The organism is Brachybacterium sp. SYSU DS0246 (assembly GCF_059391765.1).
Genome location: NZ_JBZXYT010000022.1, coordinates 1 through 57,671, shown reverse-complemented (window position 1 = coordinate 57,671; position 57,671 = coordinate 1). Strand labels below are relative to the sequence as shown.

Annotated in this window: 40 protein-coding genes (1 of these 40 running past the window's edge); 19 read left to right on the top strand and 21 right to left on the bottom strand. The window is 69.5% G+C overall.

Annotated features, from left to right (window positions below; all coding sequences use genetic code 11):
- From AC5020_RS11945 to AC5020_RS11915, 7 genes are all read right to left on the bottom strand, one after another.
- A protein-coding gene (locus tag AC5020_RS11945) for an exo-rhamnogalacturonan lyase family protein (RefSeq protein WP_464988460.1) crosses the window boundary here: on the bottom strand, positions 1-1,352 show its start. The gene continues 1,393 nt to the left of window position 1, outside the view; only the first 1,352 of its 2,745 coding nucleotides appear in the window; it begins with the start codon at positions 1,350-1,352; the stop codon falls past the left edge of the window.
- Positions 1,349-3,247, bottom strand: coding sequence for a rhamnogalacturonan lyase (locus AC5020_RS11940; protein WP_464988459.1), 1,899 nt, complete (start codon positions 3,245-3,247; stop codon positions 1,349-1,351). The genes AC5020_RS11945 and AC5020_RS11940 overlap by 4 nt, the downstream gene beginning before the upstream one ends.
- Before the next feature lie 328 nt (positions 3,248-3,575).
- Complete coding sequence (locus tag AC5020_RS11935; RefSeq protein WP_464988458.1) at positions 3,576-4,454, bottom strand: carbohydrate ABC transporter permease; 879 nt, start codon at positions 4,452-4,454, stop codon at positions 3,576-3,578.
- Between the two features lie 9 nt (positions 4,455-4,463).
- Positions 4,464-5,450, bottom strand: a complete 987-nt coding sequence (locus AC5020_RS11930) for an ABC transporter permease (protein WP_464988457.1) — start codon at positions 5,448-5,450, stop codon at positions 4,464-4,466.
- Positions 5,447-6,970, bottom strand: coding sequence for a type 2 periplasmic-binding domain-containing protein (locus tag AC5020_RS11925; protein ID WP_464988456.1), 1,524 nt, complete (start codon positions 6,968-6,970; stop codon positions 5,447-5,449). Before AC5020_RS11925 ends, AC5020_RS11930 begins: the two co-directional genes overlap by 4 nt.
- Positions 6,971-7,095: 125 nt before the next feature.
- Positions 7,096-7,773, bottom strand: a complete 678-nt coding sequence (locus tag AC5020_RS11920; protein WP_464988455.1) for a DUF624 domain-containing protein — start codon at positions 7,771-7,773, stop codon at positions 7,096-7,098.
- Between the two features lies 1 nt (position 7,774).
- The gene (locus AC5020_RS11915) at positions 7,775-8,434 is read right to left on the bottom strand and encodes a DUF1961 family protein (protein WP_464988454.1); all 660 of its coding nucleotides are present in this window, start codon (positions 8,432-8,434) and stop codon (positions 7,775-7,777) included.
- Between the two features lie 430 nt (positions 8,435-8,864).
- On the opposite strand from AC5020_RS11915, the gene AC5020_RS11910 reads away from it, so the two are divergent.
- From AC5020_RS11910 to AC5020_RS11855, 12 genes are all read left to right on the top strand, one after another.
- Positions 8,865-9,863 (top strand): LacI family DNA-binding transcriptional regulator, encoded by a 999-nt coding sequence (locus AC5020_RS11910; RefSeq protein WP_464988453.1) that lies wholly within the window; start codon positions 8,865-8,867, stop codon positions 9,861-9,863.
- A 114-nt stretch (positions 9,864-9,977) separates the two neighbouring features.
- Positions 9,978-10,979: a LacI family DNA-binding transcriptional regulator gene (locus tag AC5020_RS11905; RefSeq protein WP_464988452.1), complete on the top strand. Its 1,002-nt coding sequence runs from the start codon at positions 9,978-9,980 to the stop codon at positions 10,977-10,979.
- Positions 10,980-11,270: 291 nt separating this feature from the next.
- The gene (locus AC5020_RS11900) at positions 11,271-13,262 is read left to right on the top strand and encodes an ABC transporter substrate-binding protein (protein WP_464988451.1); all 1,992 of its coding nucleotides are present in this window, start codon (positions 11,271-11,273) and stop codon (positions 13,260-13,262) included.
- Positions 13,263-13,269: 7 nt separating this feature from the next.
- Positions 13,270-14,262 (top strand): ABC transporter permease, encoded by a 993-nt coding sequence (locus AC5020_RS11895; RefSeq protein ID WP_464988450.1) that lies wholly within the window; start codon positions 13,270-13,272, stop codon positions 14,260-14,262.
- Positions 14,263-14,273: 11 nt separating this feature from the next.
- Positions 14,274-15,431: an ABC transporter permease gene (locus AC5020_RS11890; RefSeq protein WP_464988449.1), complete on the top strand. Its 1,158-nt coding sequence runs from the start codon at positions 14,274-14,276 to the stop codon at positions 15,429-15,431.
- 30 nt (positions 15,432-15,461) lie between these two features.
- Entirely contained in the window at positions 15,462-17,687 is a 2,226-nt protein-coding gene (locus AC5020_RS11885) for an ABC transporter ATP-binding protein (protein WP_464988448.1), read from the top strand.
- Positions 17,688-17,719: 32 nt separating this feature from the next.
- Positions 17,720-18,886 (top strand): oligogalacturonate lyase family protein, encoded by a 1,167-nt coding sequence (locus AC5020_RS11880; protein ID WP_464988447.1) that lies wholly within the window; start codon positions 17,720-17,722, stop codon positions 18,884-18,886.
- Positions 18,887-18,935: 49 nt separating this feature from the next.
- On the top strand, positions 18,936-21,065 hold the full coding sequence (locus AC5020_RS11875; RefSeq protein ID WP_464988446.1) for a hypothetical protein: 2,130 nt from the start codon (positions 18,936-18,938) through the stop codon (positions 21,063-21,065).
- Positions 21,066-21,193: 128 nt separating this feature from the next.
- A complete protein-coding gene (locus AC5020_RS11870) occupies positions 21,194-24,394 on the top strand; it encodes a fibronectin type III domain-containing protein (RefSeq protein WP_464988445.1) in 3,201 nt (1,066 codons plus the stop codon).
- 102 nt (positions 24,395-24,496) lie between these two features.
- Complete coding sequence (locus AC5020_RS11865) at positions 24,497-25,849, top strand: Gfo/Idh/MocA family oxidoreductase (RefSeq protein ID WP_464988444.1); 1,353 nt, start codon at positions 24,497-24,499, stop codon at positions 25,847-25,849.
- Positions 25,850-25,854: 5 nt separating this feature from the next.
- Positions 25,855-27,717 (top strand): polysaccharide lyase family protein, encoded by a 1,863-nt coding sequence (locus AC5020_RS11860; protein ID WP_464988443.1) that lies wholly within the window; start codon positions 25,855-25,857, stop codon positions 27,715-27,717.
- Between the two features lie 217 nt (positions 27,718-27,934).
- On the top strand, positions 27,935-28,957 hold the full coding sequence (locus AC5020_RS11855; RefSeq protein ID WP_464988442.1) for a glycosyltransferase family 2 protein: 1,023 nt from the start codon (positions 27,935-27,937) through the stop codon (positions 28,955-28,957).
- On the opposite strand, the gene AC5020_RS11850 is transcribed toward AC5020_RS11855, so the two are convergent.
- Positions 28,930-29,871: a glycosyltransferase family 2 protein gene (locus tag AC5020_RS11850; RefSeq protein WP_464988441.1), complete on the bottom strand. Its 942-nt coding sequence runs from the start codon at positions 29,869-29,871 to the stop codon at positions 28,930-28,932. The genes AC5020_RS11855 and AC5020_RS11850 overlap by 28 nt on opposite strands.
- A gap of 192 nt (positions 29,872-30,063) precedes the next feature.
- Here AC5020_RS11850 and AC5020_RS11845 point away from each other — a divergent pair, with 192 nt between their 5' ends.
- From AC5020_RS11845 to AC5020_RS11825, 5 genes are all read left to right on the top strand, one after another.
- Positions 30,064-31,215, top strand: a complete 1,152-nt coding sequence (locus AC5020_RS11845) for a hypothetical protein (protein ID WP_464988440.1) — start codon at positions 30,064-30,066, stop codon at positions 31,213-31,215.
- Positions 31,216-31,399: 184 nt separating this feature from the next.
- Positions 31,400-32,584: an L-rhamnose isomerase gene (gene rhaI, locus AC5020_RS11840; protein WP_464988439.1), complete on the top strand. Its 1,185-nt coding sequence runs from the start codon at positions 31,400-31,402 to the stop codon at positions 32,582-32,584.
- A 2-nt stretch (positions 32,585-32,586) separates the two neighbouring features.
- Positions 32,587-34,683, top strand: a complete 2,097-nt coding sequence (locus AC5020_RS11835; protein WP_464988438.1) for a bifunctional aldolase/short-chain dehydrogenase — start codon at positions 32,587-32,589, stop codon at positions 34,681-34,683.
- 14 nt (positions 34,684-34,697) lie between these two features.
- Complete coding sequence (locus AC5020_RS11830; RefSeq protein WP_464988437.1) at positions 34,698-36,209, top strand: rhamnulokinase; 1,512 nt, start codon at positions 34,698-34,700, stop codon at positions 36,207-36,209.
- Positions 36,210-36,362: 153 nt separating this feature from the next.
- Positions 36,363-37,169, top strand: a complete 807-nt coding sequence (locus tag AC5020_RS11825) for an ATP-binding protein (protein ID WP_494564432.1) — start codon at positions 36,363-36,365, stop codon at positions 37,167-37,169.
- Positions 37,170-37,178: 9 nt separating this feature from the next.
- Here the strand turns inward: AC5020_RS11825 and AC5020_RS11820 are convergent, their stop codons facing one another.
- Both AC5020_RS11820 and AC5020_RS11815 read right to left on the bottom strand, forming a co-directional pair.
- On the bottom strand, positions 37,179-38,192 hold the full coding sequence (locus tag AC5020_RS11820; protein WP_464988435.1) for a LacI family DNA-binding transcriptional regulator: 1,014 nt from the start codon (positions 38,190-38,192) through the stop codon (positions 37,179-37,181).
- Between the two features lie 80 nt (positions 38,193-38,272).
- Complete coding sequence (locus tag AC5020_RS11815; RefSeq protein ID WP_464988434.1) at positions 38,273-39,568, bottom strand: ABC transporter substrate-binding protein; 1,296 nt, start codon at positions 39,566-39,568, stop codon at positions 38,273-38,275.
- A 257-nt stretch (positions 39,569-39,825) separates the two neighbouring features.
- Here AC5020_RS11815 and AC5020_RS11810 point away from each other — a divergent pair, with 257 nt between their 5' ends.
- Both AC5020_RS11810 and AC5020_RS11805 read left to right on the top strand, forming a co-directional pair.
- Positions 39,826-42,138: an alpha-L-rhamnosidase gene (locus AC5020_RS11810; RefSeq protein ID WP_464988433.1), complete on the top strand. Its 2,313-nt coding sequence runs from the start codon at positions 39,826-39,828 to the stop codon at positions 42,136-42,138.
- 165 nt (positions 42,139-42,303) lie between these two features.
- Positions 42,304-43,602 carry an ABC transporter substrate-binding protein gene (locus AC5020_RS11805; protein WP_464988432.1) on the top strand — a complete coding sequence of 433 codons (1,299 nt, stop codon included), beginning with the start codon at positions 42,304-42,306 and terminating at the stop codon, positions 43,600-43,602.
- A gap of 351 nt (positions 43,603-43,953) precedes the next feature.
- On the opposite strand, the gene AC5020_RS11800 is transcribed toward AC5020_RS11805, so the two are convergent.
- The 11 genes from AC5020_RS11800 to AC5020_RS11750 all read right to left on the bottom strand — a co-directional run.
- A complete protein-coding gene (locus AC5020_RS11800) occupies positions 43,954-45,768 on the bottom strand; it encodes an ABC transporter substrate-binding protein (protein ID WP_464988431.1) in 1,815 nt (604 codons plus the stop codon).
- Positions 45,765-46,016, bottom strand: coding sequence for a hypothetical protein (locus tag AC5020_RS11795; RefSeq protein ID WP_377018441.1), 252 nt, complete (start codon positions 46,014-46,016; stop codon positions 45,765-45,767). Before AC5020_RS11795 ends, AC5020_RS11800 begins: the two co-directional genes overlap by 4 nt.
- On the bottom strand, positions 46,013-47,134 hold the full coding sequence (locus AC5020_RS11790) for an ABC transporter ATP-binding protein (RefSeq protein ID WP_464988430.1): 1,122 nt from the start codon (positions 47,132-47,134) through the stop codon (positions 46,013-46,015). Before AC5020_RS11790 ends, AC5020_RS11795 begins: the two co-directional genes overlap by 4 nt.
- On the bottom strand, positions 47,127-48,209 hold the full coding sequence (locus tag AC5020_RS11785; RefSeq protein ID WP_464988429.1) for an ABC transporter ATP-binding protein: 1,083 nt from the start codon (positions 48,207-48,209) through the stop codon (positions 47,127-47,129). The genes AC5020_RS11790 and AC5020_RS11785 overlap by 8 nt, the downstream gene beginning before the upstream one ends.
- A complete protein-coding gene (locus AC5020_RS11780) occupies positions 48,209-49,138 on the bottom strand; it encodes an ABC transporter permease (RefSeq protein WP_464988428.1) in 930 nt (309 codons plus the stop codon). Before AC5020_RS11780 ends, AC5020_RS11785 begins: the two co-directional genes overlap by 1 nt.
- Positions 49,135-50,226, bottom strand: coding sequence for an ABC transporter permease (locus tag AC5020_RS11775; protein ID WP_377018437.1), 1,092 nt, complete (start codon positions 50,224-50,226; stop codon positions 49,135-49,137). The genes AC5020_RS11780 and AC5020_RS11775 overlap by 4 nt, the downstream gene beginning before the upstream one ends.
- Before the next feature lie 483 nt (positions 50,227-50,709).
- Positions 50,710-53,451 carry a glycosyl hydrolase gene (locus AC5020_RS11770; RefSeq protein ID WP_464988427.1) on the bottom strand — a complete coding sequence of 914 codons (2,742 nt, stop codon included), beginning with the start codon at positions 53,449-53,451 and terminating at the stop codon, positions 50,710-50,712.
- A gap of 56 nt (positions 53,452-53,507) precedes the next feature.
- Positions 53,508-54,836 (bottom strand): Gfo/Idh/MocA family protein, encoded by a 1,329-nt coding sequence (locus AC5020_RS11765; protein ID WP_464988426.1) that lies wholly within the window; start codon positions 54,834-54,836, stop codon positions 53,508-53,510.
- Complete coding sequence (locus tag AC5020_RS11760) at positions 54,833-56,197, bottom strand: Gfo/Idh/MocA family oxidoreductase (RefSeq protein ID WP_464988425.1); 1,365 nt, start codon at positions 56,195-56,197, stop codon at positions 54,833-54,835. The genes AC5020_RS11765 and AC5020_RS11760 overlap by 4 nt, the downstream gene beginning before the upstream one ends.
- 123 nt (positions 56,198-56,320) lie before the next feature.
- The gene (locus AC5020_RS11755) at positions 56,321-57,235 is read right to left on the bottom strand and encodes a carbohydrate ABC transporter permease (RefSeq protein WP_464988424.1); all 915 of its coding nucleotides are present in this window, start codon (positions 57,233-57,235) and stop codon (positions 56,321-56,323) included.
- The coding region (locus AC5020_RS11750; RefSeq protein ID WP_464988423.1) for a carbohydrate ABC transporter permease at positions 57,228-57,671 on the bottom strand (444 nt) is incomplete at its 5' end. The genes AC5020_RS11755 and AC5020_RS11750, both read right to left, overlap by 8 nt.

Sequence of the window (57,671 nt, the reverse complement as noted above, 5' to 3'; positions counted from 1 at the left end):
TCCAGGACGAGTTCGTGGGTGCGCGCGATGCCGCGGGCGTCCCCGAATCCGGGCTCGTAGTCCTCATAGGTGATCTCGAGGGCGTCGAGCTGCTGGGCGTGGGTGTCCTGACCGAGTCCGTCGTGGTAGAAGCGCAGGTCCATGGGCTCGGCGGTGGGTGCGTACAGCCACGCCGTCAGCTCGGCGCGGTCGCCACGGGCCCCGGTGACGTCGAGCTGGGTGGGGATCAGCTTCCAGAAGTCCCGCAGGCCCAGCCCGATGCCTCCATGGATGTCGCCGACATACGCGTATCCCGCGCTGCGCCCGCCCCCGCCGCAGCGCACCCATGGGTGATCGGCGTCGGTGCGCTTGGAGACGACGTAGCCGTTCTCCGTGGGCTGGCGCACGGTCCACTCATCCCAGCAGGGGACGTAGCGCAGGCGCTGGCTGACCTCCGGCGCCCAGGTCTCCAGCGGCGGGGTGGGGCGACCGGCGATCTGTGCGGCACGCACCTCCGGTCCGGGGTCACGGCGCAGCCCCGTGATGCCCTGGACCGCCTCGGTGAGGAAGCCACCCTCGGAACCGGCCAGGCGCACGTGCCGGTCGTACGCTGCGGCCCGCAGGGGGACGCCGAGCTGCAGACCGAGCGAGGTGAGGAACAGCTGCTGCGGATCGGCGTCCCAGATGACCGTGTGCACGGCCCGCAGTCGGGTGGAGCCGGCGGTGGCGTACAGGCGCAGGATGAACGGCAGCACCTGCTGGCCGTCGACCTCGTGGTGGCCCTCGAGGCGGAGCACGGCTTGGACCGCGCCGGATCGCTCCACGGCCACGCCGGTGGTGCGCACCGTATGGGAGCGACGTGGGGCCGACGGGTCCGCGCTGGTGGTCGAGGAGGCGACGATCCGGCCGTCCACACCGACCTCGTGACCGTCGATCAGCAGGCGCCGGATCGGCGCCTCGGGGTGCGCGGCGACCTCGAGCCGCATCGCCCCGGTGTCCACGGTGATCTCGCCGTCGGCTTCGGTGATGGACAGGACAGTGGCGACCTCGGGAGCCTCAGGGCCTGCGGGGTCCGTCGTGCCGAGGCCGCCGGCCACCGTCGTGCCTGAGCCTGCGGGAACCAGCTCCAGGTCCTCTCCCCCGCCGGCGAGCGCGGCGTGTCCGCTCCACTTCACCGACCCGTCGGGCCAGCGCGCGGTCACCCACGTGTCGGCCGGGGCGGGCGTGGAGCCGGTCTCGCCGCTCTCGCGGAGAACCATGGTGCCGGGATCGGTGAGCGTGCCGCGGGGCCAGGGCACGCCCCATTGGACGGGGACAGGTGCCTGGTGCGTCGGACGGGAGTCGATCCATCGCAGGCGGACGCGGTCGCTCATCGGTCCTTCCTCGCCTGGCCCGGTGCCGAGACCCGCTCGGGCTTCTCCGCGGGGGTCGTGTACTTCAGCTTCGGGGCCTGTGGGGTCTCCATGCCCTCACCGAGGAAGTAGCCGGTGTGCGGCGGCTGGTTGTAGCCCACGCTCTGCCACGCGATCGCCAGGCGGTACGTGGGATCGGACAGCAGCGTGCGCAGCCGGTGCTCGGTGGGATCGGTGGTCGTGAACAGGCGCAGCGCGGTGGAGTCGTCCGTGCGGTAGAGCAGCTCCTCCCGCCAGTCCCCCAGCACGTCCGCCTGCAGCGCCGGGTTGCCCTTGGTGTCGTTGTTGGTGACCACGCCGTCGGGTTCGAAGATCGGCACTTCCCGGCCGTTCTCGTAGTCCCACTCGTAGACGACGGGATCGCCCGTGCGGGTGGTGTCGTCGAACTCGTGGTCGACGATCTCGCTGCTGAGGTCGCCGTCCCAGAGGGCGGTGAAGTTCGCGGCGGGGATGTCGGTGCCGATCAGGTCACCGCTCGCCGAGCGCAGCGAGCCCTGGGGCGAGTCCCACTCGGCGTCCTGGCCGACGTTCCAGCCCTCGGCGCCCTCGTAGCGGGGATCGATGTCCGCCATGGCTCCGCGGCCGGTGTCGGTCTGGGCCGGCACCGACCACAGCACCTCTCCGGTGGCGGCGTCGCGGAAGGTCGCCCCGACGTTGCCGCTGGCACTCATGTCCTCGTGCACGGCGAACACCTCGAGGCCGTCGCGGCTGGGGTCGAAGTCGCTGACGTGCATCGCGTCCCCGTGGCCGAGGCCGGTGGAGTACAGTCCGGTGCCGTCGTCGTCGATGGTCGCGGAGCCGTAGACGATCTCGTCGCGGTGGTCGCCGTCGACGTCGGCCACGGCGAGGTTGTGGTTGCCCTGGCCTGCGTAGTCCTCGTTGCCGGCATCGTCGGAGTCGAACATCCAGCGCTGCGTCAGGTTAGTGCCGTCGAAGTCGTAGGCGGCGATGGCGGCGCGGGTGTAGTAGCCGCGGGCGAAGAACACCGAGGGGTGCTTGCCGTCGAAGTAGCCCACCCCTGAGAGGAACCGGTCGGCCCGGTTGCCGTAGTCGTCGCCCCAGTCCTCGAGATCGCCGCGGGGCGGGGTGTAATCGATCGTGTCGACCGTCGTGCCCTCCTGCCCGTCGAAGACGGTGAGGTACTCCGGACCCTCGAGGATGCGACCGGCGGCATCGCGGTAGTCCGCCTGGGCGTCGCCGATCACGGTGCCGGCGCCGTCGGTGGTGCCGTCGGCCGTCTTCACGATCACCTCGGCGCTCCCGTCGGAGTCGAGGTCGTAGACCTGGGGCTGGCTGTAGTGGGCCCCGGCGCGGATGTTGACACCGAGGTCGATGCGCCACAGCTGAGTGCCGTCGAGCTCGTAGGCGTCGAGGTGGACGTTGCCCGTGTGGCCGTCCCGCGAATTGTCCTGGGAGTTCGTCGGGTCCCACTTCACGACGTACTCGAGCTCGCCGTCCCCATCGAGGTCGCCGATCATCACGTCGTTGGCGCGGTACTCGTAGTCGACGCCGTCGGGCGTGGTGCCGCCGGTGGGCTTGTCCAGCGGGATGTCGGTGTGCTGGTCCTGCCAGGTGGTGAACTCTTCGCTCGCCCAGACCTCCCCTGACGGGCGTTCGAGCGCGAGGCGATAGACCGACTCGGCGGTGCCTTCGGCGTCGACGTAGTTCGTCGAGTCCGTGATCGGCTCGTCCGTCAGGCGCTGTCCGTCGCGGTAGACGTGGAAGGCCGTATCCATCGACTCATCACCCAGCAGGCGCCAGCTGAGGAACGTCCCCTCGTCGGAGGCGACGGCGACCGGTGCACGGTCGAGGCGCTCGGCGTCGCGGGGTGGGCCGGAGGTCCGGCCGGGCGTCATCCCGGCTCCCGACGGGGCCGGAGCCGCCGGTGAGGTGGCCGAGGGGGAGGAAGTGACCGACGGGGCGGTGCCGGCGAGGGCGGACGCTGCGGATCCCACGGCCAGCGGGAGGGTCAGGACTGCCGCTGCAGCGGCTCGGGTTGCTCGTCTGATCTGCATCATTGCTCCGATCAAGGGAGGGACATTCCGGGGACGGGGAGAACAGGGATGGGGGCGGACGTTTCACGGAGGGCCGGTGGACTGGTGGCTGTGGGGCTGCAGGGAGAGGGGCTCTACGGCGAACGGACGCCGGGCGGTGCCCGGGAGCGGACAGCATGGCGTCCTGGCCTCATCCCTTCACGGAGCCGATCATCACTCCTTTCGCGAAGTGCTTCTGGAGGAACGGATAGACGCACATGATGGGCAGCGTCGCGATGACGATGACCGCGAACTTCAGCCCCTCGGCGGGCGGGACGTAGTTCGGGTCGAGATTGCCGATGGTGGTGGAGGGATCCGTCGAGATCGTCACCTGCCGGACGAACATCTGCAGGGTCCACTTCGAGCTGTCGGAGATGTACAGCAGCGGCGACATGAAGTCGTTCCAGATCGCGACCGCGTAGAACAACGAGAAGGTCGCGATGACCGGCTTCGACAGCGGCAGCATGATCCGCCAGAACGTCGTGAACTCGTGAGCCCCGTCGATCTCGGCGGCTTCCCGCAGTTCGTGGGGCAGCTGCTGGAAGAACGTGCGGACCACGATCAGGTTGAAGGGGTTGATGGCCAGCGGCAGGATCAGCGCCCAGTACGAATCGAGCAGCCCCAGCGATTTGACCACGAGGAACAGCGGGATCATGCCTCCGGAGAACAGCATCGCGAAGAGCACCAGGCGCATGATCAGCCCACGGCCCACGAGCTTCGGATCCGACAACGGGTAGGCCATCAGGAGAGTGAGGCTTATCTGGACCAGCGTGCCCACCGCCGTCACGCCGATCGTCACCAGCAGCGAGCGGATGAACGTGTCGGTCGAGAAGATGTAGCGGTAGGTCTCCAGTGACGGGTCGTTCGGCCACAGGAAGAAAGGCCGGGCGGCGATCTCCGACTCGGAGGCGAATGAGGCGGCGAGCACGTAGAGGAACGGCAGGATCGTCAGGGTCGCGAACCCCAGCAGCAGCACGATGTTGACGCCGTCGAAGATCCGGTCCTTCGGACCGTTGTAGTTGATGCGCATCGGGGGCTCCTAGAACAGGGACGATTCGGAGTATCTCTTCGCCAGCCAGTTCGCCCCGAGAATGAGGATCAGGCCGACGACCGACTTGAACAGCCCGATCGCAGTGGAGTAGCTGTATGCACCGTTGGTGATGCCCATGAAGTAGACGTAGGTGTCGAACACGTCGGCCACCTCGCGGTTCAGTGAGTTCGTGAGCATGTAGATCTGTTCGAAGCCGGTGTCGAGGAAGTTGCCGATGGTGAGGATCAGCATGATGATCACGGTCGGGATGATGGCCGGAATCGTCACATGGCGGAGCTGCTGGAACCGCCCTGCGCCGTCGATCATGGCCGCCTCGTAGAGCTGCTTGTCGACTCCTGCCAGTGCGGCGAGGTAGATGATCGTGCCCCATCCGGTGCTCTTCCACAGGGTCTGGGCCATGATCAGCGGCCGGAACCAGTCCGGATCGGCCAAGAAGTTGGCGTGGATCCCGAAGATGGATTCGAACAGCACCGTGATCGGGCCGCCGTCGAGAGCGAACAGCAGATATGTCAGGCCCGAGACGATCGCCCACGAGAGGAAGTGGGGGATGTAGATCGCCGTCTGGATGAACTTCTTCAGCAGCTGCTTGCGCAGCTCGTTGAGCATGAGGGCCACGATGATCGGTGCCGGGAAGGCGATCACCACATTGAGGAACGCCAGGATGAGGGTGTTGCTCAGCAGGCGCCCGAAGTCCGGCCCGCTGAAGAGTCGTTCGAAGTGCTTCAGGCCCACCCATGGGCTGTCCTGCATGCCCAGGAACGGAAGGTAATCCTGGAACGCGATGGTCACGCCGTACATCGGCACGTACTTGAAGATCACGAAGTACAGCACGCCCGGAACGAGCATGAGGTACAGCATCGGGGCACGGCGCAGCCGCTTCAGAAGCGACTTCCGTCGCCGTGGCGGGGCGGGGGCGTCGGCGGCCGCGTCTTTGATCGCGGCCGCCGACATCGGGTTCTGCAGGGACGCACTCACTGGTCCGCCTGGTACAGCTCGTTCATCTCGTCGATGACCTGCTGGCCCCCGCTGCTGGTCCAGCGCTCGAGCTCGGCTTCGAGTCCGGCCTCGTCGAGCTGTCCCGCGAGGTACTTCAGACGGGCGTCGACGACGATTTGGTCCAGGACCGCGCCGCTCTGCAGGTACGTCTCGGACATGTAGGCAGCGCCCGGATTGAAGACCGCGTGCTCCATGTCGGCCTCGTGGAAGGCGAGCCGCTTCTCGTCCAGCTCCTTCTCGGGTTCGCCCGCCGGGGCAGTGGGGTACCCGAGGTACCCGTTGGACTGCGTCCCGATCTGGGCGAAGGCCGAGACGTCGCTGTCCACGACGGAGGCCTCCTCGCTCTCGATTGCGACGGACTGCTCGTTCTCGACGGTGTAGTTCACGCCTTCGAGGCCGTTGTTCAGCAGGTCCTGCCCCTCCTTGGAGGAGAGCTTGTCCAGTGCCGTGAGGACCGTGTCCAGCTGGGCCTCGGTGGGCACGGCGGCCTTCGGGATCGAGACGTACCCGGAGTAGCCCGGCGTGGGCAGCGCCCACATGGTGCCGTCGGGGTTCTTGAGGTTGCCGACCATGGTCACCTTCTCGCCGTAGGTGTCCGGATCGGCGTCCTTGAACAGACCCAGCAGCTGCAGCCCGCGGGAGCTGACGTCGGCGATGAGCCCGCCCTGCCCGTTGAAGAACGGCTCGTTCCAGGTGGCGGCGTCCATGGTCGCGAAGTCCGTGTTGACGTGGCCGGCCTCGATCATGGCCCGCATCGACCGGTTCGCCTCGACGAACTCCGGGGCGAGGAACGCCGGGGAGAGCGACCCGCCGTCCTCCTTCCACACGTTGGCGGTCCCGTGCCAGGTCTCCCAGAGGTCGTAGGGGCCGTTGTTGCCGTACCCGTCCCACGCCGGGATGATGAGCCCGGTCGTGGAGGATCCGTCCCCGGCCGGGTCGTCCTCGGTGAAGGCTCGGGCGATCTCCTGCAGGTCATCGGTGGTCTCCGGTTCGGCCAGGCCGAGGTTGTCCAGCCAGTCCTTGCGGATGCTGATCGCCGCGCGCATCGCGTCACGCAGGCGGAAGATGCCGTACGTCCTGCCGTTGATGCTGGCCCCGTGCGCGATGTCCTTGTTCTCGGGGGTCAGGTTCGGGTAGTCGCCGAGGATGTCGGTCAGGTCCCAGTAGGCGCCGGCCTCGGCGCTCTGGGCGAATTCGGCGGTCTTTCCGGTCTGCACCATGACGTGGGGGATGTCGTCGGAGGCCATGGTCACCGTGACCCGGTCGCCGTAGCTGGAGTTCGGGACCCAGTTGATCTCCAGCGGCATACCGACCAGTTCCTCGACCGCCTTCTGCAGCTGTCCTTCGGGGTCGGGAGCCGTCTCCGAGAGCAGCGGCGCCATGATCTTCAGCGTGGTGATCTCTTCACTGGAGCCTCCGGAGCCGCCTCCGCAGGCGGTCATGCCGAGGGCGGTGGCGCCGGCGGCCGCGCCGCCGAGGAGAGTGCGTCGTGTGAACATCGTTGTTCCTTTCATCGTCGGGCGGGGCGAGTGCGCCGCCCGGGGAGGGGCCGATCCGGGAGGACCGGGGACATGAAGCCCGGACGGAGCGCCCCGGAGGGTGGACCGCCCGAGCACGGGGTCGATCAGCTGATCGCGGGGACTGTGGGACGGGTCTCGGACGGTGATCCGCGGCGAACGGCTGAGGAGGCCGGTTTCGGCGCGGAGGCTTCGGCGAGCAGGCGCTCGTTGCGCTCGAGCGAACGGGAGACGAGATGGTGGGCGATGAGCACCGGTACCGCGATCCCGAGGAACGGCGCCAGACCGGGAATGCTGTACAGGACACCTGCCCAGAGCACGAGTGCCGCGCCCATCAGCAGCGACATCGGAGCCTGCGCCAGGGAGAGCACCACTGCCCGCCCGAACACGCGGGTGGCGGGCACGTCATAGCGAAGCTCGATCTGCGGAATGTGCAGCAGAGCGACCAGCAGGATGGTCGCGAGCAGCAGCATGGGGACCCGGGCAAGCAGTGGGATGCCGGTGGCGGTTGCGGTCAGCAGCGCGAGCACGAGCAGCAGCCCGGGCAGGCCCAGGCTCAGCTGAGCACGAAGGAACACGCGCCGCCAGGTCCGCGCCGCGACGGCCAGGCGTATGGTCTCTCCGCGCTCAGCCCGGGCCGCCGCATCGGCCGAGGCTATGGTCGCGGGTGCCCATCCCAGCACGATGCCGCCGGCCAGGGTGCCCAGGACCCAGAGGCCCTGGATCACGAGGGCTCGCAGCACGAGGTCCGTCGCTGCCGAGAGCGCACCGGTCGCTCTGGTCATCTCAGATCGCCTCCACGGTGAGGTCGCGGTACTCGCCGATCAACGGGGCCATCTGGCGCAGCCCGATCGCACCACCGGTTCGGGCCGGCCCGCCGACGGTGCCGTCATCGGTCCAGCTCAGGCAGGTGATGTCATCGACCTCGAAGGTGACCGTGGCATCGGCCCAGGTCAGAGTGATGAGGTAATCATCGTCGGCGTCGAGTGCGGCGGGCAGCGGGTCGGCGCCCTGAGCGACGAGATGGAACCCATGGCTCTTGCGGACGTTGCACGTGTGCAGCCGGCGTTCGGAGGCCCACTTCCGCCGGTAGTAGGAGAGGTGGTACGCGTCGATCGCCCCGGAGTGGTACTGGTCGTACTCCCCCGTCCGGGTCGGCAGGGAGGGGTCGAGCACCGACTCGCCGCCGCGGCCACGGGCGGCCCAGAACACCATGGCCAGGCCCGGCTCGTGCAGAGGCCGGAACCGGAAGCTGATGCGCACGTCCCCGGCGTGGGTGACGGGAAGCCAGGCAACGAAGTTCGCGGCCTGTCCTGCCGCGGCATCAGCGGCGGACTCCAGGCGGAGCCGGCCCGCGGGGAAGGACGCGGCCATGGGGCCCTCGACCGTCCAGTCGACGAGGTCGGAGGGTGCTGACAGGGAAGTGCGGTACAGCTCGGTACTCATCGACGAGTCTCCTGGTCCGTTCCGGCCGCGGCCGCTCCCTTGGGCCCGGGCAATCTGCGTCACATGTTGAACCGTTACAAACTGAGAGTCAACCGCTTTCCCGGAACTCCATCGGACCGACGCTTGGGCCGCGATCCCGGCATTGCCGAGTGACCGTTCACTGAACATCTCACCGTATGCCGGCACGACACGGTGCATCGAGCGGCGGAACTGTCTTGACCTCGCAGATCAGTAGTCCGAGTCCTGTCCCGCCGCACTGTGACGGCCTATGAGGCTGTCACTCGCGACACGATCGTTCGAGATCGGATGAACGGTCACCCGTTGTGAGATCGTGACCCGACACGTGGGCACCGTGCCCCGAGCTGCGCCATGCCCCCCGAGCTGCGCCTCACCTCCGCACCATCCACCCGCCGCCGTCCCAGGAGAACCCATGGCCGATGTCCGGCGCCCCACCATCCGCGACGTGGCGCGCCTGGCCGGCGTTTCCCACCAGACAGTCTCGCGGCGCCTCAAACAGGACCCGACCGTCTCCCCGATGCTCGCGGCGCACATCGATGAGGCCGTCGCTCAGCTCGACTATCGGCCGAACCTGGTGGCGCGTGCGATGCGCAATCGCTCCACCGGGCGCCTCGCGCTGATCGTTCCCGCCGGGTACGCCCGCAGCTCGCTAGAGGTGCTCAGCGGGGCGAACGACGCCGCCCGGGACGCCGGCTACGGGGTGGAGGTGGTGACCCTCCCTCCTGGGGAGCTGCACGGCGGTCGCGTGGTGGAACTCGCGGACTCCGGCCTCTACGAGGCGGTGCTCTCCCTCACCGACCTGCCCGAGGCCGACCGCACTCGGCGGGGCACCGTGCCGATCGCCTCCGCCCCCGTCTACGACCGGAAACTGCGCGGCGTGGGCCCGCTCTCGGACGCATCCCGCATGGCCGAGCTCGTCCACCACCTCGCCGACCTGGGGCACCGCGAGCTGCTGCACCTGACCGGAGAGAACGGCCACCCCTCGTCCCAGCGCCGTCGCGAGGCGTTCGTGCGCGCCGTCGAGGAGCGCGGGCTGCGCTCCGCCGGGGTGATCGACTGCCGCTGGGATCCCTCGCGTGCCCGCGCGGCTCTCCTCGACCTCCCCGCGGGCACCGCCGTCACCGCTGTGCTCGCCGCCGACGACCTGGTCGCCGCGGGCGCGATCCACGGAGCCGCCGAGCGCGGGTGGCGGGTGCCCGAGGACCTCAGCGTGACGGGCTGGGAGGATATGCCTCTCGGCGCCTGGATGACCCCTTCCCTCACGACGGTCTCCATCGATCACCATCGGCTCGGCGCAGAGCTGCTCGGAGAGCTGCTGCGGGTCATGCACGGCCAGACGCCCGCCATGGACCGACCCTCGATCACGAAGATCCTTTGGCGCGACTCGACCGGTCCCGTGCCGTCGAGATGACCGGGGCGCCGAGCCCCAGGGCGCCCCCGCCGCCCGGGGCGGACGTAGCGCAACCGTTTTCCGCATGCCGGTCGGATTCCTCCGCACTCGCCTCACCGGGCGTATTGTTCATGCATGCAGCCCAGGCCCAGCACCACCGATCGCGTCCGCATCACCGATGTGGCTCGTGCCGCAGGAGTTTCCGTGGGGACCGTCTCCAAGGCACTCAACAACACCGGCACGCTCAAGGCATCGACCCGGACGCACGTGCGCTCGGTCGCCGATCGACTCGGATTCGTGGCGGACCCGAGGGGCCGGAGCCTCTCGAGCGGGCGCACATACACCGTGGGCTTCCTGACCACCGACAGCTACGGGCGCTTCTCGATGCCGATCCTCATGGGCGCCGAGGATTCCCTGGCCGTGGGAAAGATGTCGGTCATTCTCAGCGACACCCGTGAGGACCAGATTCGCGAGGAACATCTGCTGCGCGCCCTTCAGGAGCGCCAAGTCGACGGTTTGATCGTCACCAACCGCCCGCACGGCCTCGAGGGCCCGTTGCGCACCGACATCCCCACGGTCTACACCTTCGACACCCCCGGAGAGCCGGCCGAGCACGCCGTCATCACGGATCGGAGGGCCTCGATGGGCCTGGCCATCGACCATCTCCTGGAACTGGGCCGCACCAGGATCCTGCATGTCGCCGGCCCCAGCTCCTCCCGCACCGCCACCCCGAAGGCACGGGCGGTCGCCGAGCGTGCAGGCTCCGCCCTGGTGCGCGGGACAATGCACGGGGACTGGAGCGAGGCGTGGGGTCGCCGAGCCATCGACATCGCACTGGCCGCCGGCCACGAGATCGATGCCGTGTGCTGCGACTCCGACCAGATCGCCCGGGGTGCACTGGAGAGGCTGGTCGCCCACGGACGAGCGGTGCCCCGAGACGTGGCCGTGACCGGTTTCGGCAATTGGACCACCATGTCGGAGGCGACCGTTCCGGCGATCACCAGCATCGAGCAGAACCTTCGAGAGATCGGCCGTCTGGCGGGATCGATGTTGTTGGACCTCGTGGAGGGTCGGCCGATTCCGGCGCGCCAGCTCACCGTCCCGCCCCACCTGGTCGTGCGCGGCTCGACGATCTGACGTCACCCCGAGGACGCGACCGCCGCACGACTCCCCGCGGCCGCCAGGTATGTCAATTTCCGGAGGGCTTGCTCGACGTCACCGCAGGTCAACGAGTCTCCGCTAAAGGATGGCGATACATCCGGCAAACGCTTGCTGTTGACGCCTGCCTTGAGACCATGGTCTACTTCCGGCACTGCGAGACACCCGATCCCTCATCGCCGAGAGTCGTCCCGTCGCATCACACAGACTCACGTCGTTCAAGATTGAAACGACTCATGGCGCTGGCACACCCGTCAAGGAGGACCCGTCGTGCCCGACTCCACCGTTCTTCACCCCGCCGTCCTATCCCGTCGTCGGCTGGTCGCCGGCAGCGGCGCCCTCGGACTCAGCGGCCTGATAGTCGCCTGCTCGCCATCCGGCTCCGACGAGGCCGGCGGCGCCGCTCGCAACACGACCCCTGACCCCGATCGACCCCAAGAATCCCCGATGCTCACCGAGAAGGTCGACGCCGGGGAGTTACCTCCACTCGACGAGCGGATGCCCATCGAGGAGGACCGCCTGGTGGTCGCCACCCCGGAGTACGGCCCTTACGGCGGCACCTTCGCCGGGGTGGTCCTCGACCAGGACCGCGGATGGCTCGATCGCTTCATCCACTACGAGCCCACCGTCCGCGCCAGCCAACAGCTCGACGAGTTCGGACTCCCTGGCACGTTCAAGGCTGTGGATGTCAACGACGAGGGCACCGAGTTCACGCTCCACCTGCGCCGTGGCATGCGGTGGTCCGATGGCGAGCCCGTCACCGCGGACGACGTCCTGTTCGCCATCCAGGACGTCTACTTCAACGACACCCTCTACCCCACCGTTCCTGAGTTCCTCACCGCGAACGGCGAGCCTTGCACGGCGGAGAAGGTCGACGACTCAACGGTCGTTCTCAAGTACCCGGGGCCCCGCGGCGACTTCCTGGTCACCGCAAGCCGGGGCGAGCAGCCGAAGAACCTCCTGGGCTGGCCCAAGCACTACCTCTCGCAGTTTCTCCCGGATCTGAACCCCGAGGCGGAGAAGCTCGCCGAGGAGGCCGGCATGGGCGACTGGACGGACTATTGGGGCGATCGTAAGGCGTACTTCAACAACATCGAGCTGCCGGTTCTCACTGCGTGGCGTCTCACCAGCCCGCTCAACGAGGGCTCCGTTGTCACAGCCGAGCGCAATCCGTACTACTGGAAGACCGATGACGCGGGCGCGCAGTTGCCTTTCATCGACCACCTCGAGTTCGAGATCGTCCAGAACGACGAGGTCATGCTGCTCAAGGCAGTCAACGGCGAGATCGACATGCACGGACGCAACTTCACCACCGACCCGAACCGACCGGTGCTCGCCGACGCCCGGGAGTCCGGGGACTTCCGGTTCCTCACCGTCGAGAACACCTCGATGAACCAGATGGTTATCTCTCTGAACCTCAACCATCGCGACGAGGAGCTGCGGAAGATCTTCCAGAACAAGGACTTCCGCATCGGGCTGTCCCATGCCATCGATCGGGAGGACATTCGGGACACGGTGTACCAGCGTCAGGGGCAACCGCACCAGGCCGCGCCCAGCCCGAAGTCCGAGTTCTTCGACGAGGAGTTCGCGACCCAGTACACCGAGTTCGACCTCGACCTGGCGGGCGAGCACCTCGATGCCGCAGGGCTCACCGAGAAGGACTCCGACGGCTTCCGGCTGCGCCCGGACGGGAAACGCCTCACCTTCCAGGTGGACGTGACGGCTGATGCCGCCCAGCACGGCCAGGCCATGGCGCTGGTTGTGCAGACCTGGGAGTCCGTGGGGATCAAGGCCACGGTAAATCCTCTTGAGCGAACCCTGTTCTACGATCGCAAGACCGCCGCGGCCAACCAGCACGATGCCAACACCTGGGGCGGTGACGGCGGTTATCGCACCGAAATGGACGAGCTGCGATGGTGGTTCCCGTCGTGGAGCGAGTCCAACTACGCCGTGAAGTGGGCGGAGTACTACACGAGTGACGGCTCGGGCGAGAACGCCGTGGAGCCGCCCGCCGAGGTGCTTGAGCAGATGGATCTCGCGCGCCAGATCCCGCTGGAGCCCGATGCAGACAAGCGCAAGGAACTGTTCCGGCAGATCCTCGCGATCTCCAAGGAGCAGTTCTACGCCATCGGCACAGTGCTGCCCGGCGACGGCTATGCGATCGCTAAGAACCACCTGCGAAACGTTGTCGAGACATACCCGGAGTCGCCTCTCTACTTCACACCAGGCCACATCGATCCGCCGACCTGGTACTTCGGCTGATTTAGCAATGCTGCGCTACATAGGTCGACGCGTCCTCATCCTCATCCCGACGGTCTGGGCGATCTCCCTGATCACGTTCCTCATCATTCAGCTGCCGCCGGGCGACTACCTGACCACCGTGCAGGCCTCGCTCGCCGCAGCCGGCGACCAGCCGCTGGACGCCGCGGAGCTGGAGCGGCTCAGCGATCGCTACGGACTGGGCGATCCGTGGTACGTGCAGTACTGGAAATGGATCACCAACATCGTCCTCCACCTCGACTTCGGGGAGTCCTTCAGTTACAACCGTCCGGTGAGCGACCTGCTCATGGAGCGCCTTCCCCTGACGATCACGCTCTCCCTGCTCACGCTCATCTTCATCTGGGCGATCAGCTTCCCGATCGGCGTGTACTCGGCCCTGCGTCAGTACTCGGTCACGGATTACGCCTTTACATTCTTCGGTTACCTAGGCCTGGCAGTGCCGAACTTTCTGATCGCCCTGGTACTGATGTGGATCGGCCTGACGTACTTCGGCCAGAGCGTCGGCGGGCTCCTCTCCCCGGAGTATCGAGATGCGCCATGGAGCCTGGCGAAGGTCGGCGACTTGATCGCCCACCTCTGGATACCGATCGTCATCTGGGGTACCGCCGGCACGGCGGGGAACATCCGTGTGTTGCGCGCCAATCTCCTGGACGAACTGCGCAAACCCTATGTATCAGCGGGCCGTGCCCGCGGCATGAAGCGTAATCGCCTGACGATCAGGTACCCCGTACGCGCTGCGTTGAACCCGTTCTTCTCCACGATCGGCTGGATCCTGCCGGGGCTCATCGCCGCTGATGCCATCACCTCCCAGGTGCTGAACCTCAACACCACCGGCCCGCTCCTGCTCAACGCCCTGATGAGCCAGGACATGTATCTGGCCGGCTCAATCCTCCTGATCAGTGCCGTGCTCGTAGTCATCGGCACCCTGATCTCCGATCTCGCCCTCGCGTGGCTGGACCCGCGCGTCCGGTTCCGATACTGAGGAGGTCCCCGATGGCTGAACCCCTGGCACCGCCACCGGCAGGCACCGCACTGGACGAGCCGCCGCTGCCCGACGACCCCGAGACCGGAGATCTCACCGTCGCCTCGCAGTGGCAGCTGATGTGGCAGGCCTTCTCCCGCCACAAGGTCGCGAAGATCTGCGGGGTGATCACCCTGGCGATCTACCTCGTCGCGTTGTTCGCACCATTCCTTGCCCCCTACCCGGGTTCGTACCACGACGCGGACTACACCTACGCCCCGCCGCAGCGCCTGGAGCTGTTCGACGAGGGCGCCTTCCGCCCGCACGTCCACGGGCTCACGTTGACCCAGGACCCCGCCACTCTCGAGCTCGAGTTCGCGACGGATCCGGAGACGACGATCCCCGTGGGGATGTTCGTCCAGGGCGCGGAGTACAAGCTCCTGTGGCTGATCCCGATGGACCGCCACCTGATCGGCCCGACCGATCCCGAAGTCGGGCCGATGTACCTGCTAGGGGCCGATGCGAGCGGCCGCGACCTGCTCTCGATGATGATCCACGGCACCACGGTGTCGATGTCGTTGGGCCTGGTGGGCGTGTTCTTCTCCCTGATCCTCGGGGTGGTGATAGGCGGGATCTCCGGCTACGTCGGAGGCCGCCTGGACTCCGCGATCCAGCGCCTGATGGAACTGATCATGTCGATCCCGACCATCCCGCTGTGGATGGCGCTATTCGCGGCGGTTCCCCCGAACTGGGGTCCGCTCGAGCGGTATTTCGCCCTCACAATCGTCATTTCCTTGGTGGGGTGGGTCGGCATGGCGCGTGAGGTGCGCGGGAAGTTCTTCGCGGTCCGCGGCGAGGAGTACGTCCAGGCGGCCATCGCCGACGGCTGCTCGCAGCAGCGAGTGATGTTCCGGCACATGCTGCCCTCCTTCACCAGCCACATCATCGCGAACCTCTCCCTGTCGATCCCCGCGATCATCCTCGCCGAGACCGGCCTGTCGTTCCTGGGACTGGGATTGCAGGCACCGACGGTGAGCTGGGGAGTGCTGCTCGAACAGGCACAGAGCGTCCGGGCGATCTCGACGGCGCCGTGGATCCTGCTGCCCGGCATCCCAGTGGTCGTGACCGTCCTGGCCATGAACTTCCTCGGCGACGGCATCCGGGATGCCGCGGACCCCTACAGCAACTGACCCCTTCCGCGACGACGACGGAGCACCTCCATGCACCCTGAGCCCGATGCCACCCAGAGCGGACCAGCCGCCGACACTCTCGCCCTCGCACCCGGCGAGCGTCCGCTGCTGCAGATCCGAGGGCTCGAGACCCACTTCGAGACCCCCGACCACTCGATCAAGGCCGTCGACGGGGTGGACCTCACCGTCCATCCGGGAAAGACGCTGTGCGTGGTCGGCGAGTCGGGCTGCGGGAAGTCCGCGACCGCGCGCTCCGTGCTGCAGCTGGTGGAGTCGCCGGGCCGCGTGGTCGACGGCGAGATCCTGTGGACGCCTGAGGGTCGCGACCCGGTCGACCTCGCGTCCCTCGACGAGGACAGCGAGGAGCTGCGCGCGGTGCGCGGCGGCGAGATCGGCATGGTCTTCCAGGAGCCGATGGCGAGCCTTTCCCCGCTGTACACCGTCGGGGCACAGCTCACCGAGGCCATCCGGCTCCATCGGGACCTGACTCCCGCCCAGGCGCGGGAGAAGGCGCTGAGTCTGCTGGAGCGAGTGGGCATCCCCGACCCGCAGGGTCGGCTGGACGCCTACCCGTTCCAGCTCTCCGGAGGGATGTGCCAGCGCGTGATGATCGCGATCGCGCTGAGCTGCGACCCGTCCCTTCTCATAGCCGATGAGCCCACGACGGCCCTGGACGTCACGACGCAGGCACGCATCCTGGACCTGCTGCGCGACCTGCAGGCCGAGACGGGGATGGCGCTGATGTTCATCACCCACGACCTCGGAGTGGTCGCGGAGATCGCCGACGAGGTGGCCGTGATGTACCTCGGCGCGGTGGTGGAACGCGGTCCCGTCGAGGAGATCTTCGCCCACCCCAAGCACCCGTACACCCGGGCCCTGCTGCGCTCGATCCCCGACGCCCAGGGCGGCCGCCGCGGCGAGCCGCTGCCGACGGTGCAGGGCATGGTGCCCAGCCCCCAGAACCGGCCCAGCGGATGCACCTTCCGCACGCGCTGCGATCTGGCGATGCAGGGGGTCTGCGACGTCCAGGCACCGCCCCTGACCGAGTTCGGGGGCGAGCACGAGGCCACCTGCCACCTCTACAGCCACGAGGGGGCCGTTGCGCCGGCTGACGAGAGGATCGCGCCGTCGGCTGCCGCCGAGCCGGGCGCGCAGGCGCCGCGCGCCGAGGCGCGCCCCCGCCCTCCGGTGGGCCCTCGAGCCGACGAGCAGCCGCGCGGCGCGGACGAGCCGCCGGTGATCCTCGAGGTCTCGGGGCTGATGAAGCACTATCCCGTCGGCGGCGGGATGTTCCGTCGTGCGAGCCGCAGCGTCAAGGCCGTGGACGGCATCGACCTCAGCATCCGGCTCGGGGAGACGATGGGGCTGGTCGGGGAGTCCGGCTGCGGGAAGACCACGCTGGGCCGCTGCATCGCGGGACTTCTCTCCCCCACCGCCGGGCAGATCCTGTATCACCGGGAGAACGGGGAGAGCGTCGACCTCGCCAGGCTGTCCACCCGCCAGCTCAAGGCCTACCGCACGGAGATCCGCACGATCTTCCAGGATCCCTTCTCGTCGCTGAACCCCCGGATGACGGTGGAGCAGATCGTCGGCGAGCCGCTGCAGGTGGCCGGCCGGGCACGGGGCGGGGAGCTGCGCGAACAGGTCGCGGAGATGCTGCGGAAGGTCGGGATCCGTCCCGAGCACATGCGCCGCTACCCCCACGCCTTCTCCGGCGGCGAGCGCCAGCGGCTGAACATCGCCCGCGCGCTCATCACCCAGCCACGCCTGGTGATCGCCGATGAGCCCGTCTCCGCACTCGACGTCTCCATCCGAGCCCAGATCCTCAACCTGCTCGAGGAGGTGCGGGAGGAGTTCGACCTCACCTACCTGTTCATCTCCCACGATCTCTCCGTCGTGGAGCACGTCAGCGATCACGTGGGAGTGATGTACCTCGGGCGGCTCGCCGAGCAGGGGCCGACGGACGAGCTGTACCGCGCTCCGCGACACCCGTACACCGAAGCCCTGCTCGACGCGGTCCCGGTCCCGGATCCGCAGCGGCGCGGCGGCCACCGCAGCACGCTGCGCTCCGATGATCTGCCCGATCCCTCCGATCCGCCCTCGGGATGCCTCTTCCGCACCCGGTGCTCCCACGCCCGCACGGGACTGTGTGACGACGAGGCGCCCGCGCTGCGGGAGCTCACGCCCGGGCATCGCACGGCGTGCCATCGCGCCGAGGACATCGAGCTCGCCGGTATCTCCCGCGGCCGCGACTGACCACAGACCGACCCACCCACAGGAGCACAGCCATGCCTCTCGGCACCGTCTTCCCCGCAGAGTCCCGCACCGTCCACGATCCCGACACGGGCGTGCGGATCACCCAGCTCACCGACCACAAGGCGCACAGCCACCACACGTACTTCACCAATCCCGGCTGGTACGACGACGGCCGAAGACTGCTCTTCGCCTCCGACCGCGGGAACGCGACGAACCTCTACGGCCTGGACCTCGACAGCCACGAGTTCCGCCAGCTCACGGACCTCCCCGACGGCGCCACCGTGGCCTCGAACCTGTTCCACTCGGTGAGCCTGAACCCCCGCCGTTCCGAGGCGTACTTCTGGCACGGCCGCGACCTGGTGGCTCTGGATCTGGACTCGCTCGAACAGCGGGTGCTGCACACGACACCGGCACGTTTCGGAGCGGGAGGGACCACGAACGTCACGGCCGACGGGGCCTGCGTGATGATCAGCTACAGCGAGGACCTCTCGGACCGCCTCGCGCTGGATCTGGGCAACGGCTACGTCGGCTTCCGGGAGTACTGGGCCGCGCAGCCGCTCTCGCAGGTCCTGCGCGTCCCGGTCGACGGAGGCGAGGCCGAGGTGGTGCATGAGGAGCGGGCGTGGATCGGTCACGTGAACACCTCTCCGGCCCGTCCCGAGCTGTTGACCTACTGTCACGAGGGGCCATGGCACCTGGTGGACCATCGGATCTGGCTGCTGGATCTGGCGACCGGGGAGACCACGCCGATCCGCCCCACCGAGGGCACGGAGATGGTGGGCCACGAGTACTGGTTGAAGGACGGCGAATCCATCGGGTACCACGGCTGGACCGGCGGCCGGGAGCAGACCGGCCCGTTCCACGGGGCGGTGCGCTACGACGGCACCGGCCTGTGGGAGGCACCGCTGGTGGAGAGCTCCATGCACTACCACAGCCGGGACCTCGAGATGATCGTCGGCGATGGCACGAAGGCCGCCCCGCGACTCATGGTGTGGCAGCGCGAGGGCGACGCGTTCACACCTCCGCGGCTGCTGCATCGCCATCGGGGCTCCTTCCACACCCAGGCCCTCCACGTGCATCCCACGGTGAGTCCGGATGCCACACAGGTGCTCTTCTCCTCGGACGCCCGCGGGTACGGCGCCGTCCATCTGCTGGACCTGCCCGAGGATCTCGGCGAGCTGCCGCTCGTGGAGTCCTGAGCCCGTCCGTCGGCCCCGGCCTCTCCCGTCCCTCGTCCAGGAGCCCTCCATGTCCCGTCCGAGCATCGACCGCCGTGCCCTCGTCTCCCGCCACGACGTGGTGCTGGAGGACATCGACCCCCGCTCCCCGCTCGGTGTCGGCAACGGTGATCTGGCCGTCACGGTCGACGCCACCGGGCTGCAGTCCCTGCCCGCCGCCTACCCGGTCACCCCGCGGGACGAGGCCCGGCCCGAGGGCACCCTGCTGGGGACCCTGAGCACCTGGGGCTGGCACAGCCTGCCCCAGGCGGAGGCATACACCTGGCGGGATGCCCTGGTCGCCTACGACTCCGATCGCGGCCGGGTGCCGTACGTGGACATGTCGGGGAAGGTCGCCGGAGGCACCGAGCAGGACACCGGCGAGCGGGATCTGCTGTTGCGCGGCAACCCGCATCGACTGGACCTGGGCACGTTCGGACTGCGCCGGGACGGCGCACCGCTGTCTGCGCAGCAGGTCACGCCGATCCGCCAGCACCTCTGCCTCTACGAGGGAGTGATCACCTCGCTCTGCGAGGTCGACGGCGACCGGGTCGAGACGGTGACCGCGGTGCACCCCGAGCGCGATCTCCTCGCCGTGCAGCTGCGATCGACGGGCCTACGCACCGGGCTCGGCGTCGGCCTCTCCTTCGCCTACGGCAGTGCGGACTGGCACAGCGCCCACGACTGGACGCGGCCCGAGCGGCACACCACCCGCCTCGACCAGCTCGACGACGGTCTGTGGCGGATTCGGCGTCAGGTCGACGCCACCGCGTACACGCTCGTGGTCAGCGCCCCCGGTGCCCAGCTGACCCGCCTCGGCGCGCACGATATCCTCGTCCGCACCAGCGGTGAGGTCCTCGCGCTGGGCATCGAGTTGATGCCCGAGAGTGACCCATCAGCGGTGGATCCGCAGACGACGGCGCCGCTGCCGACCCTCGAGCAGACCCTCGCCGCCTGCCGCGCGCACTGGCGGGACTTCTGGGAGTCGGGCGCCGCCCTGGATCTGGGCGCCGTGAGCGATCCCCGGGCCACCGAGCTCGAGCGGCGCGTGATCCTCTCCCAGTTCCTCACCGCGATCCACTGCGCCGGCCGGATGCCGCCGCAGGAGACGGGCCTGGTCTGCAACTCCTGGCGCGGCAAGTCCCATCTGGAGATGCACTGGTGGCATGCGGCGCACTTCCCCCTGTGGAACCGCCCGGAACTGCTGCGCCGCAGCCTCGGCTGGTACCGCTCGATCCTCCCCCGCGCCCGGGAAATGGCCCGCCTGCAGGGCTTCGCCGGGGCGCGCTGGCCCAAGCAGGTCGGCCCCGAGGGCGAGGAGACCCCGAGTGGGATCGGCACGTTCCTTATCTGGCAGCAGCCCCATCTGATCCATCTCGTGGAGCTCCTGCGACGCGCCGAGGGCGTGGAGGAGGCCGAACTCCTGGCCGATGTCGATGACCTCCTCACCGAGACCGCGGAGTTCATGGCGTCCTTCGCCCTGCGCACCGCGCACGGCGCCGAGCTGGGGCCGCCGCTGATCCCCGCGCAGGAGAGCTACGGCGGGATGCGCACCGCGGTGCGGAACCCCACCTTCGAACTGGTGCAGTGGCACTGGGCGCTCGAGCGGGCCTGCGAGTTCAAGCAACGGCTGGGCCTGCCCGTCCCGGAGGCCTGGGCCGAGGTCCGTGACCTCCTGGTCGCCCCGGCACCGCGGGATGGCGTCTATCCCGCGATCGCGGTCGACCCGTACACGATTCGCGAGGACCACCCCTCGATGCTATGCGCCCTGGGCGTGCTCCCGCAGACCGACCGGATCGACCCCGCGATCATGGCCGCGACCCTCGAGGACGTGCTGCAGTCCTGGGACTGGGACTCCACCTGGGGTTGGGACTACCCGGTGATGGCGATGACCGCCGCCCGCCTGGGCCGGGGCGAGGACGCGGTGGACCTCCTGCTCACCGACACCGGGAAGAACACGGTGCTGCCCAGCGGCCACAACCGCCAGACCGGCTCCCTGCCGCTCTACCTGCCCGGCAACGGCGGTCTGCTCACGGCCGTCGCGCTCATGGCCGGTGGCTGGGACCACGCTGGGACGAACTCCCCGGCGGCGCCCCGGGCCTGCCCCGGCTTCCCGCGCGACTGGGACGTCCGCGCCGAGGGCTTCGCCGTCTCCCCCTGAGCACCGTCCTCATCCTCCTGTCCCCCGCCCGCCCCTCGAATCCTCCGCCCGCCCTCGACTCCGCCGCCCGCCTCCTCGGTTCCGCCCGTCCATCCCCGATCCCGACGACGTACAGCGAGGTACGCAGCATGTCCGATCGCCCTACCACCCACCGTCCCCTTCCCCGCCCGGTCAGCCCATCCCGTCACTCCCGCGGCCGCCGTCTGACCACCCTCGCGGCGGCCATGGCACTGCTGGCCTCCCTGTTCGGCGTTGGCGCCCCCGCGCTCGCCGACGCCCCCGCGCCCGACGCGCTGCCGGCCTTCCCCGGTGCGGAGGGCTTCGGCTACGCCGCCACCGGCGGCCGCGGCGGCGAGGTCTACCACGTGACCTCCACGGAGCTCACCGGTGAGGGGACCCTCCACCACGCCCTGACCACGAGCGGCGACACCCCGCGCACCATCGTCTTCGACGTCTCCGGGACCCTGGAGATCCCGCAGATCATCGTCCAGGACGCCTCGAACATCACGATCGCCGGGCAGACTGCCCCCGGCGGCGGAGTAACGCTCATGGGCAACACGATCCGCATCGTCGACAGCCACGACATCGTCATCCGACATCTGCGCTTCCGCATGGGGAAGCATCCGGGGGTCAACGACGACACGATGTACGTCGAGAACTCCCAGAACGTGATCATCGACCACTCCTCGTTCTCCTGGGGCACCGACGAGGTGCTGTCCATCAAGTCCAAGGACTACGAGAACCCGACCTCGGAGAACATCACAGTGCAGTGGTCGATCATCTCCGAGGGGCTACTGACCCATTCGATGGGCGGGCTGGTCGAGATGAACACCATCTCCATGCACCACAACCTCTACGCCCACAACAACGACCGGAACCCGAAGACCAAGGGCGTCATGGACTTCGTCGGCAACACGGTCTACAACTGGGGCGACTACCCCTACGTCGCCGGCGGCGAATCGGGGACCAAGGGGTACGGCAATGTCGTGGGCAACACCTTCATCGCCGGCGTGAACTCCACCAGCCCCGAGGACGCCATCGTCCGCGGCAACGAGAACTACCAGGTCCACCTCGACGGCAACGTCGTGGACGGCAACCGCAACGGAGTGCTCGACGGCGAGGTCGGCGGCGAGGAGATCCTCGAGGAGGAGCGCCCCGCCGTGGTGGTCGAGGAGCGCTTCGCCTATCCTCCGGTGCACACCCAGAAGGCGATCGACGCGCACGGCATGGTCCTGGACCACGCCGGTGCCTCGCTCGTCCGCGACGCCTTGGACGAGCGAGTGATCACGAGCGTTCGCGAGCAGACCGGCGCGATCATCGACCACCAGGACGACGTGGGCGGCTACGTCCCGATCGAGGAGGCGGCCCCGGCGAAGGACACCGACCGCGACGGCATGCCCGACCTGTGGGAGCGCCGGAACCAGCTGGATCCCCACGACCCTGAGGACCGCAACCACGACGCCGACGGCGACGGGTACACGAACCTCGAGGAATACCTGAACGAGCTGGCCGCGCCCAGCTTTCCCGAGGGCTATCCGATGACCCCGGTGCCCTGGGACGGTGAGGTCTTCGAGCCGCCGACCGTCCCGATCGAGGAGGAGCCCGCTGCACCCCTGGCACCCCTTGACGGCCAGATCGTCCGCGGGGGAATCGTCAACGACGACTCCGGGAACGGCCAGGACAACGCCGCGAACTGGTCTGTGCACCAAGACCTGCAGGTCGGTGACGTGGTGGCGGGTGACCGGCCCGACTACACGTTCGCCGAGATACCTGCCGAGGTCCGCGGAGCCGAATGGATCCGCACCGCGGTCGACTCCCGCGCCTCGGGCGCCGAGGACACGCTGCGTTTCCACGCCGCCGCCGACGCCCGGGTGTACGTCGCCCACGACACCCGGATCCCCGAGCAGCCGGCCTGGCTCGCGGAGGACTACGAGCCCACGGGCCTGCAACTGACCGACACCCAACCCGTCAGCTGGGAGCTGTTCTCCCGCGACGTCGCCGCCGGGGACGAGGTGGTCCTCGGCCCGAACGCCGGCGGGAATCGCATGAATTATGTGGTCGTCGTGGTGCCCACCGCACCGTCGGGAGACGTGCCGCCGGCGCCGACCCTCGCCCCGAGCGCGTCCGCCGACGCTACGACCGGGACCGTCGATCTGGCCTGGGAGCCGGTCGACGGCTCGACCTCGGCGCTCGTGGAGCGCTCCACCGCCGCGGACCCCGCCTGGCGCGTGATCGGATCCTCCGCCGACGGCTCCTTCACCGATGACGCGCCCCAGCTGGGGGTGCGGCACGACTACCGGATCGTGCCGGTGGCCGCGGGCGGCGCCGCCGAGGCCTCGCCGCACGCCTCCGTCACGCCCGTCGATCCCGCCGTTCCCGTCCCCCGGGCGCCGGCCGGCCTCGAAGTCACGGAGATCGGCAGTTACGGCGCGACCTTGGAATGGAACGCCGTCGAGGACGCCGACGGCTACGTGCTCCAGCGCGCCGCCGGGGTCGACGGAGCGTTCATGGATGTCGCCGGGACCCCCGGGACCACCGCCACGGATGACACCGTGGAGCCGGAGACCGCGTATCGCTACCGCGTCCTCGCCCGCACCGCCGGCGGACTCTCGCAGCCCTCGGCCGAGGTCTCCGCGATGTCCGGCCCCGCGATGGAGATCCCCGCGGCGCCCGGTGCGCCGGTGCTGGACGAGCAGGGCCCCTCGCACGCGACGCTGAGCTGGACCGCCGTGGAGGGAGCCCAGGAGTACGTCGTCCTGCGCACGGCCGACGGGGACACCGCCGCCTCCGAGATCGCCCACACCGCCGAGAGCACGTACACGGACGACTCCCTCTCCCCGACGGCAACCGGCTACACGTATCAGCTCGTCGCCCTGAACGAACGAGGGGCCTCCGAGGCCGGCGCCGCACTGGCCGTGCCGAGCCTGGTGCCGGAGGTTCCCTCCGACCTCACCCCGACCCTGCGCGGCGACACCTTCCTGGGCGTGACCTGGAATCGCGGCGCCGGGACCGACGTGGTCGAGGCGCTGCGCGAGATCGACGGGGTCCGCACGGTGGTCGCCAGCGGCAAGGTGAGCACGACCTACGTGCGCGACCTCGAGCCCGGCACCGAGTACACCCTGTGGGTGCGCGGAACGAACGCGGCGGGAGCCTCCGAGACCTCCGAGCCCCTCACGGTCTCCACCCTCCCGCAGCGCTGGTCCTCCGACGAGACGTACGCGCGCGGCGACCGCGTGGGCCATGACGGCGCCGTGTGGGAGGCCACGCGCCGCACCCAGGGCGACCGCCCCGGCAGCTCCGGAGCCTGGACCCGCCTCGACGAAGGCTGAGCCGCGGTCCCGCCGGAGCACGCGCTCCAGCGGGACCGCCTCCGTTCTCCCCACCGACCCCGCCCGCCGCCCGGCGGGCACCCACCGCACCGAAAGGGCACCATGACCTCTCCGACCTTCCTCCCCCGCCGCTACGCGGTGATCGGCACCGGCCACCGCTGCGAGATGTACCTGCGGGCACTGGCCGACTCCCATGCGGAGCACGCCGTCCCCGTCGCCTTCGTGGACCCCAACCCGGTGCGCATGCAGTACTACCTCGATCTCGTCGGCTCGCTGCACCCCGACCTCGCACCGCCCTCGCTGTGGGCGCCGGAGCAGTTCGAAGACATGGTCGCCGCGGTGCGGCCGGACGCCGTCGTGATCACCACTCCCGACGCCCTGCACAGCGAGTACATCGTCGCCGCACTCGCCCACGACCTCGACGTCGTGGTGGAAAAGCCGATCACCACCACCGCCGAAAAAGCGCGCGGGATCGCGGAGGCGGCGCGGCGCTCCGCGGGCCGTATCACCATGACCTTCAACTACCGCTACTCCCCGCGGAACTCGCTGGTGCGGGAGCTGGTGACCCGCGGCGAGATCGGGACCGTGACCTCGGTGCACTTCGAATGGCTGCTGGACACGGGGCACGGCGCGGACTACTTCCGCCGCTGGCATCGCGAGAAGGAGATGTCCGGTGGGCTGCAGATCCACAAGGCCAGCCACCACTTCGACCTCGTGAACTGGTGGCTGGGCGATGTCCCCGCCCGCGTCTCGGCCCTGGGGTCTCGTCGCTTCTACGGCGCAGAGCACGCCGCAGAGCACGGCGTGGACCCCGCGGCCCGCACCAGTCGGCAGCTGGCGGAGGAGGACCCCTTCCGCATCGACCTCGCAGCAGACGAGCGGATGCGCCGGCTGAACCTAGAGGCGGAGAGTGCGGACGGCTACGCCCGCGACCAGAACGTTTTCGGCCACGGGGTGTCCATCGAAGACACCCTGAGCATGCTCGTCGGCTACCGCGAGGGTGCCGCCCTGACCTACTCCCTGCACGCCTACGCCCCCTGGGAGGGGTATCGCGTGGCGCTGAACGGCACCCTCGGCAGGATCGAGCTCGACGTGGTCGAGAAACCGCACCGCGCACCGGCCGAGGCGGAGATCGACCCGAGCGCCCGGCCGGAGCAGGGCGCGGCCGTCGGGGCCGACGGCACCCGCGAGGTGCGGCCCCGCCGCAGTGTGCTGCGTCTCCAGCGACAGTGGGAGCGCGCCGTGGAGGTGCCCATCCCCGAGGGCCGCGGTGGCCACGGCGGCGGCGATGCGATGCTGCTCGACGACGTGTTCGGCAAGCCGGCCGAGGACCCGCTGGGACGCCGCGCCACCTGGGTCGATGGGCTGCGCAGCGCTGCCATCGGAATCGCCGCCGAGGAATCGATGCGCACAGGGTCCACGGTGGATCTCGACGCCCTGGGCCTCGAGGTCTGAGCATCGTGCCCGATGCGGACCGGCCTCGCATCGTGGAGACCGTCGACGGGGTCGCCCTGGAGAACGGCCGAGTGCACCTCGAGGTCTCACCGGCAGGCGGCGGCCGCCTCACCTCCCTGCGACTGGATGGTCACGAGTTGCTCGGGCCGCGGCGAACGGGACGATTCGACGAGGTCGTCAGAGTGCTCGAGCCCGAGATCGCTCTCCCTGAGGCTCCGGTGACCTGGTCCGCGCGCGAGCTCGCGGACGCGGTGATGCTCACGGTGACCGTGCCTGCTTCAACCGCGGCGCCGTACACCACCATGCGAACCTATCTTCTGGCGGCGGAGGAGACCGGTATCCACCTGGTCTCGCGCTTCGAACACGCCGCAGAGCATCCCGCCGTCGCGATCGACCAGCATCGCTTCGTATGCTGGTTTGATCCGGAGATCTTCACACATCTCGATCTGGAGGAGGATCCCTTCGGCACTCCGTGGCGTGCCGCGGCCTCGCGCCTGCCGACCCCGGAGGATCTGCGGCGCGGCCGCGTGGTGATGGATGCGACGACGGACCTGGCTGGGACGGGGAGCGCCTACGCCAGACGCTTCTACACGAAGTACGACGCAGCGATATCACTTCGGGACCATGCCGTCCACGGTCTCCACGGCCACCTGGACGGCCGCCGGGTGGGAGCCTATGCGGTGCTCGCAGATCGTAGCTCGTTCAACGGTGGCCCGGACCGCCAGGATCTCACCGCCCACCAGACCGAGGATGGCCCCGTGCTGCTGCTCGAGCCGCAGGCCACCCATTACGGGTCCCGGCCCGTCAGGCTCCACGGTGCAGCGGCGCGGACGTACGGACCGCTGTACCTGCATCTGGGCTGGACCGGCGAGACCGCGGGCTCCTCCGCGGCCGGCCGGCTCCGCGCCCAGGCCGAGGCGCATCTCGGCGGCCGCTCCGCGGCACGTCTCCATGACCGGGCCGCGTTGGCCGGATGGGTGCCGACGCACGAACGGGTGCGCGTGCGCGGGGCAGTCACTGTGACCACCAATGACGCGGAATGCACGACCGCCGGGTCAGATGAGATCACGACAATCGGCCCTGCCGCTGGTGCGCTCGTCGTCCTCTCGGATGCGGGCGTGGACTCGCAGGATACCGCCGCCGGGCGCCAATACTGGACTACCCTCGACGACCGCGGCACTTTCCACCTTCCTGGCGTGGTGCCAGCTCTCTACCGGCTCACGGTCCGTCAGGACGGGGTGTGGGACGAACATGTAGTGGATCCCCTCGAGATCACGGCGGACACTGCTCTCGATCTGCACTGGCATCGGAGCGAACCGGCCGAGGTCCTGTGGCAGATCGGCTCGCCCGATGGCACCTCGATCGAGTTCGCCGGTGGTGCCGACTCGCGCCGCTATGCGAACACCGCGGACTACCCCGCGCTCTTCCCCCACGGCCTCACGCACCGGGTCGGCAGCGAGAACGCCGCCTGGTACTTCACCCAACCGCAGACCACCGGTCAGGGACCCGGAATGCCGTGGCAGATCGTCTTCGGCCTGGAGCGAGAACCCGCACCGACCGCGCGACTGCGGCTGCGTCTCGCACTCGCGGCCTGGTCGCTGACCACCGCGGTCCCTGATCCAGGAGTTCCCAGCGCACTGTCCATCCAACTCAACGACACTGCACCTACCCTCTGGGAGTTCTCCGGTGACGACGCGCGCGGCGCCGTCTACCGCAGCGCCGCTCGGGGTCGGCGCTTCCGTCGCGATTTTGAACTCGAGCCCGCCTCGCTGCGCCCGGGGCAGAACGTGCTGACTCTCGCAGTGAACCCCCTGGGAGCCCTCGCTGTGCAGGCCACCTGGGATGCCCTCCAACTCGAGTCGGTGTGACCGACGACGTGCGACCGCGCGTCCGCTCCTGCTCCCGCTTCCCCGTTCCGGGTCCGGCAATCGGACTGCCTGCCGCTGTCCCCGCCCGGCCACGGGACCTGCTCGCGGACAGTTGCCCCAACCAGGCCATAGATCCACCCCTAGGTGCCAGACTGACGCCTATGGACCCCACTCATACTCGGCGGGCACCCCGGTGGAACTCGGAGGCCAGCACCGCATGAGCACCACACCCCGCGCCACCGTGGTCATCGCCTGCTACGAGGCGGGGTCCCAACTGCGGCCCACGCTGGAGTCTGTCCTCGCCCAGACCGTGGAGGAGATCGAGATCCTCCTGATCGACGACGGGTCGCGTCGGGATCCGGTGCCCGACGCCTCCGAGCTTCCCGATGACCCACGAATCGTCGTGGACCGCCGACCGGCCAACGGAGGCTACGCCCGGGTCACCAATCACGCTCTCGACCGTGCCCGGGGCGAGTGGATCACGTTCGTCGACGCCGACGACATCGTGGAGCCGAGCTACCTCGAGGCGCTCCTGGCCGAGGGCGAGGACGCGGAGGCCGACGTGGTGATGCTTCCGCTGATGGCGGTGCGCGGCGGCAAGGAGCTGGGGCCGCTGCCCTTCGACCCGCCGGCGAGACTTTCGACGGGGACCGAGGCGCTGGCCGCCCTCATCCACAACCGGATCGTGGGCAGTCAGCACATGCTGTGGCGCACCGCCCTCGGCCGGACCGAGCGCGACGGGACCCGGCCGGGCCACGGCGACCCGGAACCCCTCCGGGCCCCGGACGGCGAGACCTACTCGGATTTCGTGCTCGTCGCCCGGCTGTTCGCCCGCGCCCGCACCGTGGCCTACCTGTCCGAGCCGCTGTACCGGTACACGATCAGCCCGGACTCCACCTCGGGGGGACTGAGCGAGTCGGTGTGGGACCTGGTCGGAGTACCGGCCATCGTCCGCCCCACGCTGCAGCAGACCTTCCCCGCGGCGGAGGCCGAGGAGCTGTACCAGGAGCTCGAGCGCCACAACGTCACCCACATCCTGCACAAGGCGGCCCGGCAGCAGCAGGATTCCGCGCTGCGGCGCGAGGTGACGGACTGGGCGCGCAGCCACATCACGCTCGGCGGTCTTCTCGCACTCCTGCGGGGCGGCCACCGCGCCGAGGCCGGGTCCTGGGCGCTGGTGAAGCTCTCACCGGCGGCACACCGGCGCGCGCTTCACTGGCGCGATGCCCGGAAGGGCTGAGCATCGCCGTCGATCTCGCGAGGCGGGGTCGTCTCCTCGATCAGCACCGGTGGCGGCATGGGCCTCTGGGGCGGCAGCAGTTCCCGGGCGTGAGCGGCGAGGTCGACGACCGTGCGGGCCATCCGGCGGTGGCCACCGGAGCGTCCTGCCCGCAGCAGGTTCCACGGCAGGGAGAGGGTCTCGCGCAGCACGGCTCCGCGCCCCAGCCGCCCAGGGAAGACCTCCGGATGCCGACGCCACACGTCGACGTCCGACCGGCCGCTGGCGTAGATCTTGCGGGTGAACTTCCACTGATCCTCGACGAGGCGGTAGTAGTTCAGCATGTCGGGGTCACGGCCGAACCGGGCACCGTGGGAGCGCAGCCGCACTCCGAACTCGTAGTCCTCGCGTCCGTAACGGCGCCAGGCCTCCTCGAACCCGCCGGCCGCCAGGTAGATGTCGCGCCGGATCGCGATGTTGCTGCCCACCATCTCCCCGTCGGAGACGGAGTCGAAGCCCAGCAGTTCGGAGTCGGGGTCGAAGGGTTCGGTGAGTCGTCGGATCGGTCCGCCGACCACGTCGTGCTCCTGCAGCCCGCGGTGGGCCCCGGCCAGCCAGTTCGGTCCGACCACGTCATCGGCATCGCAGAACGCGACCGCTGCGCCACGGGCGGCGAGCACGCCGGCGTTGCGCGGGTGGGCGACCCCCTTCCGCGCCCCGGCGTCGAGAACCCGCAGCGGCGCCGGGAACCTCGCGCGCCGCGCGAGCACCACTTCCCGCGTCCGGTCGCGGGACCCGTTGTCGGCGATCAGCAGTTCCCAGGGCAGGTCGAAGGGCTGGGCGGCGAGCGCGTCGAGCTGCGCATCTATCGTCGCCTCCCCGTTGAACACCGGGATGATCACGCTGATCACCGGCACAGCAGTGCGATCTGACATGGCCCCGCCGCCTCTCCCCGTGCACCGATCGCGAGCGTCGGGCTCACGAGCCGTCGGTGCGCTGTGAGGCCGAGAGTACACGCGGATTCGCCGCCCTTCGAGGGTCCTCCGCCTCCCACCGGATCGCCGCCCTGACGGGTGAGGGGACTTCTCCCCATGGCCGAGAACTCCTCAGCACCACAGAATGACTGGATGAGCGATGACGAGCAGAATGCGCGTGAGGACACCGCTGCGGCGGCATCCGAGATCGATGCCGCCACGTCGCCCCGCTCGTCGCGGCCGGTCCGCCTCGCCGGCGGCCTGACCCTCGCCGTGCTGCTCGTGGTCGCCGGCGTGTGGACCGGGGTGGCGCGCCCCTGGGACACCGCTCCGCGCAGCGAGCCGGGCGAGATCATCGCCCGCGGCCTCTCGCTGGACGAGGAACTCGGCGACCCCATCGACGTCGTCTACCCCACCGGCGGGCTCACGGTGCGGTTCGGCGAACCGAACCGCGAGACGCCGGTCCTGACCATGGACGAGGCACCCTTCCCCAAGGCCCCGCGCGGCGGCCATTACCTGCCGGTCGAACTGGAGACCGTCGTGCCCGACGGACTCCGTGCGATGCGCCTGCCGGACTCGCAGATGCCCCCGCCGCAGGTCACCGTGGCCGTCGGTGACCAGGCCTATGATCTCGGGCCGTACATCGCCGATCTGTTCTGGGACGACGGACGGATGCAGCTGACCAGGGTCGGATTCCTCCTGGCCGTGGACCGCGGGCCGGTGGAACCGGTGATGACCGTCAGCTTCGATGGAGAGGATCAGGTCATCACACCGGACGGTGTCACCGACGCCGGCACGTTCGCCGCCCTCCCCACCTCCGGATCCACTCCGTCCGGGGAGTGCGACGCGGAGGTCCTGCCGTCGGGGTGGGCCTCCCACGGCGATCCGACGTCGTGCACCCTCGCCGGCCCCGACGAACTGCCCTGGGTGGGTGGCCTCGGGTGGGCGCCGGAGGGACAGATCTGGCAGGTCAGCACACTGGACCTCGAGATCCCCGCGGTCGTCGAGTTCACGACGCCGGCAGAGGAGCAGCAGAGAGCGAGCGTGCAGAACTCGGCGGAGCTGACTCCCGTGGTCTCCGCGGACGACGCTGAGCCCGCCGCCATGTTTCCCAAGGCGGAGGCGACCAACGCGCTGACGCTGTCGCCGCCGGGGACGTGGACGGTGATCTCCGGACCGGTTCCCCCAGGCACCACGACGGAGCTGGGGATCACGGTGCAGGTGCTGGTCGAACCAGTGAGCGATGAGGAGCCCGGCCCCGAGGAGAGCGAACTGGAGCTGCAGTTCTCGGCCCACGCCGCGTGATCTCGGCAGCGTCCGCGCTCTGGCGCATTCCGAGACCCCCGTGCTACGGTTGTTGAGTCGTTTCAACCTGCGCCGGGCGCTGGATACCGTGCAGTCACCATGCTCGGCACGACGTCTCCGGACGCACAGGATCCGGCCCGTCAGCGTCGACGACCCACGAAGTCCGACCACGAAGGAGCTCCTCATGGCCCCCGCTCCCCTGCCCGCCTTACCCGAGAACCTCGCGCGCGACCTGCGCGAATTCACCATCGAGGTGCCCAGCTGGGGCTACGGCAACTCCGGAACCCGTTTCAAGGTGTTCGGCACTCCGGGCACTCCCCGGGACCCGTTCGAGAAGATCGCCGACGCCGCCCAGACCCATGCGTACACCGGTGCCGCACCGCGGGTCTCCCTGCACTACCCCTGGGACAAGGTGGAGGACTTCGCAGCGCTGCGTTCCTTCGCCGAGGAGCAGGGCGTGCGGATCGGGATGATCAACTCCAACACCTTCCAGGACGACGAGTACAAGTTCGGCTCGCTCACCCACACCGATGCCGCCGTGCGCCGCCGCGCGATCGATCATCATCTCGAATGCCTCGAGGTCATGCGCGCCACCGGGTCGCACGAGCTGAAGATTTGGCTGGCCGACGGCACCAACTACGCCGGTCAGGACTCGATCCGCCGCCGCCAGGACCACCTCGCCGAGTCCCTGAGGGAGATCTACGCGGCTCTCCACGACGGCGAGCGCATGGTGCTCGAGTACAAGTTCTTCGAGCCGGCGTTCTACCACACGGACGTTCCCGACTGGGGCACCAGCCTGCTGCACTGCCTCGCCCTCGGCGAGCAGGCCATGGTGGTGCTCGATACCGGCCACCACGCCCCCGGCACCAACATCGAGTTCATCGTCGCCCAGCTGCTGCGCCAGAACCGGCTGGGCGCCTTCGACTTCAACTCCCGCAACTACGCCGACGACGACCTCATCGTCGGCTCCGCGGACCCGTTCCAGCTGTTCCGCATCCTGTTCGAGATCGTCCAGCAGGATGCCCACCGGCCCGCATCGAGCGTGAACTTCATGCTGGACCAGTGCCACAACCTGGAGTCGAAGATCCAGGGCCAGATCCGCTCCGTGCTGAACGTGCAGGAGACCCTGGCCAAGGCGCTGCTGGTGGATCGCGAGGCACTCGATGACGCGCAGCAGCGCCACGACGTGCTCGAGGCGCACGGGATCCTGATGGACGCGTTCTGGACCGATGTGCGCCCGGCGCTGGCGGCGCTGCGCGAGGAGCAGGGGCTGCCGACGGACCCGTTCACCGCGTTCCGCTCCAGCGGCTACGAGGAGAAGGTCGCCGCCGAGCGCGTCGGCGGGAACCAGATGGGATGGGGAGCCTGAGTATGAACGAGCACAGCACCACTGCCGGCGCCGCGGGCGGCACGGGCCGTACCGCCGGTGGCACGGCCACCGAGACCGTCGGCGCCCTGATCGCCCGCTCGAACGAGCTGGGCGCGGATCCGCGCAACACCAACTACGCCGGCGGCAACACCTCGGCCAAAAGCACCGACGTCGACCCCGTCACCGCCGAGGAGATCGAGCTGCTGTGGGTCAAGGGCTCCGGCGGCGATCTCGGCACCCTGACCGAGAAGGGCCTGGCGGTGCTGCGACTGGACCGCGTGCGGGCCCTGCAGGACGTGTACCCGGGCGTGGAGCGCGAGGACGAGATGGTCGCGGCCTTCGACTACTGCCTGCACGGCAAGGGCGGTGCCGCCCCGTCGATCGACACCGCGATGCACGCCCTGGTCGACGCGCCCCATGTCGATCATCTCCACCCCGATGCCGGGATCGCCCTGGCGACGGCGGCCGACGGGGAGAGATTGACCCGCGAGTGCTTCGGCGAGGCCGTGGTGTGGGTGCCCTGGCGCCGCCCCGGCTTCCAGCTGGGCCTGGACATCGCCGCGATCAAGAGGCAGAACCCGCAGGCGATCGGTTGCATCCTGGGCGGTCACGGCATCACCGCCTGGGGCGAGACGTCCGAGCAGGCTCAGCAGAACTCGCTGCGGATCATCCGCGAGGCCACCGAGTTCATCGAGGCCACCGGCGCCGCAGAGCCGTTCGGCGCCCACGACCCCGCCCGGGCGGCTCTGCCCGGGGCCGAGCGTCGGGCGAAGGCCTCGGCTCTGTTCCCCGTCGTCCGCGGGCTGGCCTCGACGGACGCTCCCATGGTCGGGCACTGGACGGACACCGACGCCGTCCACGAGTTCCTGGCAAGCGAGAAACTGGCGTCGCTGGCGGAGCTGGGCACCTCCTGCCCCGACCACTTCCTGCGCACCAAGGTCAAGCCCCTGGTCCTGGACCTCCCGGCCGATGCCCCGATCGAGGACGCCGTCGCCCGGCTGCGGGAGCTGCACGAGGCCTACCGCGCCGACTACACCTCCTACTACGAGCGCCACGCCGACGCGGACTCCCCCGCCATGCGCGGCGCGGACCCGGCGATCGTGCTGGTCCCCGGGGTGGGCATGTTCTCCTTCGGCAAGGACAAGCAGACCGCCCGCGTGGCCGGCGAGTTCTACGTCAATGCGATCAATGTGATGCGTGGGGCGGAAGCGATCTCGACCTACTCCCCCATCGACGAGTCCGAGAAGTTCCGCATCGAGTACTGGGCCCTCGAAGAGGCGAAGCTGCAGCGCCGTCCGACGCCCAAGCCCCTGGCCACCCGCGTCGCCATGGTCACCGGCGGCGGCTCCGGCATCGGCAAGGCCACCGCCACCCGGCTGGTCGCCGAGGGCGCGTGCGTCGTGATCGCCGATCTGAACCTCGAGAACGCCGAAGCGGTCGCCGAGGAGCTCGGCGGGCCGGATGTGGCGGTGGCTCTGAAGGCCGACGTCTCCGATGAGCAGGCCGTGGTCGAGATGGTCCGCGAGGCCGTGCTGCCCTTCGGCGGGCTCGACCTGATCGTCAACAACGCCGGGCTCTCGCTGTCCAAGCCGCTGCTGGAGACCACCGCGAAGGACTGGGACCTCCAGCACGACGTGATGGCCCGCGGCTCCTTCCTGGTCTCCCGCGAGACCGCGAGGGTGATGATCGACCAGGCCATGGGCGGGGACATCATCTACATCTCCTCGAAGAACTCCGTGTTCGCCGGGCCCAACAACATCGCCTACTCCGCCACCAAGGCCGATCAGGCGCACCAGGTGCGACTGCTCGCCGCGGAGCTGGGCGGGGACCAGATCCGCGTCAACGGCATCAACCCCGACGGCGTGGTGCGCGGCTCGGGCATCTTCGCCGGCGGCTGGGGCGCCTCGCGGGCGAAGGTCTACGGCGTCGAGGAGGAGAAGCTCGGGGAGTTCTATGCCCAGCGCACCCTGCTGAAGCGCGAGGTGCTGCCGGAGAACGTCGCGAACGCCGTGTACGCGCTGACGGCCGGGGATCTCTCGCACACCACGGGCCTGCACGTCCCGGTCGACGCCGGCGTCGCCGCAGCGTTCCTGCGCTGAGGGGACGGGACGGCATGGTGCACGAAGAGGTGCAGGGCTCCGCGCAGGCCGCGGCGGTGCCACCCGTGGCGATCGCCGCGGTCGATCTCGGCGCGACGTCCGGCCGGGTGATGCTCGGCGTGGTCTCCGCCGCGGGCATCGAGCTGACCGAGGCACGGCGCTTCGCCCACGAGCTGCGTGACCGGGACGGTCACCTCACCTGGGACATCGATGAGCTGTGGGCCCAGATCCAGGAGGGCCTGCGCGAGGCGGCCGCTCTCGCGCGCGAGCGCGGGCTGGAGCTGGCCTCGATCGGCATCGACTCGTGGGCGGTGGACTACGTGCTCGTCGGGCCCGACGGGTCCCGGATCGGGAACGCGATCTCCTATCGCGACTCCCGCACCGACGGGGTGGCCGACGAGGTCGCCGAACGCGTCAGCCGCGAGCGGCAGTTCGAGATCACCGGCATCGCCCAGCAGCCGTTCAACTCGATCTACCAGTTCGCCGCCGACGAGCGCCTGCGGGACCTGCCCGAGGGCTCCCACGCCCTGATGCTGCCGGACTACCTCGCCTTCCTGCTGACGGGGCAGCGGCGCACGGAGGTCACCAACGCCTCCACCACGGGACTGTTCGACGTGCGCGGGCGCGCCTTCTCCCCCGAACTGTTGGCAGCGGTCGGGGTGGAGCTTGCGATCTTCGCCCCGCTGATCGAGCCGGGTGAGCGCATCGGGGAGGTGCGGGAGGAAATCGCCGTCGAACTGTGCCTGCACCGGGTGGCGGTGACCGCCGTCGGCTCGCACGACACCGCCTCGGCGGTGCTTGCGGTTCCGTCCGCAACGAGCGTCGAGTCCACGACCGACGGCCCCATCGCCTACATCTCCTCGGGCACCTGGTCTCTGGTGGGGCTGGAGCTGCGCGAACCGATCCCCACCGAGGCCGCCCGACGGGCCGGCTTCACCAACGAGGGCGGCGTCGGCGGCACGACCCGCTTCCTGCAGAACGTCATGGGCCTGTGGCTGGTCTCGGAGTGCATGCGCCAGTGGTCCGAGGAGGGCCGCGAGACCGAGCTCGAGGAGCTTCTGGAGGCGGCCGCCGCCGAGCCCGGCGGACGATTCGTCATCGATGCCACCGACTCCCAGTTCCTGCCGCCCGGGGCGATGGCCGACCGGGTGGCCCGGGCCGCACGCCCGGGACCGGCAGCACACGGCGAGCACGACGTCCCGCGGACGAGTGCCGAGATCGTGCGCTGCCTTCTCGACTCCCTGGCCATCGCCTACCGCGACGCCGTGACCACGGCCTGTGAGCTGGCCGGGACGGGGACGCCGGCGAGAGTCCACGTCGTCGGTGGCGGCAGTCAGGGCGCCCTGCTGAATCAGCTGACGGCCGACGCCCTGGGCGTCGAGGTGGTGGCCGGCCCCGTGGAGGCCACCGCCCTGGGGAACGTTGCCGTCCAAGCGGCGGCTCTCGGCGCGATCGAGGACAGCGCGGAGGCGATGCGCGCGCGCATCCGCGCCGGGGCCGAGCTGAGCAGATTCGCTCCGTCCTGAGCGGTGTCGGTTCCGTACCGGGTGCGACGCTGACCGGACAGTTCTGCGAACCTGTACGGTGAACCGCCTCGAAACTGCACGGTGAGTGCCTGCGAATCTGTACGGTAGAGGGTTGCGAAGTTGTACGGCAGAAGCCTGCGAATCTGTACGGAAGTGCGCTGCACCCGGGAGATCCTCGCGTCCGGCTTTCCCGGGATGCGAACGGCCGCGGAGAGCGCGCGGAACGACCTGCTGGACTCCTACCTCTCCTTCGCGGTCGAGCGGGAGATGCCCGCTCTCGGCACGGTCGTCCGGCGCCCCCAGGCACTCACGGCCTGGCTCCGCGCCTACGCAGCCGCCTCCTCGACCACCGCCAGCTTCGAAGCGATAGCGGACGCCGTCTCACGAGACGCCCGCCCGCGCCGAGCGACGATCGCCGACCATCGGGAAGCTCTCGGCCAGCTCTACCTGCTGGACGAGGTGCCGGCCTGGGCCCCGTTCGGCAAGGAGCTCAGCCGCCTGGGCGGTGCCCCGAAGCACCAGCTCGCCGATCCCGCTCTGGCGGCGCGCCTCCTGCGCGTCGGACCGGATGCCCTGATATCCGCGTCCGGGATCGCCGACACCTCACCGTCGTTCCGCGCACTGCGGCGCGGTCCGCTCCTGGGGTCGCTCTTCGAATCGTTGGCGACTCTCTGCGTGCGGGTGTATGCACAGCCCCACCGCGCGAACGTCTTCCACCTGCGCACTCACGGTGGGGACCACGAGATCGACATGATCCTCGAGCGGGAGGACGGGCGGATTCTCGCCATCGAGGTGAAACTGTCGTCCTCCATCGATGACGAGGATGTGCGTCATCTGCACTGGCTGGAGGACAAGCTGGGCGAGGACGTCGTCGACCGCATCGTCCTGACGACCGGCCGCACGGCCTACCGACGGGCCGACGGCACGGCGGTCGTCCCACTCGCGCTGCTCGGCCCGTGAGCGCCCACCTCAGCCCGTCGTCGACTCCCGCTCGACCAGCTCCGGCCGGAAGCTGACGTGGCGGTGCGGGGCATCGCGATCCGCGATCTCCTCCTCCAGCAGGGCGAGTGCGGTGCGGCCCATGAGGTCGGAGGGCTGGGAGACGGAGGTCAGCGGCACCACGGTGCTGCTGGCGAAGGCGATGTCGTCGTAGCCGACCAGGGCGATCTCCTCCGGCACCGCGACCTGGTGACGGAATGCGAAGGCCTGCAGCACCCCGACCGCGAGCAGGTCGTTGACGCAGAAGACGGCGTCCGGGCGCTCGGCGCGGGACCGCTCCACGACCTTCTCGCCGACGTGGCGCCCGGCGAGCACCGTGAGGTCCTCGGCCTCGAGCACCTCGATCTCGATCCCGGCGTCGGCCGCGGCCCGTCGGGCTCCGCGCAGGCGGTCGGCGACCTGGCGGAGGTCCTGGCGGGCGGCGACCACGCCGATCCGGCGCCGGCCGAGGGAGGCCAGGTGGCGCACCGCGATCTCGCCGCCGGCGATGTCGTCGACGCTGACAGAGGAGCCGTCCGCCGCATTGCGCTCGCTCTCGACCAGCACCACCGGGGTGCCGCGGCGGCGGATCGCGTCGATCAGCTCGGCGGTTCCGCCCGTGGAGGCCAGCAGGATGCCGCGCACCCGCTGCTCCTCGAACAGGGAGAGGTACAGGCGCTCGCGCTGCTCACGGTTGTTGGTGCCGCCGGCGATCACGGCGAGGCCGGACGCCTCGGCGGCCGCCTCGATCCCTCCCACCAGCTGCGTGTAGAACGGGTTCCCGGAGTCCAGGACGATGGCGCCGACGGTGCGGGAGTGGCCGACCTTCAGCTGCCTCGCGGCGTCGTTGCGCACGTACCCGAGCTCGCGGATCGCCTGCTCGACGCGTTCGCGCCGGTCGGCCGAGACGATGTCGCGACGGTTCAGGACGTTCGAGACGGTGCCCACCGAGACGCCGGCGTGCCGGGCGACGTCCTTCATGCTCACCGGGCGGCTGGCGGCCACTGCGCACGCTCCTCTCGCAGACGGGTGATCCCGGGCCCATCAGCCCGGGATCACGATGCCGCGACTTTACCGTGCCCGCCTCATTCCAGCAGAGCAGGTGCCTCCTCGACCACGGACGCCGCGGCCGCGGCCGGATCCGCACGCTCGAAGAGCACGTCCTCCATGTAGCGAGAGATCAGGTCACCGACGGAGCTGCCTCCCGGCGGGGTGATCGGGGGCGGGTCACCGAGCTCCTCGGCGATCGCCTCGATGAAGTCGATGGTCTTGAGGTCGGAGTCGGCCAGTTGCGGGGTGATGGCCTCGCGCACGTCGAGATTGGCGGGCACTCCGCGCTCGGCGAGCAGGATCCTGCCGGCGTCGAGATCGTTGACGAGCCAGTCGACGAAGGCGACCGCCTCCTCCTGCTTCGCGGTGCCGGCCGCCACGGCGAAGTACATCGAAGCCTTGTACCAGAGCTGCGCATCGGCCGCTGCGCCGGTCCTGGAGGGCATCCGCAGGATCTTCACCGCCCCGTCCAGTGCGCTGTCGAGGGTGACGACCTGGTTCGACCACTGGGACTGCAGACCGCATCTCCCCTTGGCGAACAGCGCCTGGTCCACCGTCTGGCCGACCTCCTCGACCGCCACCGAGGCAGACGGGGCAGCGGCCGAGGCCTGCAGCTGCAGTGCGAAGTCCATCCAGTCCTGGAGCTGTTCGGCGGTGAAGCCGATTCCGTCGTCGCTGAACCGTTCGGCGCCCAGCTGGCGGAGGTAGACCGACAGCGTCGGGTCACCGGCCGCACCGAACTGCTGCGTGCCGTAGGTGCCCTCGGGTGTGTTCTCGGTGATGGAGGTGGCGATCTCGACCAGGTCGTCCCAGGTCCACGTGGTGTCGTCGGGCATCTCTACCCCGGCGGCTTCGAACACGGCGGGGTTGGCCATCAGCACGGGCGCGTTGACGCCGGCGTTGACGGCATACAGCCCATCGTCCACCCGTCCGGCATCGAGCGCGGCCTGGTCGAAGGCGGAGGTGTCGAGATCGGTGGAGGCGAGGTCCAGGAGGATGTCGCGACTGGCGTACTCCGCGAGATACCCCTCGTCCATCTGCAGGATGTCGGGCGTATCGCCCCCGGCGACCTGGGTGGCGAGCTTGTCCCAGTACCCGTTCCAGTCGACCGGCTCGGGAGAGATGGACAGATCCGGCTCGATCTCCGAGTAGGCCTGTATCGCTGCCTTGGTGTACTCGTCACGCTTGGCGTTGCCCCACCAGGCGAAGCGCAGACCGCCGCCCTCGGAGGATCCGGATCCGCCGCCCGAGGCGTTGGGTCCGCAGGCCGCGAGGCCGGTGAGCGATGTCAGGGCGAGGGGAAGAGCCAGTGCGGTGCGACGAGTGGGCATGGGCGATCTCCTTCGATCGAGGGGAGGCCGAGTCTAGACACGTCGATTGAAACGTGTAAACAGGGATCCGGGACCTCGCTCGCCGACACCGGCCGGCGGCCCTGCTCCCGAAGCGCCGCGCGTCCCGCCCGTCAGCTAGGGTCGAGCGTGAGTCGTTTCATTGCGCCTCCGCCGACGTTCTCGGCACGTGCCGCCCGGCGGCGCGTCCGCGGAACGCTCGCCCTCAGCCCGACGATGTGATCTCGAGGAACTCGCCCATGCCCGCTCCCGTACGTGACCGCCCATCGGCGCCCTCCAGCGCCGCCCAGGCACTGACCGATGCACTCGCCATCTCGGCTCCGCAGGACACCGGCCGGCTTCCGGTGCTGACCCGTCGCCTCGCGCTCGAGGCCGACCCTGCTCGCGTCGCCCGCGCCGAGCTGGTGGCCACGGCTTACGGTGTCTATGACGCGCGCATCGGCAGCCATCCGGTGACCGCTTCCGTGCTGAACCCGGGTTGGACGGTGTACGAGCGACGGCTGCAGGTGCAGCGATTCGACGTCACCGAGCAGGTTCGCGACGCGGCCGGAGGCGCCAGCGAGCGAACCATCGATCTCGCCGTCACTCTTGCCGGAGGCTGGTGGCGCGGCGACTTCGGCTTCGACGGCGGCGTCAACTACGGTCCGGACCTCGCCTTCCTCGCCGCGGTGGAGATCACCTTCGACGACGGCTCCACGCAGCGAGTCGTCACGGACGAGTCCTGGAGCTCGCACCTGAGCCCGATCGACCTGGCGAGCCTGTACCACGGCCAGCGCGAAGATCGTCGGCTCGCACCGACGCCCGCGGAACCGGTCCGGGTCGTGGAGATTGACCGCGAGACCCTCGTCGAGCAGGCCTCACCGCTGATCATCCGGCACGAGACCCGCCGCCCCGAGAGGATCTGGACGTCCCCATCCGGCAGGACCCTGCTCGACCTCGGGCAGAACCTGGTGGGCCATCTGCGCTTCACCGTCACGGGCGAGGCCGGCACCGAGATCAGGCTGCGTCACGCCGAGGTCCTCGAGCACGGCGAACTGGGCACGCGGCCGCTGCGCGCCGCCGAGGCGACCGATCGGATCGTCCTCGCCGGCGATCCCGCCGGCGAGACGTTCGATCCGAGCTTCACGTTCCACGGTTTCCGCTACGCGGAGATCACCGGCTGGCCCGGCGACCTGCGCCCCGAGGACGTCGAAGCCGTCGTGGTCCACTCCGATATACCCCGCACCGGGTGGTTCGAGTGCTCGCACGCCGGCGTGAACCGGCTGGTGCAGAACTCCGTCTGGAGCCAGCGCGGAAACTTCCTGGCGGTTCCCACCGACTGCCCGCAGCGCGATGAGCGCCTGGGCTGGACCGGTGACATCGCCGCGTTCGCCGCGACCGCCGCCTATCAGTTCGATGTCTCCGGGTTCCTGCACAACTGGCTCATCGACCTGGCCGCGGAGGTGCGGATGAACCCGCGGTCGGTGGTGCCCTTCGTCGTGCCCGATCTGATCAAGCTCGGCGACGCGGACGGCCCCGCCTCCGGCACGAGCGAAGGCTGGGGCACGCCGACGGCCATCTGGGGCGATGCCGCCCTCTGGGTCCCGCAGGCGCTGTGGAACGCCTACGGAGATCTCGACCGGCTGCGCGAGCACTACCCCGGCATGGTGCTGCATCTCGAGTCCGTCGAGCGCGCCCTCTCGCCCAGCGGCCTGTGGGACACCGGCTTCCAGTTCGGTGACTGGCTCGATCCCGATGCCCCGCCGGACGCGCCGGCCGATGCGAAGGCCGACAAGGGCGTGGTCGCCACCGCCTGCCTCGTGCGCTCGGCCCGTTTCGCGGCGGAGACCGCACGGTTGCTCGGCGAGGACGATGATGCCCGGCGCTGGCAGGACCTCGCAGAGCGCACGCTCTCCGCGTTCACCGACGCCTACGTCGAGGCCGACGGTCGCATCCGCTCCGACTGCGCGACCGTGTACTCGCTGGCCATCGTCTTCGACCTGCTCGACGAACCCACCCGAGCCGCAGCCGGTCAGCGGCTCGCCGAGCTGGTGCGCGCCGCCGACTACAAGGTGTCCACCGGCTTCGCCGGCACCCCGTTCGTGACGTGGGCACTGTCCGAGACCGGGCATGTCGAGCACGCGTACCGGCTGCTGCTCGAGGAGGAGAACCCTTCCTGGCTGTATCCGGTCTCGATGGGCGCCACTACGATCTGGGAGCGCTGGGATTCGATGCTGCCGGACGGCTCCATCAACCCCGGCGAGATGACCAGCTTCAACCACTATGCCCTGGGCGCGGTCGCCGACTGGATCTACCAGGTCGTCCTCGGTATTCGACCGGCCGAGCCCGGATACCGCACGATCCTGCTGAAGCCGACGCCGGGCCCGGGCATCGACTGGGCGAAGGGCGCCTACGACTCCGCCGTCGGCCGGATCGAGCTCGAATGGTCCACGGCGGAGGGCGGCTTCACCTGCACGGCGACCGTGCCCGCCGGCATCGACGCGCGGGTCGAGCTGCCCGACGGCACCGCCCGACACATCACCGGCACCGGGGAGCCCCGCACCCTGGCGTGACGGGCGCGCGCCACAGCAACACTCGGAAAGCGTTTGATCCGCGTGGGGGCGATCAGGAAGCATCATGCGTTCTCGGCAGGACAGGCCCCGCGGGGCCCGTGGGCGAAGCTGCTCACGTCGTCTCCTGCCGGGTCACTCCGACCCATCGATGTGCAGGAGAACGACATGCTCACCCGACGCCACACCCTGGCCCTGCTGGCTGCTGCCGGCGCGGTGCCCGCCCTCGCCGCCTGCGGCCCCAACGCCGGGTCCTCCGCGAGCGGGATGCGGATCTACTGGTGGGGTGGCGATCTTCGCAACGACCTCACCCGCGAGGTGCTGGACATGTACACCGCCGAGAACACGGAGGTGGAGGTCTCGCCGGAGTACAGCGAGTGGTCGAGCTACTGGGACAAACTGGCCACCCAGACCGCCGGCGGCACGATGCCCGACGTGGTGCAGATGGACGAGGCCTACATCGACTCCTACGGCACCGAGGGTTCGTTGCTCGATCTCGAGACCGTCTCGGACTCCCTGGATCTCTCCGCGATGGACGAGGCCATCCTGGAGACGGGCCGCCTGGCCGATGGCACTCTGGTGGGCGCACCGAACGGCTTCAACCTCTTCGCCACCGGCATGAACCCGACCGTGCTCGAGCAGGCCGGCATCGACGCCCCGGACGACACCACGTGGACCTGGGACGACTTCCTCGAGCTGTGCCAGCAGATCTCGGAGTGGGGGAAGTCCACCGGCGAGGATGTGTTCGGCACTAGCTCCTTCGGGCTCGGCTCCGCCGACCTCGCCGCCTGGGCCCGCCAGACCGACAACCAGCAGCTGTTCCCGCGCGAGGATGAGGAGCTGGTCACCAAGGACACGATCGTCGACCTGCTCGAGTTCAGCCGCAGTCTGGCTACCACCAGCGCCGCGCCGGGCGCCTCAGCGCAGATGGAGGACGACTCCGCAAGTCTCGAGCAGGGACGCTTCGCGACCAACCGCTGCGCTTTCATGCAGGTTCCGAGCTCGCAGATCCTCACGTTCCAGGAGTCCTCCGGCTCCCCGCTGCAGCTGCTGCGCATGCCGGCCCGCACCAGCGGAGAATCCCGCATGGTCAACAAAGCATCGATGTACTGGTCCATCGGCAAGTCCACCGCGGACACCGCGCAGGCGGCCGCCCTCACCAGCTTCCTGCTCGCCGATGACGCGGCGGCCGAGATCCTGAAGATCGAGCGCGGGATCCCGGCCTTCCCGGAGCTGCAGGAGACGGTGCGGCCCCTGCTGAGCGAGAACGAGCTGGTCTCTCTCGACTTCGCTCAGAAGATGCAGGAAGAGGTGGTCAAGCCTCCTGCGGTGACTCCCGCAACCGGTGTGGGCTTCGGCGACGAGTACGCCAATCTCGCCGAGGAATCCCTGTTCGGCAAACGCTCGACCTCGGAGATCGCCGACGACATCCTCAGCACGCTCGAGAGCATGCAGCCGCAGCGCTGACCTCCGTCACGCGCCCTTCCTCGGCGCCCTGCGTCGGCGCCGCCCGTCGCGCGCCGACCTTCGCGCGCCCTGCGCCGGCGCCCGCGTCGTGCGCCGACCTTCGCGCGCCCTGCGCCGGCGCCCGCGTCGTGCGCCGAGATCCGTGACCTGGTGGAAATGAGCGAGGCATTTCAACCAGGTCACGGATCTTGCGCGTGCCCTACCGCTCAGGGGCGCCCGGGGCGGACCATCCACGGCGCGATCACGCTCGTTCAGTCACCCTCGCGCGATCACGCTCGTTCGGTCACCCTCGCGCGATCACCTCGTGCGGTCACCCTCGCGCGATCACCTCGTGCGATCACCCTCGTCCGGTCACTCTGCGACCGGCTCGATCGTGCCGCGGAACATCTCCAGCACCACGAAGTTGTCCGCATACGGGGCGTTGGCCAGGATCGGATCGTCCGTCGCCGGGAAGCCCTGGACGCGCACGCCCTCCAGGGCCGGGTTGTTCCCGTAGCGCTCGAAGATCGGGATGATCGGCAGCAGCTCGTTGAACGCGAGCGCCACGGTGGAGACGTTCTGCTTCTGCTCCTCCACGTCCAGGCCCTCGCCCGAGGTGGTCACCAGGGCCTCCAGGTCGACGGTGCCCGCGGACGTCTCGACGTCCTGCAGCGGGAACGCGTACCCCTTGCCTCCCTGGTTCTTGGCGATCGGGATGTTGTGCAGGAACAGGTCCGTCACGTACGAGAAGTAGGGATGGGGGTGCGTGGAGGAGCCCCAGGCCTGGATGGCCATCTGGAAGTCGCCCTTGTCGATGTCGATGGGCGCCTGCTTGTCGTCCAGCCCGCGAGCGGTCACCTGGATGCCGAACTCCGTGAGCTGCTCGGCGATGTTGGTTCCCGAGGCGGACCAGTCCGCGTACGTCTGGGGGAACTGGATCTCGTACTGGGCAGGGTTGCCCTCGGGCGTCATCCATGCATCGCCCTCCTTGGTCCAGCCGGCCTCCTCGAGCAGCTCGGTGGCCTTGTCCAGGTCCTGCTCGTACGTATCGAGCTTGCCCTTGACGTCCTCGGTCAGCCACTGCTCCACGAAGTTGTCGGAGAAACCGACCATGTTGACCACGGCCTTGCCGGAATCGGCCAGGGCGACCTGACCGTTCACCTCCCGGTCGATGAGATAGGCGAAGGCGCGGCGGGTGCGCACGTCGGCGAACTCCGGGAACTGATCCTGGTTGAGGTACAGGGCCGGGCCGGAATACACCGGGGGCCGCAGGATCGTGTACCCGGCGGCCTCGAAGGGCTCCTCCGAGGCAGGGGCGAACCCGTGGGTGGCGTAATCGATGTCCCCGGACTGGACCAGCGAGGTGATCTCGGTGGTCTCCCCGTTGTAGATCACGATGTTGTCGAAGGTGACCTTGTCCGCGCCGTACCCGGAGTCGTTGCGCACCAGGGTGAGCTGGGTGTTGGTGATGGTGTCGTAGTCGAAGTCGTACGGGCCCGAGACGATCACGTTCTCGGGCTTGAAGCTCTGGAACTCGGTGCCCAGGGCCTCGCCGTCGCCCTCGTCCATCGTGCCGCCGGCATCGACGATCGCCTTGGCGCGATCGGCCCACTCGCCGTACTGCGCGGTCGAGAGGATGTTGCTCTTGAGGATGTAGCGCTCGAGCACCGCCGGCGGGTTCTCGAAGTTGACCACGAACGTGGTGTCGTCCGGCGCTTCCATACCCTTGATGAAGTCCCAGGCCGGGGAGCGCTGGATGAACTGGACGTAGAACGTGGTGAGGTAGTCCTGGGAGGTCAACGGCTCGCCGTCGCTCCAGGTCAGTCCGTCCTTGAGCGTCACGGTCAGGGTTCCGGCATCGGTGTCGAGGGTGTGGGAGTCCGCGATCAGGTATTCCCACTTCTCCTCGTCCCACAGCCACAGCGCGGGCGGCGGGACCAGCAGGTCCCGGTAGAGCCCGTCCCCGAGGATGGAGGTGGGCACGGCCGCGTACGGGATGCCGGCGAAGTTGAAGTGCCCCTCGGGAGGCTGCTTGTACGGCCACGCGCCGTGGAACGCCCCGCCGCCGCTGCCGCCCTCACCACCGCCCTCGGGCTCGGCCGGCGCGCACGCGGCGAGCCCGGCTCCGGCGACCGAGGTCAGGCCGACCGCCTTCAGGACATCACGCCTGCTCCAGGTAGTGCTCATGTCTCCTCCTTGTGTGTGACGACGGAGTCGTCGGTGGGGTCGGACATCGCGTCCTCGCGATGTCGTCGTCGGGTGCTGATGCGCTGCGCCGCCACCGAGGCGATGACGATGCCGATGCCGAGCAGGAGCGCGATGATGCTGACGATCCGTTCGGCGGTCCCGGCGCTGGTACCGGGGATCATGAGGGCCGAGCCGACGGCCACGAAGCAGCCCAGGGACAGCAGGGCTCGGGCCGCGGTGTCGATCATGGCGAGGCACCTCCCCCGCCGGTGGGTGCCGGGGCGCGGGGCCCCGGCGTCGGACCAGCCGGATCAGCTGGATCAGCTGCCCCGGCCGGGTCGGTGAGCACGGTGCAGGCGACGTCCTGCGCAGGGGCCTGCGGCGAGGGCAGCAGCACCGGGCGGATCTCCCGGCAGCGGTCCTCGGCCAGCGGGCAGCGAGGGTGGAAGGTGCACCCACTGGGCAGGTCGGACAGGCTCGGGAGGTCGGCGCTGAGCAGCCCTCCCCCGGCCTTCTTCTGCTTGCTCAGCTCCGGGTCCGGCTCGGGGACGGCCTCGAGCAGCGCCCGGGTGTAGGGATGCTGAGGATTGTTGATCACCTGCGGGGTCGGGCCGGCCTCGACGATCTTGCCGAGGTACATCACCGCGGTGCGCCCCTCCCAGGCGAAGTACTTCGCCAGGGCCAGGTCGTGGGTGATGTAGATGAAGCCGACGCCCTCCTCCTTCCGCAGGCGGGTGAGCATGTTCAGCAGGCTCACCCGGATGGAGACGTCGAGCATCGAGGTGGACTCGTCGGCGATCAGCAGTCGCGGCGAGAGGGTGAGTCCGCGAGCGACGGAGACGCGCTGGCGCTGCCCGCCGGACATCTGGTGGGGGAACTTCGCGCGGTAGCTCTCCGGTGGGGTGAGGTCGACCCGCGTGAGCAGCTCGTCCACCTGCTGGTCGACCTCGGCGGCGCTGCGGGCCAGGCCGTGGCGCCGCAGCGGGACCGCAAGGGTGCTGCGGATGGAACGGATCGGGTTCAGCGAGGCGTAGGGATCCTGGTGGATGTACTGGACCGCGCGCCGGTACTCACGGCGTTCGGCGCGGGTCATCTCGGCCAGGTCCTTGCCCTCGAAGCGCACCGAGCCGGAGGTCGGAGAGGCGAGGCCCGCGGCCAGGCGGGCAGTGGTCGTCTTGCCGCTGCCGGATTCGCCCACCAGGCACAGCACCTCGCCGGGGCCGACGCTGAGGGAGACGTCCGAGACGGCGGGCAGATCCTTGCCCTTGACGTGGAAGACCTGGGAGGCGTGGTCCAGCTCGATCAGCGGTGTGGAGGGCGACGGCGCATCGTGGCTCGTCGCCGGGTCGTGGGCGGCCTCAAGCACGGGCGATCACCTTCCGTTCGTGGTTGACCTGGTCGTGGTGGATGCAGGCCGCCGCGTGGGTCATATCGCGGGGGCGCTGGGTCAGGGTGATCAGCTCGGGCTCGACCGGCAGGCACTCGTCGGTGGCCAGTTCGCACCGGGGCGCGAAGGCGCAGCCGGGTGGCAGTGTGGCCAGGGACGGCGGAGCGCCGGGAATGGAGGCCAGCTCCGGCAGGTCGCCGACGACGGGCGGGACCGCGTTGATGAGCTTCGAGGTGTACGGGTGCTTGGGCGCCGAGAAGATGTCCCGGGTGGAGCCGGTCTCGATGACCTTGCCGGCGTACATCGTGATCACCCGATCCGCGAGCTCCGCGGCGAGTGCGAGATCGTGGGAGATGAAGATCATCGCGAACTTGAACTCCTCGCGCAGCTCCGCGAGCAGGTCGATCACGGTGCGCTGGGTGAGGATGTCCAGTGCCGTGGTCGGTTCGTCCAGCACCAGCAGCCGCGGGCGCAGCAGCAGACCGGTCGCGATCAGCGCACGCTGCTTCATCCCGCCCGACATCTCGTGCGGATAGCTGCCGAGGACCCGTTTCGGCTCCAGCCGCACCGAGCGCAGCGCCTCGCTGGAGCGTTCGATGATCTCGCGCCGCGAGATGCGACCGTGGGCATGGTCGATGAGGGTGTCGGCCATCTGCTGTCCGATGGTCAGCACAGGGTTGAAGGCGTTCTGCGCGCCCTGGAACACCATGGCCGCCTCCGACCACCGCCAGCGGCGCAGCTGGGAGGTTGACATGGCGGTGACGTCCTGCCGGACGCCGTCGTCCCCGGTGTAGGTCACGGTGCCGCCGGTGATCTCGCCGAGGGTGGGCAGCAGGCGCAGCAGAGCCAGCCCCAGGGTGGTCTTGCCGCAGCCGGATTCGCCGACCAGCGCCAGCGAGGATTCCGGGTAGAGGTCGAAGCTCACCCCGCGCAGGGCGCGCACGGCGGTGCCCTTGCCGGTGCGGTAGGCGACCTGGAGATCGCGCGTAGACAGCACGGGAGCGTCCTCGGTGGAGGCGGGCCGGCTGGTCTCGGACGTCGTGGAGGCAGTCATCAGCGGTCCCTCAGTCGTGGGTTCAGGATCTCTTCCAAGGTGCGGGTCAGCAGGATCAGCCCGAGCTGGAGGAGGACGATCATCGTCACCGGCGCGACGATGTACGGCATCGCATCGGGGTTGAACATCGCGCCCTTGGTCCACGCGTCGTTGATCATGATTCCCCAGTTGGTCCCGCGCTGCGGGGCCAGGCCCAGCAGGTACAGGCCGACCATCGCGTAGATCGCGTTGGTCACGGCGATGATGAAGTTGATGAGGATGTAGCTGGCCATGTTGGGCACGATCTCGCCGAACACGATGCGCAGCCATCCCACGTCCAGCAGCTGCGCGGCCTCGACGAACTCGCGCTCCTTGAGGGAGAGCACCTGGGCGCGGATCGACCGCATCAGCACCGGCCAGGTCAGCACGCCGATGATGACTCCCAGCAGCAAGGGCGAGTCGAGCTTGTAGAACGCTCCGACCACCGCGAGCAGCACGATCTGGGGAATCGTCATGACGATGTCGGTCAGCTGCAGCATGGCGGCGTCGAAGCGGCCACCGAAGTAGCCGGCCAGGGAGCCGATGGCCACGGCGATCACGGTGGTGATGGCGGCGGCCAGGAAGCCGACCATCAGCACGGTGCGTCCGCCGATGATCACGAGGTGGACGGTGTCCTTGCCGTTGCCCTCCAGGCCCAGCCAGTGCTGGGCGCTGGGGCCTTCCCAGGCGCGGGCCGCGTCGCCCGGCACGGAGGTGCCCATGACGAGAGGACCGATCAGGGAGATCGCGAGGATCAGCAGCACCAGGCACAGTCCGACGAAGCCGGAGGTGCTGCGGGTGAGTTCGCTGAACAGACGGCGCAGCGGATTGGTGCCCTTCGCCGCGGTCGTGCCCTCGGTGGGGACCGGGACGGCGGGCCCGGGAGCCGTCGGCGGTGCCTCGGCGCTCATGCCGCACCTCCTTCGCCCAGTCGGATCCGCGGGTCGAGGGCGGCGTTGATCAAGTCGGCCGCCAGGTTCGCGAGCACGACGGTGATGGTCACCACCAGCAGAACTCCTTGGATGGTCGGGTAGTCGCGGGTGTTGATCGACTCGAACAGCAGCAGGCCGACGCCCTCGTAGGAGAACGTCTGCTCCACGAAGATGGCGCCGCCGACGACGAAGCCGGCCTGGGTGGCGATCTGGGCGATCAGCGGCAGCAGGGCGTTGCGGCCGACGTAGTTGCCCTGGATGCGGGACTCCCGCAGACCGCGCGCCTTGGCGACGGTCACGTAGTCCTCGCCCAGGACCTGGGTGGTGGAGGACTTCATGATCAGCGCCCAGGTGCCCACCGTGGTGAGGATGTAGGTGATCATCGGGAGCGTGGCGTGGTACCCGATGTCCGAGAGGAACCGCAGCGAGAACTCGGGGTCGACGCCGGGCGAGACGTTCCCGCGCATCCGGGTGTAGTCGATGACGCCGAGCTGGACGGCGCCGACCACCACGATGAGGATCGCCAGCAGGTAGTTGGGGATGGCGTGCAGGCCGCTGCCGATGACGGAGACGGCGTGGTCGATGACGCCCCCGCGGCGGTAGGCCATGATCATGCCGAGCAGGAGCCCGATGGTGATCGAGATGAGCAGGGCCATTCCCACGCTGTACAGGGTCCACGGGAGATAGGTCGCGATCTTCTCGGTGACCGTGACGCCGGGGGTCGCGATCGACGTGCCGAGGTCGCCGCGGAGCACGCCCGCCATGTAGTCGATGTACTGGCGCCACAGCGGCGTGGACGGATCGAACCGGAAGAAGGTGGCGGCCTCGGAGGCAGCCTGGTCGTACGACTTCCCGTACAGCGCGATCTGCTGATTGATGTAGACGTCCACCGGGTTGCCCGGCAGCAGGCGGACCATCAGGAACACCCCGGAGGCCACCACCCAGATCACGAACAGCGACCGCAGCAGGCGGCGCAGGATGAATGAGTGGTAGATGCGGTGCCCGAGAGACGGTCGGGGCGCGGCATCCTGCGGTGGGGCTACCGATGTCGATACGTCGGTGCTCATGCTCCTCCTCGGGCAAGCGACAGTGCTCGTAGCGAACACTAGCCACGAAGCCACCGTGTGAACGTCATACATTGCGTAACAGTTTGAGCACTTTTGCTCATTTAATCCCTCGAGCGGTCACGCTCACCCATCAAGGCCCGTCACGACGATGATCACGCGCCGCGTCGAGGCGGTCGCTACCGAAGGGGCGTCGTTGCGCATTCGTGACCCTCGGGCACGCTCCTCGGCCCGGCGCGCTTCGGTGGCTGGTCTCGGCTCGTGACTCGCCGGGATGCTCCGACCCCGCCGTCGACGCCGACTACTGGCGATATAGCTGGTGCCGATCGTTATATGGCATCGGCACCCGCTGAGCCGCCAGTAGTCGTGAGCCGCCACTAGTCGACAGGATCGTGTGCGCGGCCGGGTCGTCCAGCGATCCCGGACCTGGCCTGGGCTGCCCCGGCGAGCGGGCGCCCCGGGCTGGGCTGCCCCGGGCCCCCGGGCTCAGCCCGACGGGGTCCGGCGCACCCGCAGCAGTACCGGGACGGCCTGCAGTCCCGAGGAGACCTGGTCCATCGTCAGGTCGAGGTCCTGCTGCTGGAAGCGGGCACCGTAGGCCCGGTGGCTCTCGTCGACGATTCGCGCGGCGTGCTCGTCCGCGGCGACGGCTCCGGCGGCGGTGTTGTGCACGGCCAGCTCCAGGGTGTTCGCGCCGGCGCGCAGGAGCTCGGTGAGGTCGATCCGGTGCGGGGCGTCCCAGAGCACCCCGGCCTCGACACCGTTGACGGAGACCACGGCGACCTCCCGCACCGGCGGCGCGACGAGCGCGCGGTAGCTCTTCACCTCGCGGGTGGTGTTCTCGATGACCCGGCTCGGGCCGAGGTCGAGCACCAGGCGGCTGTCCGGCTCGAGCCATGAGGGGTCGATGTCGAGCGTGGCCCGATAGAGGCCGGAGCCCGCGAACCGCGGATTCTCCTCGTCCCAGCGGTGCGGGAGGGACACCTCTCTGAGCGTCCCCGCCTCGGAGAGTGACTCCGGGCCGCCGCTGACAGTGGGAGCACCGAGGGCGAAGTGCCACGGCCCCTCGAGTCGCAGGGACTCCGTGCTGCCCGCGGTATCCGCGGTGCCCGCGGTGCCTTCCCCGGGTGCGTCGCCAGGTCCGCGGAGCTCTCCGGTGGCGACGAGAACGGTGGCCTCGTACGGATGCAGAGTCACCACCACGGCCTCACCGCTGCGCTCGGCCGCCGTCACCGGTGCGTCGCGCGGGTCCCACACCTCATAGCCGGTCCGCCGGGTGCGCGGCGTGAGATACACGGTGCGCACTTCGGGCCCGGTGTTGGCCACGAAGTACAGGTCGCCGTCGGCCAGCCGCCGGTGGACGACGCCGACCTCCCCGCCGTCCCCTTCCAGCGCGACGTCGGGAGCCAGGGCGGCGCGCAGAGCGTCGGGGAAGCTCTCGGCGCTGGTCGCCATGGCCTCGGGGTAGGCCGGGGAGTCGACCGCGATGACCATGCCGCCGGCCTCGCGGACGGTGTCGAGCCAGGCCCGGGTGCGCACCGGCAGGGTCGTCACACGCGGCAGCACCACCACGGGCGCCGCGTCGGCATCCAGCACGTCCAGGGCGTCGTCGTCGATCAGATCGAGGTCGTAGCCGGCGCGTCGGATCGTCGCCGGGATCTCCGGGCCGATGTGGTCGCGGCAGGCCTTCCACAGATCGAAGCCCTCGCCGTGGCCGGAGTAGACATCGGCGGAGGGCAGGTAGAGCTTCACGTCGGCGACCGGTTCCCCCTGGCGCAGCACGCTGCACAGCCGGGTCAGGTATGCGGTCAGCTCGGGCATGGCCGGCCACCACGGATTGCGGTCATCCAGCGCGCCGGCGGCGTAGAAGTACCAGCCCACCCCGGAGATCTCTGGCGGCGAGTACGGCCAGCCGTGCCCGACGAAGTGGGTGATGCCCAGCAGCAGGTGCTCGTGCGCCTCGCCCTTGAGATCCAGCGGGGTGGCCCGGAACGACGGGGAGTGCACCCAGGTCCAGGTCTCGCTGGAGATCACCTCCCGGCCGTACAGGTGCCCGGCGGAGGTCGCCCACTTCGACTGCGGCAGCCCGTCCCAGCCCCAGCCCTCGCCCTCGATGAGGTCGGTGAAACGGTTCGAGCTGACCGTGACCGGAGGCTCGCCGTAGGCCTGGATCCGCAGCGGGACGTCGTGCTCGCGCGCCCAGTCCCGGCAGGTGGCCGCGAAGTTCTCCTCGACCAGCTCGGTCAGGGTGCGGCCGACGTCGATGCGCAGCTCGGCCGAGCCCGGCTCATCGACGACCAGGCGGTGCAGCACGGGCAGCGGGTCGTAGCCGCGGCGCCTGGCGAATTCCTCCGGGAAACGCGGGGTCCAGTTCGCGCCGTACACCTCGAGGCTGTCGCAGAACACGGACCCGAGCAGCTCGCCGGGGACGGCCTCGAGCAGCGTCTCTCCGACCACGTCCAGATGGTGCCGGGTCGCCTCGGCCGAGAGGTGATCGAGGACCGGGCCCTCGGCGCCGGCGGAGGAGCGCTTGACGTGCTGACCGGTCACCCGCGACCAGGCCAGCAGCACGGTGCGCGGGCCGTTGCCGGCCGGGATGCGGAGGGACTCGCCGTCCAGGATCAATGGCTGCCAGTCCGTCGCCGGGATGCCGTGGCCGACGAACGTGGCGACGAGCTGATCGCCGGGCCAGGGGGCGGTCACGGGCACCTCGAGCGGGGCGACGGAGATCTCGCGGCGCTCCCAGTGCAGGCGGCGGGAGGCGTGCTCGGGGCCGATGTGCCCGCCGCCGTAGGACCAGCCGCTGGAGAGGGTCACGTCCAGCCGCAGCCCGAGCTCGCGGGCGGTCTCGGCGGCATGGCGCAGATGGGCGAGCATGGTGGTGGAGAGGAACTCGTCGGAGCCAGCGCGCAGGGGGTAGACGAAGGCGACCTCGGCGCCGCCGAGACCGGCCTCGGCCATGGCGCGGAGCTCGCGGTCGAGCTCGGCGTCCTCGACGTCGGGCCCGAACCACCACCAGCGCATCATGGGTTGCGCGGCGGGGTCGGGCCGCACGAAGCTCTCACGGGCCTGGGTGACCGTCTCCGGTCCGCTCAGCGACCGGGTGACCGTCGCCGGGCCGCTCCCCGTCCGGGTGCTCGTGGTCGCTCCGCTCGTGGCCTGATCGATCGTGGCCTGATCGATCGTGGCCCGGTCGTTCGTCGCCGGGGTGATGGTCGTGCCGGTCATATCGCTCCTCGTCCGGGGTGCCGGGCGCGTCCCCACGGGCCGCGCCGCGACCGGGTTCAGCCTCGACGGGTCCCGGGCGCGGGAGGCGTCCAGGTGCGGACCGCGTCGGGCCGGGCCCAGCGCACGCCGAGCTCGCTGAAGGCCTGCCCGGCGTCGAGCGCGGCGAGTAGAGTCTGCTCGATGTCGCGCACGACCGGGACAGCGGCCTCGCCCTCGCCCTGGATGTCCACGGCGTCGCCGTCGATGGGCAGCGGGTCGGGCGCGCTCTGGATCGCTTCGAGCACGGTGCTGAAGGCGCCGGTGGTCTCGAGCGGGGAGATCAGGGGGACGCTGCGGTCCCGAACGTGAGCGGCGAGGTTCTCCATGAGATCCGTGCGCTCGTGCCGGAGCTGCTGTGTGCCGCCGTCGGGCCCGGTGCGCACGGAGACGTCGTCGGTGTAGTAGAGCCGATGACTCCCCCGGGGGCCGACGGCTTCGACCCAGGCGGTCCTCTGCTCCGGTGCGGTGGTGGTCAGGGCACAGACGACGGCGGGGCCGTCCCCGGCCGGGTCGATCCGCAGGAAGGTCGTGTCGTCGGCCTCGATGTCGTGGGCGCGGCGCAGCTCGGTGGTCACCGAGGCGATGTCGCGGGCCTCGTCGATGCCGGCGATGACGAGGCCGGCGTGGACGGCGTGGGCGAGGGGGTTGGTGGCGACCCCGTCCGCCACCCGCCGCCCGTCCAGCTGCCGTTTCCCGGCCCAGGCAGAGCGACGGTAGTAGGCGCGGTCCCGGCGCCACGCCCCATGGACCCGCACCGTGTCGACCGGGCCGAGCGCACCGGTGGCGACCTCGTCGCGCAGCACGTCCACGCCCGCGCCGCCGCGGGCCTGGAACCCCACCTGGACGGAGCGCCCGGCGGCCTCGGCCGCGGCCAGCAGCTCCCAGTGGTCCTCGAGGGCGGGCACGGGCGGTTTCTCGAGGTAGACGTCGATGCCGGCGTCCAGTGCCTGCCTCGCCAGCGGCAGATGCGTGCCGATCGGGGTGGCGATCGCGACGATCTCGGGACGGTCCGCGGCGGGCACAGCCGCCAGCAGGTCGGGCAGCGAGCGATGGTGGATCCCGGCGACCTCCTCCGGCGGCTCGGCCACGTCGACCACTCCGACCAGCCGGGAGATCCCGGCGGATCCGAGGCGGGCGAGGTTCTTCAGGTGGATCCGGCCGAAGCCGTGCGTGCCGATCAGGGCGACGCGGACGGGACCTGCCGGCCGACTGCTGGAGGCCGAGGCCGGCCCGGGGGCCACCGCCGGCCCGGGGGACGTGGCCGCGCCAGGGGCGGTGGCCGGCCCCGCGCCGGCGATGGCCGTCGTCCCCGGGCCGGAAGCGCCCGTCGTCTCCGGCCCCGTCATCGGGCCGCCCCGGCTGCCGCGGCGGCGAGGGGCCCGGATGGCGCGGGACGGGTGAGGTCCACGCCCATGTGCTCGGCGACGTCGACGGCCTGCCCCGTCTCCAGCGAGGCGTTGCCGCAGACGCCGACGGCGATGGCGCGCAGGCCGTCCCGGTGATCGGAGGCCCGTCCCAGCGGGTCGTCGGAGACGCCCTGGAAGATGTCGCGCAGCATGAGGGCGTCGCCGCCGCCGTGGCTGCCCTCACCGGTGGGGATCTCGATCTCGCGGGCGGGTTCGAAGTGCTTCTGGACCACGAGCCGGTCACCGCGGGTCCGCGCCCCGTCGTCGGCCGCCGTGACCGCGCTCGCGCTGGGATCGACCACGGTCTCGTGTCCCTTGGCGACGACCTCCGCGCGCTCGACCACCTCGAGCTCGGCGCGGCCGGCGGTGCCGTTGACAGCGACCCGGTAGCCCTCCCACGGGCAGTGCGCGTTCAGCGCGTAGGTCAGCACGACGTCTCGGCTGTAGTCGACGATGGCGGTGAGGTTGTCCTCGGTGGTGATGCCGGGGCCGAATACGGACTGGTCACGGTGGTACCCGTCGTGCTGCTCCGTCTCGAGGTAGAGGCTCCTGAGTCGCTCGTCCTCGCGCAGGTCCAGTTCGAAGGGGTCGTGGTCGCCGTCGTGGGTGCCGCGCTCCGGCAGCGGGTCACGGCCCTGGCGGGCGGCGTTGTCCTGCCCGTAGAAGCGCAGCCCGCCGCGGGCGTAGACCCGCTGGGGCACCGCCGCGGTCCACCAGTTGACCAGGTCAAAGTGGTGGGAGGCCTTGTGCACGAACAGCCCGCCGCTGTTGACCTTGTCGCGGTGCCAGCGGCGGAAGTAGTCGGCGCCGTGGGAGGTGTCCAGCACCCACTCGAAGTTCACCGAGACCACGTCACCGATCTCCCCGGAGGCGATGATCTCCTTCAGTGCGGTGTTGCGGGGGCTGTAGCGGTAGTTGAAGGTCACCAGCACCTTGCGGCCGGTGCGGGAGATGGCGTCCTCGATGCGGCGGGCGCTGGGCGCATCGATCGTCAGGGGCTTCTCGACGATGACGTCGGCCCCGGCCTCCAGCGCACGCACCACGTAGTCGGCGTGGTAGCGGTCCGGGGTGGTGACGATGACTCGGTCGACCCCGTTGCCGATGACCTGCTCGAGCTCGTCCGGTCCCGCGAGGGTGACGTCGGCGAATACCTCGTACCGGTCGCGGTGGAACTGGCGGCGGCCCGGATTGGAGTCGAGCAGCGCCACCAGCTCGGCGTCGGCGGCGTGGTCTCCGGCGATCGCGTCGAGATACATCTGGGCGCGGTGGCCGGTGCCGATCAGTGCATAGCGGGTGGGCATGTCTCTCCTGGGTCGGATCGTACGTGGGGTCAGGTGCGGGAAGCGGGAGGGGGAGCAGCGAGCGGGCGGACACGTGCCGCGAGGGCCGGCGGGACCGTGGCCCCGCCGGCCGCCGCGGTCGCGTTACTTGATGCCGGTGGTGGCGAATCCCTTGACCAGGAATCTCTGGCCGAACAGGAACACCAGGAACAGCGGGACGAGGGAGAGGATGGACATGGCGAACATGGCGCCCCAGTTCGAGGTGCCCTGGGTGTCGAGGAAGGACTGCAGGGCCAGCGGCACGGTGAAGTTCTCGGGGGTGGTGAGGTAGATCAGGGACCCGAAGAAGTCGTTCCACATCCACATGAACGTGAAGATGGTCGTGGTCGCCAGTGCCGGCAGCATCAGGGGCAGGATCACCTGGATGAAGATCCGGAAGTGGCCGCAGCCGTCGATGCGTGCGGCCTCGTCCAGTTCGCGGGGGATGCCGCGGATGAACTGGACCATGAGGAACACGAAGAACGCGTCGGTGGCCAGGAACTTCGGCAGGATCAGCGGCAGCAGGGTGTTCACCCATCCGGTCTGGGAGAACATGATGTACTGCGGCACGATCACCACGTGGATCGGCAGCATCAGCGTCATCAGCATGATCGCGAACGCGATGTTGCGTCCCCAGAATCGCAGCCGCGCGAACGCATAGGCCGTCAGCGAGCACGCGATCAGATTGCCGATCACGCAGCCCAGCACCAGCAGGGTGGAGTTCATCAGGTAGTGGGAGAACGGCTGCGCGAGCGCGTTCCACCCCTCGACATAGTTCTCCGTGTTGAAGCTGATCGGGAGCAGGCCCGGGTTGCGGAAGATCTCGTCGTTGGGCCGCAGGGAGGAGACGATCATCCACAGCAGCGGGTAGATCATCGCGATGCTGGCCGCGATCATCACCAGGTGCTTGAGGGTGCGGCGGACCAGGCGCCGGGGACGGGGCTTCGGGACGATCGGCGCGGAGGTCGTGTCATCGCGGGAGGCGGCTGCCGGGCTCGGCCGGCTCTGCAGATCAGTCATCGTAGAACACCCAGAACTTGGAGACGAAGAAGTTGATCGCGGTGAAGATCGCGACGATGATCAGCAGCAGCCACGCCATCGCCGACGCATAGCCCATGTCGAACTGGGCGAAGCCCTTCTGATACAGGTACAGCGTGTAGAACATCGTCGAATCCGAGGGCCCGCCAGTGCCGCCCGAGACGACGAACGCCTGGGTGAACGACTGGAAGGCGTTGATCACCTGCAACACCACATTGAAGAAGATGATCGGGGTCAGCAGTGGGATCGTGATCCGGAAGAACTGCGCCACCTTCGAGGCCCCATCCACCGACGCCGCCTCGTAGTACATCTGCGGGATCTGCCGCAGCCCGGCGAGGAAGATGATCATCGGAGACCCGAACGTCCACACGTGCAGCAGGATGATCGTGCCCAGCGCCGTATCGGGATTGGACACCCA

What these genes read in the sequence shown, in the direction of transcription:
- AC5020_RS11940 (WP_464988459.1), bottom strand. Translation starts at nt 3,247, where the DNA reads ATGACGCCCGGCCGGACCTCCGGCCCACCCCGCGACGCCGAGCGCCTC.
- AC5020_RS11935 (WP_464988458.1), bottom strand. Translation starts at nt 4,454, where the DNA reads ATGCGCATCAACTACAACGGTCCGAAGGACCGGATCTTCGACGGCGTC.
- AC5020_RS11925 (WP_464988456.1), bottom strand. Translation starts at nt 6,970, where the DNA reads ATGTTCACACGACGCACTCTCCTCGGCGGCGCGGCCGCCGGCGCCACC.
- AC5020_RS11920 (WP_464988455.1), bottom strand. Translation starts at nt 7,773, where the DNA reads ATGACCAGAGCGACCGGTGCGCTCTCGGCAGCGACGGACCTCGTGCTG.
- AC5020_RS11915 (WP_464988454.1), bottom strand. Translation starts at nt 8,434, where the DNA reads ATGAGTACCGAGCTGTACCGCACTTCCCTGTCAGCACCCTCCGACCTC.
- AC5020_RS11910 (WP_464988453.1), top strand. Translation starts at nt 8,865, where the DNA reads ATGGCCGATGTCCGGCGCCCCACCATCCGCGACGTGGCGCGCCTGGCC.
- AC5020_RS11905 (WP_464988452.1), top strand. Translation starts at nt 9,978, where the DNA reads ATGCAGCCCAGGCCCAGCACCACCGATCGCGTCCGCATCACCGATGTG.
- AC5020_RS11895 (WP_464988450.1), top strand. Translation starts at nt 13,270, where the DNA reads ATGCTGCGCTACATAGGTCGACGCGTCCTCATCCTCATCCCGACGGTC.
- AC5020_RS11890 (WP_464988449.1), top strand. Translation starts at nt 14,274, where the DNA reads ATGGCTGAACCCCTGGCACCGCCACCGGCAGGCACCGCACTGGACGAG.
- AC5020_RS11885 (WP_464988448.1), top strand. Translation starts at nt 15,462, where the DNA reads ATGCACCCTGAGCCCGATGCCACCCAGAGCGGACCAGCCGCCGACACT.
- AC5020_RS11880 (WP_464988447.1), top strand. Translation starts at nt 17,720, where the DNA reads ATGCCTCTCGGCACCGTCTTCCCCGCAGAGTCCCGCACCGTCCACGAT.
- AC5020_RS11875 (WP_464988446.1), top strand. Translation starts at nt 18,936, where the DNA reads ATGTCCCGTCCGAGCATCGACCGCCGTGCCCTCGTCTCCCGCCACGAC.
- AC5020_RS11870 (WP_464988445.1), top strand. Translation starts at nt 21,194, where the DNA reads ATGTCCGATCGCCCTACCACCCACCGTCCCCTTCCCCGCCCGGTCAGC.
- AC5020_RS11865 (WP_464988444.1), top strand. Translation starts at nt 24,497, where the DNA reads ATGACCTCTCCGACCTTCCTCCCCCGCCGCTACGCGGTGATCGGCACC.
- AC5020_RS11855 (WP_464988442.1), top strand. Translation starts at nt 27,935, where the DNA reads ATGAGCACCACACCCCGCGCCACCGTGGTCATCGCCTGCTACGAGGCG.
- AC5020_RS11850 (WP_464988441.1), bottom strand. Translation starts at nt 29,871, where the DNA reads ATGTCAGATCGCACTGCTGTGCCGGTGATCAGCGTGATCATCCCGGTG.
- AC5020_RS11845 (WP_464988440.1), top strand. Translation starts at nt 30,064, where the DNA reads ATGAGCGATGACGAGCAGAATGCGCGTGAGGACACCGCTGCGGCGGCA.
- rhaI (WP_464988439.1), top strand. Translation starts at nt 31,400, where the DNA reads ATGGCCCCCGCTCCCCTGCCCGCCTTACCCGAGAACCTCGCGCGCGAC.
- AC5020_RS11835 (WP_464988438.1), top strand. Translation starts at nt 32,587, where the DNA reads ATGAACGAGCACAGCACCACTGCCGGCGCCGCGGGCGGCACGGGCCGT.
- AC5020_RS11830 (WP_464988437.1), top strand. Translation starts at nt 34,698, where the DNA reads ATGGTGCACGAAGAGGTGCAGGGCTCCGCGCAGGCCGCGGCGGTGCCA.
- AC5020_RS11815 (WP_464988434.1), bottom strand. Translation starts at nt 39,568, where the DNA reads ATGCCCACTCGTCGCACCGCACTGGCTCTTCCCCTCGCCCTGACATCG.
- AC5020_RS11810 (WP_464988433.1), top strand. Translation starts at nt 39,826, where the DNA reads ATGCCCGCTCCCGTACGTGACCGCCCATCGGCGCCCTCCAGCGCCGCC.
- AC5020_RS11805 (WP_464988432.1), top strand. Translation starts at nt 42,304, where the DNA reads ATGCTCACCCGACGCCACACCCTGGCCCTGCTGGCTGCTGCCGGCGCG.
- AC5020_RS11800 (WP_464988431.1), bottom strand. Translation starts at nt 45,768, where the DNA reads ATGAGCACTACCTGGAGCAGGCGTGATGTCCTGAAGGCGGTCGGCCTG.
- AC5020_RS11795 (WP_377018441.1), bottom strand. Translation starts at nt 46,016, where the DNA reads ATGATCGACACCGCGGCCCGAGCCCTGCTGTCCCTGGGCTGCTTCGTG.
- AC5020_RS11785 (WP_464988429.1), bottom strand. Translation starts at nt 48,209, where the DNA reads ATGACTGCCTCCACGACGTCCGAGACCAGCCGGCCCGCCTCCACCGAG.
- AC5020_RS11780 (WP_464988428.1), bottom strand. Translation starts at nt 49,138, where the DNA reads ATGAGCGCCGAGGCACCGCCGACGGCTCCCGGGCCCGCCGTCCCGGTC.
- AC5020_RS11775 (WP_377018437.1), bottom strand. Translation starts at nt 50,226, where the DNA reads ATGAGCACCGACGTATCGACATCGGTAGCCCCACCGCAGGATGCCGCG.
- AC5020_RS11770 (WP_464988427.1), bottom strand. Translation starts at nt 53,451, where the DNA reads ATGACCGGCACGACCATCACCCCGGCGACGAACGACCGGGCCACGATC.
- AC5020_RS11765 (WP_464988426.1), bottom strand. Translation starts at nt 54,836, where the DNA reads ATGACGGGGCCGGAGACGACGGGCGCTTCCGGCCCGGGGACGACGGCC.
- AC5020_RS11760 (WP_464988425.1), bottom strand. Translation starts at nt 56,197, where the DNA reads ATGCCCACCCGCTATGCACTGATCGGCACCGGCCACCGCGCCCAGATG.
- AC5020_RS11755 (WP_464988424.1), bottom strand. Translation starts at nt 57,235, where the DNA reads ATGACTGATCTGCAGAGCCGGCCGAGCCCGGCAGCCGCCTCCCGCGAT.